Consider the following 57,671-nt stretch of genomic DNA (forward strand, 5'->3'; position numbering starts at 1 on the left):
ACTTCGATGCTGGTGGCCTCGTTGCCCTTGTAATAGAGCTGATCATTAGCCGCCGGGTCATCGTAGATTTTAAGCAGCGTCCAGTCGTGGTCGGCGATGTCTTTGGGCACCTCGATGGTGAGGGTGTCATCTTCCCCGACGTCGATGGACGCGACATCACCTTCAGGGCATTCAACGCCCATTTCGCAAATAGCATAAGGGGAGATCTCTTGGCTGTTGTCGCCCACAGTGGCGGTTACCTTCACCTCTTCTGGCTGCTTGCCAGGACGGTTTTTCCACCATGTCTGATACGCCACGCTGGCACCGACGACCACCGCCACCGCAACGAGCAAGGCCAAGAATTGCTTGAGGTTCTTACGCTTTGTTTTCCGGCTCACCATAGTCGGTTATCCTACTGTGTCCGGTGCCTGGAGCCATGAACGGCGGTGCATAATTGGCCTATCGGCAAGCTTGTTTGCCAAGGCAGTCGGCGTGCGGTTGTATGCGAGTTACAGTGCGCCCAATCGCTACATGCCTTGACCGAGCATGCCTGTGCTGAGCACTCTGTAGCCTCGCTTGCATCGACCTTGCAACGCTACAGGCCGGGTGCTTGCCGACGTTGCCAGCGCCGCACGTCGAGGCCGTTTCCTTGGGTCAGCGCGTTGGAGGTGGCGGGGCGCCTCGGTTGTTTCTGCCTTTTGTTGCTTGCGCCCTGCTCATCCCGAGGTGGCTATCCTGCGGGGGAGATGCGCACCTCGTAGAGGTCTGGCCAGCGCTTGCCAGTGAGATAGAAGAGGTCGGTGCGACCTGGGATATGGGCAATGCCGTTGAGGACGTGATTGGGGTCTGGAGTCGCGTTATTCGGCAGTGTCGAAGCATCGATAACGCCGGTGACGGTGCCGGTTGCGGCATCGATGCGCACGATGTCGGTGGTCAGGAAGCGATTGGCATACACCGTATCCTGCCCAGTGGGGCTCTCGGAGGCCGGAACGCACTCTAGTTCGTTTAAGTCCTCGACGGGGTGGCCTTGGGAAGTGACACTGACGGTTCCGCGCTGCGCGAAGGTGGCGGGATCGAGTATGCGCAGCGTAGAGGTGCCGTCAGAGAAGTAGAGGGCATCTTGGAAGGCGCACAAACCCCAGCCTTCACCCTCGTAGGTGGTGGTGCCGATTTCTTCCAAAGTGCTGGCATCGCGCTTGATGGCAACGCCTTCCTGCCAGGTCAACTGCCACACGGTAGTGTTATCCAGCGTGCGGGTGATACCCTCGCCGAAAAATTGTGGGTCGATGTCATGGGAATCGGACTCCTGGCCATCCAACGTGGTGCGGTAAATGCGGGACTCGCCCCGCTTGCCGGTGGCTACCAGCAGGCTTGTGCCGTCGGCGTCGACCTCCAATCCTTGGGTAAAGCTCGTGGTGTCGAAGGGGTAGGTGTTGAGGATCTCCACCCTAAGGTGCTCGGGGGCCTTCGAATCCCGCGCAGCGAAAGCAGAGGAATTCGGGTCGGGGACAAAAGAGTCGGTGACCAAAGAATCGGAGGAAACACTACCGGTGCCGGAATTGCTCGAGACGCCGGTGTCGCAGCCTGACAGCAAGAGACCGAGGGTCGCGGTGAGAGTCACCGCGATGGTGGCGCGGGCGGGGTAGCTGTGAGCGAGGAGGTGGGCATTCATAAATTCCATCTTGCCCTAAAGCGGAAGCGCAAAGGCGATGGGCAATAATAGGGGAGTGTCCAGCAGACGAAATTCGAAAACAACCGACCGCAACCCACTGTTCGGAGCGCGTGCGATCGCCGTTGCTCGCGCCGCGCTGGAAGAACTCGACGAAGGCGAGGTCGGCCGCCACCTCGGGGTAAAAAGCCTAGGGCCCAACGCTGCAACCCACCGGTTCGCCGCCAACGTGCCAGGCTATAAGGGGTGGGAATGGAATGCGGTGCTCGCTTGCGCTGCGGGCACGCGCTACGTGACCGTCAGCGAGCTGGCGCTGGTTCCCGGTGGCAAAGCGCTCAAGGCACCCCGATGGGTTCCTTATCAGGAAAGGGTGCTCCCCGGCGATCTGGGACCTGAAGATGTGCTGCCGCCACCAAAGGACGACCCGCGGCTTACCGAGGATGCATCCGTGGCCGTGCTCGACCGTGGTACGGCACTCAAACTCACGGCTGCAGGCATTGATGCCGCCAAGGACCGCATTCTGCATGGCAGCTTCGGGCCGAATTCCGACTACGCGAGCCATGCGGCCCATTACTGCCGAAGCTGTGCTTTCTTCGTGCCCTTTGGCCAGCCCCTGGGAGAGGGGTTCGGGGCCTGCGTCAATGAGTATGCCGCCGATGGGCAGGTTGTCGCCGAAAGCTACGGTTGTGGCGCGCATTCCGATACTCCCCGGGAGGAGCTGGCCCCGGTTGTCAAAGAACCGGCCTTTGATGACGAGAAGCCCGTGGACGTGTAGTGGCCATAGGCGTCGGAAAGCACAAGGGTGCGGAAAGGAAACCGGAACGCAAAAGAGATATCTGTCGCATTATTGGTAGTTTGTGAAATAGGTAATTGCTCCTGTCGTGGAATTGATTGAATGACCTAGACAATGGGAACCTAAGTGCAGAAACTGCAACGTTTCCAAGCACAAAAGAAAGCTCTTATGTTTGCATGAAAGCGGCTTTCATAACGGGACTCATTCATTCGGGAGAATAAATGGCGACTGCGCCTACGAACGCCCCAACCAGCGGGCTCGATAGATATTTCAAGATTTCGGAGCGCGGCTCCACGGTAGGCACGGAAATCCGCGCCGGCGTGGTTACGTTCTTCGCAATGGCCTACATCATCATCCTCAACCCCCTCATCCTCGGCACCGGCGCCGATATCAACGGCAAAGTCCTAGGCATCCCCCAGGTCGCCGCTGTCACCGCGCTGGCCGCCGGCATCATGACCATCGCCTTCGGGCTGATCGCCCGCTACCCCTTCGGTATCGCCACCGGCCTGGGGATCAATACCCTCGTTGCCGTGACAATGGTGTCCACGCAAGGACTGACCTGGGAAGAAGCGATGGGGCTCGTGGTCCTCGACGGCGTCATCATCGTGATCCTGGCCGTCTCCGGATTCCGCACCGCCGTGTTCAACGCTATCCCGCACTCCCTGATCTCAGCGATGGGCGTGGGTATTGGCATGTTCATCGCCATGATCGGCCTGGTGGACGCGGGCTTCGTGCGCCGCGTGCCCGATGCCGCACACACCACCGTCCCAGTCGCACTGGGCATCAACGGCTCCATCGGCTCCTGGCCCACCTTCGTCTTCGTGGTGGGCCTGATCATCTGTGGCGTCATGGTCGTACGCCAGGTCAAGGGCGGGCTGTTCATCGGCATCGTCGCCACCACCGTCATCGCCATGATCGTGGAGGCGCTCACCGGTGCCGGCTCTTCTGCTGATAACCCGGCTACCGGCTGGAACCTCGCGGTGCCTGCGGTTCCTGACTCCTTTGGTGGCATCCCGGACCTTTCGCTGGTTGGCGAGATCTCCCTGTTCGGTGCCTTCAGCCGGGTGGGCGCGCTGTCTGCCACCTTGTTGCTGTTCACCTTGGTACTGGCCAACTTCTTCGACGCCATGGGAACGATGACCGCCCTGGGCAAGCAGGCGGGCCTGACCGATGAGAAGGGCATCCTGCCGAACATGAAGACCGCCCTGGTTGTCGAGGGTGCAGGTGCCATCGTCGGTGGCGCTGCGTCTTCTTCCTCCAATACCGTCTACATCGACTCCTCCGCCGGCATCGCCGACGGTGCCCGCACCGGCCTGGCTAACGTCGTCACGGGCGTGTTGTTCCTGGCCGCAATGTTCTTGACCCCGCTGTACGAGGTCGTCCCCGTCGAGGCCGCGGCGCCAGTCCTCGTCGTGGTGGGTGCCTTGATGATCTCCCAGATCCGCGACATCGACTTCTCCAAGTTCGATATCGCGCTTCCCGCGTTCCTCACGATCGTGGTCATGCCCTTTACCTACTCGATTGCCAACGGCATCGGCGTGGGATTCATCGCCTACGTCCTCATGCAGGTCGCCGCTGGCAAGGCCAAGGAGATCCACTGGATCATGTGGGTCCTAGGGACCTTGTTCGTGATCTACTTCGCCGCCGACCCGATCATGAACGCCTTCGGCTAAGAACATTCCTTTTCTTGACGGTCACCCAGTGCAGGTGACGGCAAGATACGGCCCCACGCCGGCGCATCTACTCCATCCATTTCTCGGAGGAGAAGACGCGCCGGCGTTTTTGCATAAGAGCCGATTTGGCTTTGAAAATGCTTGGGGTTCACCTTGCAAAGGGGGACAAAGGAGATCCTGGGTTTGTAGTGCGCGCAGGATTTAGACAGTTGTGGCTTCGGTGCCTACAGTGGATTGAGTGAACTTCCCGCATATCACTGCCGCCGATGACCCCTGGCTCGACGATTTCCGTGACCTCAACTCCTCCGACTCCCGCCCGGATCTCCCCGGCGGCAAGGGGCTGGTCATCGCGGAAGGCCCCTTGGTGTGCGGAAGGCTTCTTGAGTCGCGCTTTCCCGTGCGCCGAATCGTGGGCTTTCCGGCAAAGCTGGAGTCCTTCCTCAGCCAGCCGGGGATCAAGGGGCTGATCGCGGAAAAAGGTGTTCAGGTAGCCACCGTGGATCGGCCAACATTGGCCCAGGCGGCGGGCTTTGATATGCACCGTGGGCTTCTGGCCTCGGCCGATCGGCCCGCTCCGCTTTCCATTGAGGAAGCCATCGTCGGCGCACGCACCATCGCCGTGCTCGAGGGAGTGGGCGATCATGAAAACATCGGTTCGATGTTCCGCAACGCGGCCGGCATGGGTGTGGATGCGATCTTATTCGGCAATGGCTGCGCCGACCCGCTGTATCGCCGTGTCGTGCGCGTGTCGATGGGGCACGTGCTGCGCACGCCCTTCGCGCATTTTGATGGCAAGTACACCACGTGGCAGCGCGGGCTTACCCTGCTTGCCGACGCCGGCTACCGCCTGGTATCGCTGACCCCGGATGCGGCGGCGGTTCACCTTGCCGATGCGCTTGTCGAAGAAGACGGGCGCCCCTTCGACAAGGTCGCCCTTCTCGTGGGTGCTGAGGGTCCCGGTCTTACCGAGCACGCCATGCGCGCAACCGATGTACGCGCCCGCATCCCGATGGCGCCGGGCACCGACTCGCTCAACCTCGCAACCGCGGCTGCGATCGCCTTCTATGAGCGCGAACGCAGCCTGCGCGAGCAACAAGTGCACACCCTTGGTGGCTAATCCTCGTATTCTTCGAGGTCGTCGTAGAGATTGTCGCTTCGCTGGAACCTAGCACCACCGGATGCCGAGTCATCAGCCGGTGTTTCGGGCGCGGAGCCTTCTGCGCCACGGGTTCCAGATACGTCTGCCGGGCTGCGTCCCGAAGCGGTTGGGTTGTTGGAGGATTGCTGGGCGGTGGACTGAGCAGTGGACTGATCAGCGTTGCCCGTTGCACCGGGGCGCACCTCGTCCACGACGCTGTTATTCGCGTTGTCTTGCGTGCCGACGGAACCCGGCGCCTCAAGCGCTGGGCGGTGCTTTTTCGCGGGACGGTCGCTGTGGCGGATCCTTTCCTTTAGCGCCGAGAAGGTGGCGCTGACCTTTGACCGGACGATGCGTCGGGCACGTCGCGTGGCGTTGCTTGTGGCCTCGACAAGGCGTGCGAACTCCGCGCCGCCTTGCTCATCCTCATCGGGTTCCTCGTAGTCGTCGTAGTCCCGCTTTGCACCCAGCCCCAGCTTGGAGGCCGCTTGCGAGCTGAGGTCGACACTTTGGGGGTGTGCCCCCGGCGGTGGGGCCAGCTTTGGCTCCGGGCGGCCATCGATGGCATAGGCGACAACGTTGACATCCTGGGAGGTTGCCATATCAAATCCCAGCCAGCGTCGCTGTGCTTCTTCCATGAGATCCACAGGCTCAAAGGGGAGCGCGATGCCACCCATTGGTGCAGCCTTCTTGCCTGCCCAATAATCAGCCTCGAAGGGCTCTGGCAGGCCGACGTCTTCGTAGACACGCTCGCGCCGCGCACAAAAGCTGCGGCGAAGCTTGCCACCGCGCCAGTGGGCGAACCCGCCCATTCCTGTTTCCTCGTTGTGGGCGAAGGCGTAGACATCAGCCGCAGGAATAGAAGTCAACAGTTTCTGGTCAATCAGCGACAAGGCGGTGGCATCGGGGATGACGGTTTGTACCACTGCCACCCCGGGCAGCCCCGCGATGTAGAACTCGCCAGGGGACGCGTGCGCGGAACGATTGAGGGCAAATTGCCCAATCGGCGTGATTGACCAGGCGGGGTTGAGCTGGGCGAGATATTTTCGCCCAAAACCACGGTCGGCCTTGATACCCTGCTCGATGACCTTTTCGGGGTGAGCCGCCGAGACAAACCACAAGGTGACGACGGCGTCATGCGGGGTAAGCCCAAAGGAATCGTGGTCATCGCGTGCCATGAATCAAGGCCTTTCTTGTGGTTTACGGATGGACAATGCGCGAAGCTTCTCGCTGGGAATTCTTGAAGTTAGTGTGACGCAATTCTTCGATGGCCGGGCAGTTTTCATGAAGAAAACCATGACCGGGGATGCCCACGGCCTAGTTGCGCGGGCGCTTAGTATTCGCCCGGACCCCCAAAAGGACGTCCTCCCAGTGCGGGGTCACAGCCTTGCGGCGGCGTTTGGAAGCTGGCTTGTCCGTCCCTGGGTGCTGAAGGAAGTCCTCGCCGTGTGCCTCGGCGACCTGTTCATCGTGCGCATCGGCTTCGTGGCTGCTGTCGTGCTCGTCACCCTCGCCGTTCTGGGAGCCATCATCTAAACCGAGTGTTTCTTTTCCTGCGGAGGATCCATGATCGGGATCGTCTTCATTGTCGATCGTGACGGCCGGAATGTCATCGAGTGTGCGCTCTAACTCGGAATCGACGGTGCCGATGAGCGCGTCGATGCCCTTTACACCATGTGCCACGGCGCTGAGGGTGCGCACCGGCTTGGCGAAGTCTGGGTCGATGAGATCGGCAGCAATGCCATTGCGCGCCACCGCCGTTGCCTGCGAAGTGCCATGGCGTAGGTAGGCCCACTCGGCCTCGTTTTCCGAAAGGCCAGCCTTCCACGAGACCTTGACCACCCACTGGTTGGCGGCATCCCGATAGGCATCCCACGTCGTCGTAGAAAGATCAAGCCCGCGGGCAGCGAAAGCGGTAGCGAGCACCTCCCACAGGGTGAGCTTTGCCGGGCCGTCATCGCGCACCGGGTGTGCGGATTTGGCCAGCTCTGCGATACGCGCGCGTTCTAACAAGACAGGGTGCGCGTAGGGCTCGATGCGGGCCTCGACCACATCGTTTTCTGCGGCGAGCTCGGCGATGGTAGCGCCCGCACGAATGCGCTCCTGAATTTCTCGCGGACGGGTCTTCAGCGGCTTGGACAGGCGCGGATCAATGTCGCGGTGCGGTCGCGGTTGCTTGTGCTCGCCGGCAGCGGAGCCGGTTCCGGTTGTCTTTGAGGAGTCTTCGCCTTGCCCCTGGCCAATTGCGGCATCAGCCGTTTGGGATTGTGCGTCACCGGCGTTGCCATCGGATACCGAGTCCATATCCGAGCGTGCGTGATCCTCCCCGGCATGTTCGCTCGGTGCGAGACGATCGCTGGCTGGGGCAGTGATTTGACCCGAGTCCCCAGCTTCAACCTCATGATGAACCTCGGTTAATGCTGAGGCGGAGTCGAGGCCGGCATCCGAAGATGGAAAATCTCCCTGGGTATCTGTTACAGAGGCCGTGCTCGAATCGTCGGCAAGCGGTTGACCAAGCAAAACGGCGCGCAAGGAATCATCGACGGCGAGGAAGAATTGTTCGCCGGAAGCAACACCCGCCTCGTCGACCGCGTTGAAAACCAACGACGTGGTGGTCGACTCCGAAGGGCTGAGAATTAGTTCTCGCATAGTCGATGCTCCTCAATACAAGCGGTGGCCAGGTACACGTGAACTCCACTTTAATGCAGAATTCCTGCGATTTTGCTTACCGACGCCGAAGGCCCCGCAAGCTCATCGACAAAAATGCCATGAGTACTTGCGAGGCCGTGGAGTCACGGTGTCCATGGTGCCAACCGATGCACGAAAACCTCGTCACCTCAAAACGACACGTATGGCAGGAAACCTACAGTGCCAAAGAAGGTGACCACATGCCATCTGACCTGGACGAGGTGGTGTTTACTTGGCAGCGAAGCCGCCATCGAGCACGTAGTCGATTGCCTTGGTCAGGGTCTCGACATCGGTGGTATCGATAGCCGGGAACATGCCGATGCGCAGCTGGTTGCGACCGAGCTTGCGGTAAGGCTCAACATCCAAGATGCCGTTGGCGCGCAGGATCTTGGCCAACTTGGCGGCATCAATGGCGTCATCGAAGTCGATGGTGCCCACGACCAGTGAGCGCTTTGCCGGTTCAGCCACGAACGGGGTGGCCTCCGGGCGGGCCTCGGCCCACGAATACAAAGCGGAGGAGTTTGCGGTGGTGCGCTCGACCATGCCGGCAAGGCCACCGTTTTCATTCATCCACTGAACTTGGTTCTCCAGCATAAGCAGAGTACCGACAGCCGGGGTGTTGTAAGTCTGGTTCTTGCGGGAGTTGTCGACAGCAGTCTGCAGGTTGAGGAAAGCCGGGATGAAGCGATCGGAATCGTTGATCTTCTCGATGCGCTCGATGGCTGCAGGGCTCATGGCGGCAAGCCACAGGCCACCGTCGGAAGCGAAGCACTTCTGCGGGGAGAAGTAGTAGACGTCGGCCTGATCCATCTCGACAGGCAGGCCGCCGGAACCGGAGGTCGCGTCGATGACTACGAGGGAGCCCTCGGAGCCCGCCGGGCGCACGACCGGCACCATTGCTCCGGTCGAGGTTTCGTTGTGGGCCCACGCGATGACGTCGCAGCCTTCCATAGCGACTGGCTCCGGCGCATCGCCCGGGGTGGCCTCGATGACGGTTGGCTCGTCGAGCCACGGTGCCTGCTTGGAGGCCTTGGCGAACTTGGAGGAGAACTCACCAAAGGAAAGGTGACCGGACTTCTTCTCGATGAGCCCGAAGGTAGCGGCATCCCAGAAAGCGGTTGCACCACCCAAAGACAGCACGATCTCGTAGCCCTCAGGGAGGTTGAACAAGGAAGACAGTCCCTCGCGGATGTTGCCAACGACGTCCTTGACGGCAGCCTGACGGTGGGAGGTACCGATAACCTTTTCGCCACCTGCAACGATGGCCTGGATTTGCTCGGGGCGCACCTTGGAAGGGCCGCAGCCAAAGCGTGGGTCTACTGGGATGAGGTCGGAGGGCAATGTGGGGAACTGCTCGCTCATATCTGCGCTTTCTGCTCGGAATACTATGTGGAAAAAGGAATTCCAACGAGGACTAAGAAGGGGGACTTCGCGGGCGTGGTTAACACGCCGACACAACTGTGAACCAATACTAGGGCGTGAACGCAGGCGAACTCCTCCCCAAGCCCACTGAGCAATCCGCGCCGGATGCTGCCTTGAGCAATCTTTGCAAGCTCGGCGAAATTATTTGCAAAACTACGAGGTGGCATGCGGTGTTTTCGTCGACTCTTCAGCTGGACTTGCCAATGTGCCGGGGTTTCTTAGTAATTGGTGATGTTACCGTCTGTTGCCCTGTTTTTACTATCTGGGAGAGAAATTTAACCCCACATTCGTGTCAAGAAACTTTGCAAGTTTCACCGATGGGAATCGCGTGGTCAAGGATGAGTCCTGTTGTCTGGCCACATCGCCGAATTTGACCCACATTCGTGGGGTGTAAATGGATGATGTTGTCTACCAGCGATCTAAGGCGTGGGTTGTGGAATGAGGGGCGGGTATTGGGGGTGAGGCGGGGGTAGCTGCGGGGTGGCCTTTCGTGGCGATTTTTAACTTTGCAAATTCTCTTGTTGTGTGAATCACAAAATTTGCTACAATGTGCACAGCCCCACGCAAATCCTTGGCTATCGCCTTGAAAATCAAGTCGGATAGGCGAGGTGAAAGCAGAGCACATGCAGTGAAACTGCACGGTAAGGGCAGTGTAAAGGCAAGGCTATTGCTTGTATGGCTTCTTGGCTTCGCTGGACCAGGGCGTGTTAATATCCCGCATAAATTTCGGGAAAACTTCATATTTTTACGTCGCTCCGTCGCAGGGGTAGGGCGCGGCTAGGAAGGAACTAGCAGCGCGCGCCCCTTGGTGCAAGAATGGTTGGCAATCCCACAATTTTCGCGCGCTAATCCGTAATTAATTGCGGCCCAGGTGGCGTTATGGGCGGTCCATTGTGTGGTCCGCGCCCGCAGCGCGCCGTTATTGTGCACGGGTTGACAGCGGCTGGCGCGCATCGCGCCGGTTGCTGAGGATTGAGCGATTTGGAAGTCGACCCAAGACTTCTGCATGTAAGTAAGAACAGATTGAAAGGGAAGCTGTGGCTACTGAAAACAAGGATAAGGCTGTACTTCACTACCCTGGTGGCGAGTTCGAGATGGACATCATCAAGGCCACCGAGGGTAATGACGGTATTGTTCTGGGCAACATGCTTGCGCAGACCGGTCTGGTTACCTTCGACCCGGGCTACGTCAGCACCGGTTCGACCGAGTCCAAGATCACCTACATCGATGGTGATCAGGGCATCCTGCGCCACCGCGGCTACGACATCGCGGATCTGGCTGAGAACGCAACCTTCAACGAGGTTTCCTACCTGCTGATCAAGGGTCACCTGCCCAATCAGGAGGAGCTGCACGCCTTCAACGCTGAGATTCGCCACCACACCCTGCTGGATGAGGACTTCAAGAGCCAGTTCTCCATCTTCCCGCGTGACGCACACCCGATGGCTGTGCTCGCTTCCTCGGTGAACATTTTGTCCACCTACTACCAGGATCAGCTCGATCCGCTGGATGAGGAGCAGCTCGACAAGGCAACCGTGCGCCTGCTGGCCAAGGTGCCGATGCTGGCCGCTTACGCATACCGCGCATCCAAGGGTGCTCCGTACATGTACCCGGACAACTCCCTGAACGCTCGCGAGAACTTCCTGCGCATGATGTTTGGTTACCCGACCGAGCCTTATGAGGTTGACCCGGTCGTGGCGAAGGCTCTGGACAAGCTGCTCATCCTGCACGCTGACCACGAGCAGAACTGCTCCACCTCTACCGTCCGCATGATCGGCTCCGCCCAGGCGAACATGTTCGTCGCCATCGCCGGTGGCATCAACGCCCTGTCTGGCCCCCTGCACGGTGGCGCAAACCAGGCCGTGCTCGAGATGCTGGAGAAGATCGCAGCCAACGGCGGTGACGCAACCGACTTCATGACTCGCGTCAAGAACAAGGAAAAGGGCGTTCGCCTGATGGGCTTCGGCCACCGCGTATACAAGAACTACGACCCTCGCGCTGCCATTGTCAAGGAGACCGCTCACGAGATCATCGACCACCTCGGTGGCGACCCGATGCTCGACCTGGCAATGGATCTGGAGAAGATCGCCCTCGAGGACGAGTACTTCGTTTCCCGTAAGCTGTACCCGAACGTGGACTTCTACACCGGCCTCATCTACCGCGCCATGGGCTTCCCGACGGACTTCTTCACCGTCTTGTTCGCCATCGGCCGCCTCCCGGGGTGGATCGCGCAGTACCGTGAGCAGCTGGCGACCACTACCAAGATCAACCGCCCGCGTCAGATCTACACCGGTGAGACCCTACGCAAGGTCACCCCGCGTGAGGAGCGCTAAGAACATCCCGCTTCATTGAGCACACGTTGACCCTATACAATGGGCGCGTGTGCTCAACGCGCGTTTGGGGGACCGATTCGGTTTCCCAAGATTCACTCATCATTTAAAAGGAGCATGTGACGTATGGAAAAGCCACAGATTGAACTCCCTGAGGGCCCGGCCCCAGAAGACCTCGTCATCACCGACCTCGTCGTGGGCGACGGCGTTGAGGCTCGCCCAGGCGGCCTCGTTGAGGTTCACTACGTCGGCGTTGACTTCGAAAACGGCCAGGAATTCGACTCCTCGTGGGATCGTGGTCAAAGCATCGAATTCCCGCTGTCCGGCCTGATCGCTGGCTGGCAGGAAGGCATCCCAGGCATGAAGGTTGGCGGCCGTCGCCAGCTCGTCATCCCGCCGGAGGCAGCCTACGGCCCAGCAGGTGGCGGACACCCACTGTCCGGTCGCACCCTGGTCTTCGTCATCGACCTGCTCGACGCACGCTAGGACGCGCTCTTCCTCAAGCTTCCACATGCATGAGGAAATGACAAGGTCCGCAGCCACTCCTTTAGGGGAGGCTGCGGACCTTTGGTCGTCGGAAAGCAATCATGCCACCGCGCACAAACCCGACTCAGTAACGTCTTCGGCTGGTTGAATTCGGGACGGAGGCGAAATGGCTATCGTGCGCGGGCGCAATCACCAGTGACATGAATTGGCGTTGCTGTGAGCGCTACTCGGCGGTGAGATGATCGGCGAGACGCTCATAGTGGCGGAAACGCTGCTCGCGACCCACGCGGCGCGGGTTATTCACCAGCTCCCAGAGCGCATAACTGATGTGATCGAGCACCGTAGAGATGAAGCCCTCGGGATCATCGGAGGCATCGGTTGTCTCGGGGATGATGCTGTCAATGATGCCTGCCTGCAGCAACGCATGGGCAGCGACCTTCTGCTCATCCATCATCTGCGGGGCATGCTCGGTGTCTCGATAGATGATCGCGGAGGCGCCCTCCGGTGGCAGCGGTGACAGCCAGGCGTTGCTGGTGGCCAGCACCTTATCGGACGGAAGCATCGCCAACGCGCCGCCGCCGCAGCCTTGTCCCAAAATGACGGACACGGTGGGAACATCCACATCGACCAACTCACCGAGGGTGCGGGCGATGGAACCGGCCATCGCGGTTTCCTCGGCATGCTGGGACAGTTCGGCGCCGGTGGTGTCAATGATAGAAATCAAAGGAAGCTGCAGAGAGTGGGCCAGCCCGATGCCACGGCGCGCAAAACGCAAAGCCTCCGTGCTGAGCGGGGCGAAGCCATGGGGCGGTTGCTCGTGGCGATCCTGACCGATGATGACGACAGCACGACCGCCCAAACGCGCAAGCGCAACGGTAACGGCAGGGGACTTGCGCCCGTCACCGGAACCGGACAAAGCGATGTAGTTGTCGCTACCTATCGCCTCAAGCACGTGCTTCAGGCCGGGGCGCTCAGGGCGGCGGGTGGACAAAATCGCACTCCACGCCGAGTCTGGAATGACCGACTCATCTACCACAGGAGCCACCGGGTCGGCCTGGTTATGCGGTGACAAGACCACGTTCACGATCTTCCGTACCGCGCGACGCAGCCCACGCGGGGAGATCACGCCATCGATAATGCCCTTTTCTGCCAGGTTTTCGCCCGACTGAACACCGTCTGGCATGGCCGTGCCGGTGGTCAGCTCCACCACGCGCGGTCCCAAAAAGCCTAACAAAGCGCCGGGCTCGGCGAAGGTGAAGTGTCCAGCCGAGCCCCACGAGGCCATCACACCACCGGTGGTGGGGTTGCGTAGATAGACAAGGAAAGGAAGATGTGCGTCCTTGTGGCGGTAGACGGCGGTAGTTATAGAGACCATCAGTGCAAAAGCGGGACTGCCCTCCTGCATGCGGGTGCCGCCAGAGGAAGGTGAGATCAACAGTGGCAGGCCCAGCTCGGTGGCCTTGTGAATGCCGTCGATGATGCGGCGGGCCGTGGCGGCACCAATGGAGCCGCCGAGGAAATTGAACTCGGACAAGACAAAAGCGACACGATGGCCATAGACTTCCCCCTCGCCGGTCACCACGGCCTCGTCCACGCCAGACTTGGCTCGGGCTCTGGCTAGCGCGTCCTCATAGTCTTGGGAGATGGAACCGTAATGTGGAGGGGTGTCCCAGCTTTTGAAGGTGCCGGGATCGAGAACTTGGTCAATCAGATCGTGTGCGCTGGTGTGACTCATGGGGTACACCTTAAGGGTTGGTTGCCCCTCATGTGAGCATTTTTATACCCAATCACCCCCGAACCGCCCCGCTTTAGGTGTTCAATGGTGGGTATGACTTCGTACGAGCCATCTTTTGTCCCCACGCTCACGCTCAACGATGGTACCGAGCTGCCTGCCATCGGATTTGGCACGTGGAAGCTGCGTGGCGCCGATGCCATCGCGGCGGTTCGCAGCGCCATCGAGGTGGGGTATCGGCACATTGATACAGCAGTAATTTACGGTAACGAAAAGGAGGTAGGTACTGCGATCCGCGATGCCATCGCGGCCGGTGATGTCACCAGAGACGCACTGTTTGTCACCACCAAGGTGTGGCACGATCACCACGGGTCGACGCTGGTGAAAGAATCCTTTCAACAATCGCTGACCGCCCTTGGATTGGATTACATCGACTGCCTGATGGTTCACTGGCCCTGGCCACAAGGCGGGAAGTATGTGGAAAGCTTCGAGGCGTTGGCCAAACTGCAAGGCCTAGGACAGCTGCAGTCGGTGGCGGTAGCCAACTTCTATCCCGCAGTTCTCGATGAAATCATCGAGGCCACCGGCATCGCGCCGGTGATCAATCAGGTTGAACTGCATCCGGGTTTTAGTCAGTCTGAACTTCGTGCCTATCACCAGTCCCACGGTATTGTCACCGAGGCCTGGTCGCCGTTGGGGCGCGGGGAGTGTCTGGCTGACCCCGTGGTTACCTCCATTGCGGAAAAATTGGGGAAAACACCGGCACAAATCGTGCTTGCCTGGTTGACTCAATTGGGGTGCTCGGTGGTGCCGAAGTCAGCCAATCGGGCTCGACAGGAAGAAAACTTCGATATCTTCTCCTTCGCGCTTGACGATGAGCAGATGCGTGCGATCACCGCGCTCGATGAGACGGGCGGGCGCATGTTCGCAAGCCCATTAGAATTCCCTGGGGAGGAGTAAGACGATTATGGGTGAAACAATCGCACACTACGACAACATTCGGGTTGAGGCCGAAGACAAGGTCTGGACCATTGTCCTGGACCGCGATGGGCAACGCAACGCACTCAATGCGGACATGTGCCAGCAGATTGCGGGTACCATCGCTGACGCCTCTGCCCGCGCGGAGGCCAGCGATGAGGTGCGCGTCGTGGTCATTCGCGGCGAGGGCAAGGCCTTCTGCGCTGGCGCCGATCTGGGTTCCACCAAGGCCGAGGAAGGTAACCATTCCTCGGGCGTGTATGGCGGAAACTTCCACGAATCTCTGTGGGCGATGCTGCAGGCAATAGTCAATGCCAAGCTGTTGGTGGTGGCGCACGTTCAAGGTCCTGCCATCGGTGCTGGCAGCCAGCTTTCCCTGGCCTGCGACCTGCGTGTCGTCGGAGAGCGCGCCTGGTTTGGTGTGCCCGCGGCTTCCTTGGGCTTTGCCCTTGATGCGTGGACGATCAACCGTGCCAAGGATCTGCTCGGCGGCGCAGGTGCCCGCAATATCCTGCTCGGGGCGCAACGTGTCACGGCCGATCAGTCAGTGAACAGCGGGCTTGCCCTGGCCAAGGCCAGCGACGAAGAGGCGGAAGAGATCATCGGGGGGCTTGCAGGTCTGGCGCCGATGGCGGTGGCCTCGCTGAAGTCGGTGCTCAATTCCTATGATTCCGAGTACGCGCTTTCCCCGGCGCAGCAGTCTGCGTATGATGCGTGCTGGGCTAGCGAGGATGCCGAGGAAGCCAAGCGCGCACGCAAGGAAAAGCGCCCGGCGAACTTTAAGCGCCGCTAGAAAAGTCTGTGGCGAACAGTTAAGAGTAGGATTTGCGCATTTAGACAAATTCTTTATCTCCCCGGCTCGCCTCGAGCCGGTTGCAAAATAGAAGCCAATTCTTCCGAGAAGCCTTGTGCCTTGGGGAATTGGCTTTTTTATGCGCAACTTCACAGCGTTGTGAAGACTTGTTTGTTTGTTATGGATAGCTTTGCAATCTTCGCAAAGGGGCTGTGGTCCGGCCCGCGGGGGTGGATTAATCATTCTTAAAACAAAAGGTTATGGGCGATGGTGGGGGTGGTGAGCCAGCCCCAAAAAACTTTTGGGGTGTTAACACTTCCTCATTGCAATGTGAGGCAGGTAACTTTCTCGTCAGGCAAGGAAAGTGGCTCACAGCGCCGGTCGTACAAGCGCTGCGTGCTTCCACTTCTCATCCCCGGCATCGCGTCCAGAGTTCGTCTCAGGCGAAGGCGTGGGCGGGGTGGCCGAGCTTCATCAATGAGATTTGTTTCCAGTTACGCGTTTCCCCTCACAGGGCCACCACCAGGCACCTAAAAGTAGGGCAGATCTTTTAAGAAAAGAAAGGGAGGATCTGAAATGACTAGCAGCGTGCAGCGCCAGCAGCAACGTCGTGAGCCCACCGCTCAAGAGTTCCGCGAGATGCAGGTAAGCCCAGAATTCGTCGAACTGAAAAAGACGTTCCGCTCCTTCACGTTCCCCATGTCCATCGCGTTCTTCGTGTGGTACCTGGCCTACGTGCTCATGGCAACCTACATGCCCGATCTCATGGGAAAGCAGGTATTCGGATCCGTCAACGTCGGTGTAGTCCTCGGCTTCGCCCAGTTCGCCACCACCTTCCTGATTACCTGGATCTACATTAAGTACGCAAATAAGAACATCGAGCCGCGCGCCGCCGCGATTCGCCAAGAGATGGAAGGCTAAGGAGGGATCACAATGTCGTTTTCATACCTTGCACAAGAATCCGCCAATACTGGCAACCCGATTCTCAACATCGCCGTGTTCGTCGCCTTCATCGTGGTCACCATGACTGTGGTGCTTCGCGCGGGCAAGTCCACCAAAGAGGCCTCCGACTTCTACACTGGTGGCGGTACTTTCTCCGGCCGCCAAAACGGCCTGGCCATTGCCGGTGACTACCTCTCGGCAGCCTCCTTCCTCGGTATTGTGGGCGCCATCGCCATTTCCGGCTACGATGGCTTCCTTTACTCCGTCGGCTTCTTCGTGGCTTGGCTGGTTGCCTTGCTGCTGGTTGCTGAGCCACTGCGTAACGTCGGCCGCTTCACCATGGCGGACGTGCTCTCCTTCCGCCTCAAGCAGAAGCCAGTTCGCGTGGCGGCGGCCTTCGGCACCTTGTTCGTGTCCCTGTTCTACTTGATTGCTCAGATGGCCGGCGCCGGCGCACTGGTATCCGTGCTGCTTGACCTGCACGATCACACCTCTCAGGCCATCGTGGTCGCAGTGGTCGGTGTCATCATGATCATCTACGTGTTGGTCGGTGGCATGAAGGGCACCACCTACGTGCAGATGATCAAGGCCGTGCTCCTCGTCGGCGGCGTTACCATCATGACCGTGCTCGTGTTCATCATGGCCAAGGGTGGCCTGTCCGCCCTGTTCGACCAGGCTGTTCAGACCCACGCCGCATCCAACTACCTGGCGGAGAAGGGCTACGAGGCCTCTAAGATCCTCGAGCCAGGCCTGAAGTACGGCAAGGACGCAACCTCCAAGCTCGACTTCATCTCCCTGGGTATCGCATTGGTGCTCGGCACCGCCGGTCTGCCACACGTGCTCATGCGCTTCTACACGGTTCCGACCGCAAAGGAAGCTCGTCGCTCCGTGACCTGGGCTATCGTTCTCATCGGTGCCTTCTACCTCATGACCCTAGCGCTCGGCTTCGGTGCCGCCGCCTTCGTTGGCCCCGACCGCATCATGAACGCTCCTGGCAAGGCTAATGCAGCCGCACCGCTGCTGGCACTCGAGCTCGGTGGCTCCATCTTCATGGCCGCGATCTCCGCAGTCGCCTTCGCGACCGTGCTCGCCGTGGTCGCCGGCCTTGCGATTACCGCCTCCGCCTCCGTAGCTCACGACATCTACGACGCAGTTCTTCGCGACGGTAAGTCCTCCGAGGAAGAGCAGGTTCGTGTCTCTCGCATCACGGTTATCGTCATCGGCATCCTCTCCATCATCTTGGGTATCCTGGCGATGGAGCAGAACGTGGCCTTCTTGGTCTCCCTGGCCTTCGCAATCGCGGCTTCTGCTAACCTGCCGACCATCCTGTACTCCCTGTACTGGAAGCGCTTCAACACGACCGGCGCCGTGTGCTCCATGTACGTCGGTCTTGGTGCAGCCCTGCTGCTGATCATCTTCTCTCCGGCAGTGTCCGGCACCGCCACCTCGATGATTCCCAACGCGGACTTCGCATGGTTCCCGCTGTCTAGCCCGGGTATCGTCTCCATTCCGCTGGCCTTCATCGCAGGCTACCTCGGCACCATCTTTGGTAAGCCGGACAATCTCGATGACCTGCAGGCCGAGATGGAAGTTCGTTCCCTCACCGGAGTTGGTGTCGAGGCTCCGGCTGATCACTAAAAAGCACACCTTTGTCGCCTACTGCGAAGCTGACAGCGCTTAGCAATGAGCGTTGGTAATGCCCGATGTTGAGTTATCAGCATCGGGCATTACTATTTAGCCCTATGACTGATGGCGCTAACTCCACAGTCCATGGACCGCGCCGAGGTGAGGCGCAGCTGAAGGTCGTGGCTGTGGCTCTTCCTCTCTTTGCGGTGATAGCCATACCGTTTGTGGTTACCTCCGGGGTTGAGGCCCCTCGAGAAACTGGTGCCACACCGGTTATTGAGAGCACCCATACCACGCCCTACATCAACGAAGACATTGAGTTGGTAACCGACACCGCGCCGGCGCTTCACGAGCCGCGCATCAATACCGACCTCAACCAGATTAGTTACATCAACTTAGGTACCGGTGAGCATGTTGCTACGGCCTCGGAGCGCTTCGCGCGTCCCGCGTTGAGCCTGGCCAAGCTGTACATCGCCGACTACGTGCTCGATAACGGCACGGAGTCGGAGAAAGCGACGGCGATGGAGATGATCCAAGATTCCTCCGATGCGCAGGCGGGCGTGCTCTTTAGTAAGTATCCCAAGGCGATTTCTGCGACCGCGGAGAAGTACAACTTGGAGTCCACCATCTCCTATGGCAAGTGGGGATACTCCTACACCTCCACGTTTGACGTCGTCCGCTTTGTATCCACGCTGCTGCGTGAGGATCCGCAGTCGCCAATCCTTTCGGCGATGGATCATGCGTCAGCAACCGCGGAGGATGGCACGATTCAAGATTTTGGCACCGCGCAGCTCTCCGGGGTCGTCGGTACGAAGTGGGGCTGGTCGGACGATGGAACCCTGCATTCGTCGGTAAGCTACGGTGTCGATGGTGATGGTAACTATTACGTCGCTGCCGCGATGATTCAAGGCAGCGAGGACGAGCTGAGTGAATACGCCCTTGCCCAGCTGGGCAAGCAGGTCGATTAGCTTAGTGCTTGCCGACGAAAAAGGCGCCGCATCCACGCAAGGTGGGCGGCGCCTTCGGCATTACTCGAGCGCAGGCGTGCACTTAAAGCGTGCTCGACAGCTGTGCCAGGCGGATAGCCGCGTCGATCTCGGCCTGCGAAGGCATCGGGATGTTGGCCAGTTCTGCGGGCACGGCGGAAGAAAGACCCTGCAGCGCGCTGAGGTCCAGGGTGATGGCGCCGGTGTTCGTGTTAATAACGGGCGCTGTGGCGTTCGTGCCCGTCGTGGCCTGGCCGGGGGTCCACTGACCCCAATCGGTAGCGTAGACGTTGTTGACGTCTACGGGGACACCGTCGACGGTGGCCTGGTAACCGGCCTTCTGATGGATGGTGGTGCGGGGGTGGATCATGCCATTGGATCCCCAGTCATGCTGCCAGAAGAAGCTGCCCAGGCCGTCTTGGATGCACCATTCGATGGTGCTGTAGTTGCCGTAGACGCCCATCTGATACCCCGCGGCGGCAAGAGCCAAGTTAAACGCCTGCAGGTAAGGTTTGATCAGGCTTTGGTACTGCGCCTGGGTGGGGTTGTCGTCGATAGCGACGTAGATGGGTCGGTTCTTCGGTCCCCCTGCTGCCTGGTGGATGGCGATTGCCTGCGGGGCGTGGGTTGCGGCGCCTGCGGCACCCTGCTTCCAGTCGGCGGTGTCTTCCTTGCCGTACTGGTAAATGGAGGCGGTGGCAAGTCCGACGGCCGCGTTGGCGGTGGTCTCCGCCAAGGTGACAGGCTTGCCGAGCATCCAGGAGGCGCGGGCCTTGGAGACGTAGCGCACGGCCCCTAGGTGACCAGCGTTTTTGATTGCCTGTGCCGAAGGCACGCCGGCGGAAAAGTCGATGACTGTGCCGAGGATGGGGCCCCGCGCGTGCGCGCGGGGCGCGTTCATGGTTCCGAGCAGCATTCCGCCGCCTAGGGCGAGGGCGGATGCCTGTAGGAAGCGGCGTCGGTTAAGTGTTGTCACGTCTCGTTGAACCTCTCTGGCGGATCATTAAGGGTAGGTCCCGAACCTTTCATCCGGGTGCGACTCGAAGCAAAACAACATAACAATACTTGCATCACTTCAGCCACAATTGGAACAAGCGTAACACCTGAAATGCTTACTTTCTATTGCCTTAGGGTGACTTATCCATAACCCAAAGGTAAAGAAAATAAAAAAAGGCTCAAGAATCCCCAAAAATCAGTCGATCCTTAATCAGACTCAGACCGAATGAGAAAACCCCTCAGGCAAAGGCCCAAGGGGAGTATCCGCGACAGATGGGGTGGAACTTCTAACGGGTGCTGCGTGTGAACCTAGGTGAAGGTCGATGCAGCGTGCGCCACTAGTCCTGGGGATCGGCGGTGACTTGCGCGGCTGGTTTGAGAAGGGCAGCGATGAGCGGAAAGAGCAGGACCGTCGCGGCGCCAGCCGCCACCATTACTGAAGCGAAGTCGGCGGAGACGATCTCAGATTGCACAGCAATGTCAGTCACCGCGACGATGATAGGCAACGCCGTTGCCGAGTACAGGGCAAGCTGCATCCGCTCACGCCAATCGCCAAGGCCTGAGCCGGTGTCTAGGAACTGCTCGCGCAGGAAGATCGGCAGGCCTCGGACGATGAAGATGACGGGTACCAGTAGGATCAACAATCCCGGGCGTTCCGCGACGGCCTCGGGGTTGATTCCCATGCCTGAGGCGATGAAAAAGACCGGGATTAACAAGCCGTAACCTACCACATCGAGACGCTGCTCCATTGCGGTTTGGTAGTTCTGGGGGATGAGCTGCCGGAGAATGAATCCGGCGGCGAAGGCGCCCAGGACCACATCGAGTTCGAAGACGGCGGCAACGGCCATGAGGATTGCCAGCATCCATAGCACCATGCGCACGATCGTCTGGTTGGTGGAACCCGCGCCGTCGAGCATTGCCTTGGCCGTCCATGGCAACAAGGCCTGCACGGTCTTAGGCACCAGCGCGACCACTACAGCGATGGCGCCAAAAGCGAACAGCACCGCCGCCGTCATCCACGTGGCGCGGCTAGAAAGGAACAAGGCCATCGCCAAGATGGGGGCGATCTCACCGATGGCGCCATGGATGAGCAGGGAGGAACCCACGCGGGTTTGCAGCATTCCCTGCTGTTTCATGATGGGCATGAGCGTGCCCACGGCCGTGGACGTGGTGGCAATTGCCAAAACGATGGCGGTGGGGGAGTCGTCGAAACCCGTCAGCAAAAACGCGCCCGCAAAGCTCAAAAGCGCACAGATCACCCACGTGTTTACCCCTTTGCGCGCCTGTTTGCCACGCAAGGAATCCGGATCGATCTCGTAACCGGCCAAAAGAAAGAGTATGCCCAGGCCCAAGTCTTTGACAAGTACCACACCGCCTTCCGGGCTTGCCAGATCGAAGGCGTTCGGCCCTATGAGGAATCCACACGCGATCAGGACGACGGTGGCGGGGATGCGTTTGCCGGTGGCATAGGAGACGATGGGGGCGAACACTGCGCAGGCCATGATCCATGCGAAGGACACCAAGAGGGAAATATCAACGTTTCCGGCCGCAAGAACCGTCACCGTTGCGGCATTCTCACCGCCAGCGTTACTAGCAACGTCGGCAACAGTGATAATGTGCTCGATCGACGGTGGAGTACCCGTGGCGGCAAAGTCGGCGAATGGCATGCATCCATCTTAAAGGTGGGCACCTATCGAGCTATCGGTTACCTGTGGTTGTGCGCCATTGCTTTACGACGAAAACGTGGCCGATCGCATGAGGGAGTACATGCCCTCGGTTTGTTCCTCTGGGGCTGCCTGCAAGGAGCTAGTCAGGCGTGAGTGCAAGCGTTGGGACACCTGCTTTATGAGAGAACACGAAAACTGCGCAACCCGGACCAGGCCGGATTGCTGCGCGCTGCGCGAGATCGTGTCACGCTTTTTTGGATCCGTGTTATCGAAGATTTCGACTATTCAACCCGCCTAGCTTTGCGCAATTTGCTCATTAATACTTTCCTTCTTCAAACTGATCCAGAAAGAGATCCAGCCCACTCCGAGAACTCTGTGAGTTGCTCGGGCGGGCTGAACGATTAACACCAGTCTAACCACACAAGGGGGTATGAGCAAGATGGATCGCTGATATGAATTGGTCACATCTCGAATTGGATCCATTAAGGTGACAACGCTAGGGCCGGGTTGCGCAGCGGTTCAACCAAGAACTCGCTAACCTAATCGTGTCCTCGTAGTCAAAGGCACATCCAACCTTGGGTGCAGTCACCTACCCGTCATTCGACTTCAGATTGATTGCCATCGTAGCTGCGCCTGCAAGCGCCCTGATAGTTTCGTCAATGCGTCCGCAGGAAACTAGCCCTCAACAGTCTAGGTAGGTCCTTCGAGGTCATGAATGATGAATCCGGGTAGTAGCCACTTCCCGTTTGGTAGCGAATAGATGATTTGTCTTTGCGAATTCAGCCGGATTCACAGCTTTACCTTATGCGTGAACCCTCCTCGACTGAGATCGTGAACCTTGGCGACTTAATCCCATTCCTCGTTGCTCCTGCGTGGTCCGCTGAGAAAACAGCCTAGGTTAGCAGGTGAGACCAGACGGTTATTCTCACTCCGCCAAATTCATGATGCGTGGTTCCATCGAGTTCGTGGAGTAGCGGACGGGCATTTTTCCTTAAAGCTCCAAGGATCGAAAGCCCACGAGACAGCAAAATGAGCAAAATTCTCGTCACGTTTACTCACGATGGCGAGGAATTTTTAAGTAGGCTGAGTTTTGTAAAGAGTCTGGGACTCTTTTCGTAATTCAACCGAAAGTGCCCCAGACTGGAATCGAACCAGCGACACCGGCTTTAGGAGAGCCGTGCTCTATCCACTGAGCTACTAGGGCAACGCATCGTAGGCGTTTTGTCGTGGTGCGGTGATCGTCGGAAAGCAGTATGGAATGCGAAACCAACGAAAAGCGGCGACAAAAATGAATGCCTGAATGCGTTAGATAGATTACCCCAACGAATCTCGCTAGTGCCAAACCGGTCGCCGTTAACGACGTTTTACATGCAAAAACTTCTGTCTATGGGCATAGACAGTGCCGGAACCTCGAGCAAGGGGGCGGTGGGGGGAGTGCAGTTTATTCGTATCTGCCCGCAAAACCTCGCGCCCGCGCCTATGCTGGATAGGGAGTACAACGGATAACTATCGCTTTCCCCAAACACTCAAGAGGAGAAAACTATGGCAGAACTTCAGCCTATTTTTAATGACGTTGAGCGCAAGGCAGTTGCAGCTGTTGTCACCGATCATGATGGCAACTCTGTGCTCGCGCTCGAGCTGCTCGCCGAAGACGGCTCCACCACTCGTCTGCTCACCTTGAACAAGTTCGACGCCAAGCAGCTTTCCGCAGCTTGTGACCGTTACGTTCACCAGCAGCAGTCCATCGATTACTCCAACGTCAACACCCTGCTGACCGAGATCGACCGCGTCGAGCTCCTCGGTGAGGATGATGACGACTAAAGTGCGCACGCTCCATGTAATTGGAATTGGCGCCGGAAGCCCCGAGTTTTTGACCCTTCAGGCAATCTCGGGGCTTTCTGCTGCCGATTGCGTTCTCGCCCTCGACAAAGGCGATGCCAAAGCAGATCTCTTGGCTTTGCGCCAGCACATCGTTGATACTCACGCGCCGGGAACGCCCATCATTACGGTCGTGGATCCGCCGAGGGATCGCAACCCGGTCGACTACGATGCCGAGGTGCGTCGCTGGCATGCGAAGCGTGCTCACCTTTTGGCCCAGGCCATTCGCGAGAATTCCGCTGAGGATGGCCACGTGGCTTTTCTCGTTTGGGGAGACCCCTCGCTGTATGATTCCAGCCTGCGCATCATCGACAACATGCGTCAGCACGACGATCTCGCGTGCGAGGTAGTGGTCACCCCTGGCGTTACCGCCATTCAGGTGCTCACCGCGGCCCACGGCATCCTGCTCAACCGCATCGGTGAGGCCATTCACATCACCACAGGCCGGAATTTGCCCGAGACCTCGCCCAAGGATCGCCGCAATTGTGTGGTGATGCTCGATGGCGCGGATGCCTGGAATAGGGGATATACCGACAACACCTACATATGGTGGGGTGCTTTCCTCGGGACGGCGCAGCAAGTCTTGCGCGAAGGGTTCGTCAAAGACATCGGGCACGAGCTTGCCGAACTCAAAAAGGCACTGCGGGTCGAGCACGGCTGGATCATGGATACCTATCTCTTGCGTGAGCTTGACTAGGACCTTCTGGGCGGTGTGCCGTCGGTATAGCTTCCGTACACCGCAGGTCGAAGGCTTTGCACGTGGCAGTCAAACGGCATGAAACGCCTCGCCCGGTGTCCCGGAGAACCTAGAATGCGGTGAGTATCGCAGTGGCGGCTCACCAGGTATGTTCCGAGGCGCGGTGCGAGGCGTTGTCGGTCCTGCAGCAGTGCTGCATTCTTAAGAAAACAGCATGACCAGTGGTTATGGAGCATTGTGCTGGGCTTTGAGAGGACGAGCTTTGAATCCCAACGCGAAACCTTAAGGAGGGATGCACTAAGGGGGAGCTCACCTTGTCCCTTTAGGAGCCTTGGAGCTCCTCAAGCTTGCGTCCCACGGCTGCCGCGCGGGGATTGGTCATGGTCGTGCCGTCGGAGTAGCGCACGGTGGGGACCACGCGGTTGCCGTCGTTGACGGATTTTACCCATTCCGAGTCGGCCTCGGCGTTGGGTCCGTTGTCGACATCGACAAGCTCATAAGGGATGTGTTGTTGATCAAGGTCGCGGATGAGGCGCTGGCAAAAGGGGCACCAGTCGGCGGCGTAGACAGTTACGTGTGCATTGGTCATGTGCCCATTGTGGTAGCTTGCCGACAATTCAAGCAAATGTGGACCCCTCAACGATGAAGTACACACAGGTGTGAGGTGAGTGCTGAATTTTCCAGCAGCGAATGTCTAGACCTCATGCCAGCCCCGGCGGGACGTGACGTAGAAAATGTTCAAAAAGCAGGGCAAGCAGCTGGTGGGCTTGCCCTTGTCACTGAGGCGCTGGTTGTCTCACACGCGGTGGTACCACTGGAATCGGTAGCGCAGCGGCATGGGGCCGTGGGCGCGATACTTCTCGTGCAGGTGGCCCTTGTCCGATACCAGCCAATCGGTTTGCTCCCGCAGTTGAAAGCCCTCCAAGCGTGGTGCGTAGACGGCCTTGTCGCCGAGAGCGTCGGCAAGCGTTGCATCCACCAGCGTCACAACTACCTCGTCGGTATGCGGAAGCGTTGCGGCATACACTTGCCCGCCGCCCATGACCCAGCCGTCGAAGCTATCGGGCAGCTGCGCTAACACGCGTGCGCCCTGCGACCATTGTCCGGCTGGGCGGGTGGATACCACGACGTTCTCGCGATCCCGCAAAGGGCGAAAACGCTGCGGGATCGACTCCCACGTCGAACGCCCCATGAGAACCGGCTCGCCCACGGTCGTGCGCTTGAAATGCGCGAGGTCCTCGGGTAGATACCACGGCATGTCGGTGCCGTCGCCGATGATACCGTCACGGGATTGCGCCCAAATTGCACGCATTAAACGGCAACCTCGGCGCGAATTGATGGATGTGGGTCGTATCCCACGATCTCGATGTCCTCGAAGGTGTAGGCATCGATGCTCTCGGCCTTGCGCAGCTTGAGCTGCGGGTAGGGGCGGGGGGTGCGCGAAAGCTGCAGCTCTACCTGCTCACGGTGGTTGTCATAGATGTGGCAATCACCGCCGGTCCAGATGAATTCGCCTACCTCCAGCCCCGCCTGCTGGGCCAGCATGTGCGTCAACAGGGCGTAGGAGGCGATGTTGAATGGAACCCCAAGGAACATGTCCGCCGAGCGTTGGTAGAGCTGGCACGACAGCTTGCCATCGACCACATACAGCTGGAAGAGGAGATGGCAGGGAGGAAGTGCCATGTTGGATAGCTCCGAGACATTCCACGCGCTGACAATGTTGCGGCGGGAATTGGGGTTGGTCTTCAGCGTTTCAATTGCCTGGGCAATCTGATCGACGTGCTGGCCATCAGGAGTAGGCCAGGAACGCCACTGCACGCCGTAGATAGGGCCGAGCTCACCGTCTTCGTCCGCCCACTCGTCCCAAATGGTCACGCCGTTGTCGTGCAGGAACTTCACGTTCGAATCGCCACGCAGGAACCACAAAAGCTCACCCACGATGGACTTGAGGTGAAGTTTCTTGGTGGTGATCAACGGGAAGGAATCGTGAAGGGCAAAGCGCATCTGGGCGCCGAAAAGACTGGTTGTGCCGGTGCCGGTGCGGTCGTCCTTGTGGGCACCATCGGCCAAAATCCGGCGCAGGAGATCTTCATATGGTGTAGCGATTGCAGATGCAGACATGCATACCAGTGTCCACCAGCAACTGCCATGCTTTCAAGTCGAATCCCCGCCCAACAGCTGTGCCAGCCGGTAGGCGTCGGCAAGCGCGAAGAAAGCGCACACAAGAGGCGACCGCGGGAAGATAAAAAAGCCAACGTGGCAGACCGAAAAAGCCCCATGCGCATCGAGCGAGCACGAATCGAGCAAAGCCCGAACGATGAGAGCCACTCGTATGGGCTTTGTGTGCGCGGAGGCGACGCCTTCGTGCGTGCCGAGGTGGATTGCTGTAATAAAAGACAAAAGTTCGCACCTCGTGCGCAGCAGAAGCAATCACCATCGAGACCGTGCTGGGCGGCTACCGCGCAATGATGACGAGGCTGCCTGCAGCGGGAAGCCAGGTTAGTAAGAACCGTTTTCCTCGCGGAACTTCGCGGCCAGCTCCAGAATCTCATCGGCCAGCTCAGGGCGGCAGATAAGGATGTCCGGTAGATAGGTGTCTTTGTTGTTATAAAGCAGGGGGCTGCCGTCCAGGCGCGAGCAGTGCAGGCCCGCGGCCATGCAAACGCCCACTGGTGCGGCTGAGTCCCACTCGTACTGGCCACCGGCGTGAATGTAGGCATCGTAATCGCCCAACAGTACGTGCATGGCCTTCGCACCAGCAGAGCCCAGCGATTCAGTGCCGAAGCCGAGCTTTTCAGCGATGTGGATGGCTACCGCCGGCGGGCGGTTATGAGACAGTGCAATCTTGTTGGCGAATGGGCCGGTCACCGCGCGGGCCTCGCTGGAATGGAAGACCACACCGAGGTCGGGAAGGCCAACCGAGGCATGGGTAGGAACACCATTTTCCACCAGCGCGATGTGCACAGCCCAGTCCTGACGGCCGGTGGCAAACTCCTTGGTGCCATCAAGGGGATCGATGATCCACACGCGCTCCTTGCCGAGGCGCTCTGGGTTGTCGGCAGCCTCCTCGGAGAGGAAGCCATCATCGGGGCGGTGCTGCTCTAGAACTCGGGCGATCCAATTCTGGGCAAGATCGTCACCAGCGTCACCCAAGGCGCGACCGCGCAACACGCCAACGTTTCGGACGCCCTTGAGGATCTCACCGGTTCCCTGTGCAAGGCGCTTGGTCAAAGTTGCATCGTCAAACTGTGCAGTCATAACACCAGAGTCTAGTTGTTTGATTGAATAAGGACATGTCCGAATCAGCCACAGAGAGCATTCTCACCCGCTTCAGTCCGCAAGTTGCAGGCTGGTTCCGCGATGTTTTCGCCGCACCAACACCGGTCCAAGAAGGCGCCTGGCGGGCAATCTCCGCAGGTGAGAACGCACTTGTGGTGGCGCCGACCGGATCGGGTAAAACCCTGGCCGCCTTCTTATGGTCACTAAATACCTTGGTGCAATCTGTAGGGCAAACCACACTCAATATCGGGGATTTTGATGCCCGAATAAAGACGAGCGGACGTGAAAGAGACGGCCGGGGCGTCAAAGTGCTTTACATCTCACCGCTAAAAGCACTCGGCGTCGACGTCGAACGCAACCTCCGCGCACCCCTCGTCGGCATCAACCAAACCGCCGCCCGCCTCGGGCTCGAGCACACCGACATCTCGGTTGCGGTGCGCTCAGGAGATACCCCGGCATCCGAACGTTCGCGCCAGGTGCGTAAGCCGCCGGACATTCTCATCACCACCCCGGAATCGGCCTATCTCATGCTCACCTCCAAGGCGGGGGAGATCCTCAAGGACGTAGACACAGTCATTATCGACGAGATCCATGCCATTGCTGGCACCAAACGAGGCGTGCACCTAGCACTGACGCTCGAGCGATTGGAACGGCTGTGCGGCCATCCCGTGCAAAGAATCGGGTTGTCGGCGACGGTGCGCCCGCTGAAAGCCGTGGCGGGATTCCTTGGCGGGGATCGCCCCGTGGAGATCATCAACCCCATCCAGGAAAAGCGCTGGCAGCTTGATATCCACGTGCCGGTTGCAGACATGAGCGACCTGCCCACCCCGGAGGCTGCATCCCCCATCGGCGATCTCGTCTACGATGACCCCTACGGGCTGACCACCCCGCTAGCGCAGGGCGAGGAGCCAGACTTTCTCGGGGCCGCCGGTGCCGGCAGCGGGGGCCAAGCAGGCGCCGTGGACAAGGAATCCGCCCTACCCCCGCAAGGCTCCATCTGGCCCTTTATCGAAGAAAAGCTCTATGCCGAGATCATGGAACACCAATCCACCTTGGTGTTTGTCAACTCCCGGCGCTCTGCTGAAAGGCTCACGGCTCGGCTCAACGAACTCTATGCCGCCGACCATGCCCCGGAAGAGCTCTCCCCGCAGCTGCGCCGCCCGCCCGCACAGATCATGGTCGCCGGCGACATCGCAGGTACCGCACCCACGCTCATCGCACGCGCCCACCACGGATCGGTGAGCAAGGACGAGCGCGCGATGACCGAGACGATGCTCAAAGAGGGCCAACTCAAGGCGGTGGTGGCCACGAGCTCTCTGGAGCTTGGCATCGACATGGGTGCGGTGGAACTGGTGGTGCAGGTGGAATCCCCACCCTCGGTAGCCAGCGGCTTGCAGCGGGTGGGCCGCGCAGGCCACGTCGTGGGTGCGGTTTCGAAGGGCTCTTTCTATCCCAAGCATCGAGCTGACCTCGTGCAAACGGCGGTGACGGTGGCCCGCATGCGCCATGGCTTGATCGAAGAACTCCACGTCCCGCACAACCCACTGGACGTGTTGCTTCAGCAAACCATCGCCGCGGTAGCGATCGAAGATATCGACGTCGAGGACTGGTATGCAACGGTGCGCCGCGCCTATGCTTATCGCGACCTGGCGCGGGAAGTCTTCGATGCCGTCATCGACCTTGCCAGCGGGGTCTATCCTTCCACCGATTTCGCCGAGCTGCGCCCCCGCATCAACTTCGACCGCACCGCCGGCATCCTGTCGGCGCGCCCCGGCGCGCAGCGGGTCGCGGTGACCAGCGGCGGTACCATTCCGGACCGCGGTTTGTTCGGGGTCTTCCTCGTCGGGGGAGAGCAGGGGGCGCGCCGGGTGGGCGAGCTCGATGAGGAGATGGTGTATGAGTCGCGGGTCGGCGACATCTTCACGTTGGGGGCGTCGAGCTGGCGCATTGAGGAGATCACCCGGGATCAGGTGCTGGTGACGCCCGCGCCGGGGCATACCGGCAGGCTGCCGTTTTGGACCGGCGATAACGCGGGGCGCCCGGCGGAGCTGGGCAAGGCCTTAGGCGCGTTTCGGCGCGAGGTGGCCACCCGCGGGGCGCAGGTGTTGGCGGAGGCGGATTATGAGGCGCTCGACGCGTTCGCCCACGATAACCTGCTTCGCTTCATTGATGAGCAACGTGAGGCAACTGGGGTGGTGCCCGACGAGCAGACTCTCGTGTTGGAGCGTTTCCGCGATGAGCTCGGTGACTGGCGGGTGGTGTTGCACACTCCTTATGGCCGCGGTGTCAACGCCGCGTGGGCGCTGGCGGTAGGGGCACGGTTTTCCGCCGACACCGGCATCGACGCACAGCCCATTTCGAGCGATGATGGGATTGTGCTGCGCGTGCCGGAGGCAGATTCGGAGCCGGGTGCGGAATTGTTTCTCATCGATCCCGATGAGATTGAGCAGGTGGTCACGGAGCAAGTAGGCAACTCGGCCTTGTTTGCTTCTCGGTTCCGAGAGTGCGCGGCGCGTGGCTTGCTTCTGCCGCGTACCAACCCCGGAAAGCGTGCGCCGTTGTGGCAGCAGCGGCAGCGGGCGGCGCAATTGTTGGATGTGGCACGCAAATATCCGAGTTTCCCCATCATTTTGGAGACGGTGCGCGAGTGTTTGCAGGATGTCTATGACCTCCCCGCCTTGGTCGAGCTGATGCAGCAGTTGAAACTGCGCAAGGTGCGGATTGCCGAGGTGACAACATCAAGCCCGAGCCCTTTCGCCAGCTCGGTGATGTTCAATTACACCGGCGCTTTCATGTACGAGGGCGATAGCCCGCTGGCAGAGAAGCGGGCGGCAGCGCTGGCCCTGGATCCGGCGCTGTTGGCCAAGCTTCTAGGCACGGTGGAGCTGCGGGAGCTGCTGGATGCGGAGATCATCGAGGAGGTTGACCGTACTTTAAGGCGCGTTTCTCCCCATCGCGTTGCCCGCACCGTCGAAGAGCTTGCCGACGCCCTGCGCATCCTAGGACCCATCCCGATTGCTGAGCTGGCCGAGCATGTGAGTGAGGAATTGCGGGATGCGTTGACGCAGAGCTTTGCCGATGAGGATCCCGATCCCGAAGAGTTGGCGGAGGCGGTCGTGGCGCAGTTGCCGGGTCGGGTGATGCGGGTGCGTTTTGCGGGGCGCGACCATGTGGCGCAAACCCTCGATGCGCCTTTGCTTCGCGACGGCTTAGGTGTCCCGGTTCCACCGGGTGTGCCAGCGCAGGTTGCGACTATTGCCGATGCGCTGCAGCAGTTGCTTTCACGCTGGGTGCGCACCAGGGGGCCTTTCGTCGTGGGTGATGTGACCGATGCTTTTGGCATCGCCGCCAGCATTGGGTTCGCTGGGCTGCAGGTGCTTATCGATTCCGGGTTGGTCGTCGAGGGGCACTACCGTCAAGGCGTGGATGAGCAGGAGTTTATCGCCAAGGAAGTCCTGGCGATCGTGCGCAGACGGAGCCTGGCCCTGGCGCGTTCCCACACGCAGCCGGTATCTGAATCCAGCTATGGAAGGTTCTTGCCACAGTGGCAACAGGTTGCGCCGGTGGGGCAGCGCCCCACGCTCCATGGCGCAGACGGCGTGTTTGCGGTGTGCGAGCAATTGGCGGGGGTTCGCCTGCCGGCGTCGGCGTGGGAGAGCGTGGTCTTGCCCTCCCGGGTGCGCAATTATTCGCCACTGGATCTCGACGAGCTGCTCACCGGCGGGGAGTTGTTGGTCGTGGGCGCAGGCAGCGCCGGTGCAGCTGATCCGTGGGTGCAGTTGCTTCCCGTGGATTACGCCGCGGAGCTACTAGAAACGCCCCAAGACTCCTCCTTGAGTGTGCTTCAGGAGCAGGTCATGGACGTGTTGGGGCGCGGCGGTGGGTTCTTGTTCTCAGACATCCAACGCGCGGTCAGCGGTGAAGACCTAGGTTTGGTGGCGGGGCAGGCTAGCGAGGCTGAGATCCGTGAGGCCCTGTGGGGCCTGTTTGAATTGGGGTTGGTCTCGCCCGATGGATTTGCGCCGTTACGCGCCCGGCTTGCTGCGGGGACCGGCTCGAAGTCGGCGCATCGTTCGCGGCGCACGCCGGGACGTTCGCGCCTGCGCATGGGGCGCACGAGCTTCGCAAGCAGCCAGCGCACGTCGGTGCCATTGGACATGGTGGGGCGGTGGGCGCTCACGCCTTCCGCGGACACGAATGCGACCGCGCGGTCGGTTGCCCACGGTGAGGCCTGGTTGGATCGCTATGGGGTCGTGACCAAGGGGGCGGTCGTTGCCGAGGACGTGATCGGTGGGTTCGCGCTGGCCTATAAGGTGCTCAGCCAGTTTGAGGAGGCTGGTAAGGCGATGCGCGGCTACATCGTGGATGGGCTTGGGGCGGCGCAGTTTTCCACACCGGCGGTCATCGATCGGCTGCGTGGCCATGGCGACGGTGAGGATATCGGCGGGTGGCCGTCGGGAAGCTCGCAACCGCACAGTTACCTGCTTGCCGCCTGCGATCCGGCAAACCCCTATGGGGCGGCGTTGCCGTGGCCGGTGCCGAATCTTACCCGCTCGGCTGGGGCGTTGGTAGTGCTTGTCGACGGCCTGCTGGCGGCGTATCTCACCCGTGGTGGAAGAAACCTCACGTTGCTCACACCGCCGGAGCCGATCAGCGATGAGGAATCACTGGGCTTTGTGGTAGCAGCGCTCAACGAACACATCGCCGCCGGTACGGTGGGACGAATCATCGTGGAAAAGATCAACGGGCAGCCAGCGCTCACGCACCCCCTGGTGCCTACCCTGCGCGCTATGGGAGTGGGAATTACCCCGCGTGGACTGCGCTTTTCGGCAACGAGCGCACGAAGCGGCGCGGGATCTACCGGTGCGGCTGACGATTTGCCCGTCGCAGGCAGAAAAGCTCCACGTACGCTGGGCAGGCAAGGCGAAGACCCGCAACCTGCGTCGTGGTCACCTGCACAATCTGCTTCACAGCCGGATTCCTTTGATCGTCCAACGCGAAACGACGGTGCCCTAAGCGCGCGGTGGGACGACTCTTTCGACGAACGCGGGGAATTCGATGACGCCGCCTTGGACAGCGATGATCCCCGCGTGCGCTGGGATGCCCCGCAACCGGGAAAGCAATTCGGTGGGGGTTTTGGTTCCAGTGGGCTGGGTGACCCGAATCCCCGCGGCTTTCGTGGCACCGGCCGCGGGGGGTACGGGCGCAGGCCAGGTGGCTATCGTCGCTAGCTGGCCGGGTGCGTCTGCGCTAAGCGTGCGGGTGTTGCTTGGCCTCCTCGGCACTGCGCTGAAGCTGGAGGCCCCAGAGGTGCATGGCGTCGAGGACGGTGTGAAGTGATTGGCCCAGGTCGGTGAGGCTGTACTCGACCCGCGGGGGCACCTCCGCGTATACGGTGCGTTCGACGATGCCTGCCTGCTCTAAATCGCGGAGGTTGGTGGTGAGAACCTTCTGGGAGATTCCGGTGACCGATCGTTTGAGCTCGGTGAAGCGTTTGGTTCCAGTCAGAAGGTCGCGCATGATCAACGCGCGCCACTTGTTGGACAAGATGAGCAGCGTGGTTTCCACCGGGCAGGCAGGAAGTTCCATCTCCGCGAGGGAATTATATTCAGACATTTTTCGTACCTGACCTTAATAGTTTCCGAAAGGGTGTTACGGAACTTTTCTTGTATGACTTTCCAAAATATACCACATCGGTTATTGTGTGAAACGTCAACAAAAACGGTCTGTTGATGGCGCCTTCAAGGGGTGACGTACCAATCAGGCAAGCAGCGAGTTTCGCCATTGCCAAGCTGTGCAATCTACCCCGAATAAGCCCGCCATGAACGAACGAAACGAGCCCAAGGAACAGGATTACAGACCATGAAGATCGCAGTCATCGCAGCAAATGGCAAGGCCGGCTCCCTCATCGTCGATGAAGCATTAAGCCGTGGCCACGAAGTCACAGCCATCGTCCGTGGCGAAAACCGCACCAAGGCCCAGCACGCCATCATCAAGCCCATCCAAGACATCACCGCTGCTGACCTAGAAGGCTTTGACGCAGTAGTCGACGCCTTCGGTGCCTTTGCCGAACAGGACCTCCCCCTGCACACCGCCACTGCCCAGCAGCTGGCTGACATCTCCGCACACACCGGCGTCCACTTCTACATCGTCGGCGGTGCGGGCTCATTGTTCGTGGATCCGGAGCACACCACCCAGCTGGTCGACACCGACGAATTCCCGGCCGAGTACCGTCCCCTGGCTAACGCCCAGCGCGTGCAACTCGGTGACCTGCGCGCCCGCACGGATGCCGCCTGGACCTTTGTTTCGCCAGCCGTCGTCTTCGATGCGGCGGGGGAGCGCACCGGCTCCTACACGCTTTCTGGCGAGGAGCTCTCCTTTAATGACAAGGGCGAAAGCGTGGTGAGCTACGCAGACTTTGCTATCGCCATGGTGGATCTGGTCGAAGACGGCGGTCACGTCCGCGAGCGCGTCTCCGTTCGCTGGTAAGAGCCCCAACCTAGAGGTTGTCATAGCCAGGCCACGGGCACGCCCCACGTTAACTGTGCTTTCGGGCCACAGGATGATGGTCACCACCGTTGAGGCTTCTCCCCGCGTATGTTTCGTTAGTGTTTTGTTTGCTAACGAACTGGAAAGCAACACAAGACGAGAAGAAGATGCGCGGGGTTTTCGCCTTTGGTCAAACCGCGCCCCTGGGGCTTAAGGTAGTCGGTATGCCAGAAGGAGATTCCGTCTATCAGCTGGCCAAGCGCCTGCAGTTCCTGCGCGGGCGGGAGGTGGTCGGCACGAGTGTGCGCGTACCACGCTACGCGCTCGTTGATTTCACCGGAACCAGGGTTGAGCGGGTGTGGCCCTATGGCAAGCACTTGTTTATGCAGATGGGGTCAAAGGTGCTCCACACCCACCTGAAAATGGAAGGCCACTGGGCGATCCACCTTCAAGGCGATCGCTGGAAATACCCCGGTCACACAGCGCGCGTGGTGCTGGACTTTGACGGAACTCCCGCCCCACGTCCCATTGAGATCGTCGGCCACGAACTCGGCTTCGTCCGCGTATTCCCCATGAATACCTATTTCGACCAGATAGCCGACTTTGGTCCCGACGTCCTCGGCGATGACTGGGCAAGCGGTGGTCGCGAGGAAGCCATCCGCAGGCTTGCCGCCCGCCCCGACCGTCCCATCGGGCCAGCCTTGCTCGATCAACGCAACCTGTCCGGCATCGGCAATGAGTACCGTGCCGAGATCTGTTTTATCTGTGGCATTCATCCGGCCACCCCTGCGGGCTTGGTCGACCTTGCACACGTTGTCGATGTGTCGCGAAAACTCATGTGGGCCAATCGTCTCTCGCCGGTGCGGGTAACCACGGGCATCAAGCGCGCCGGGGAAAACGGCTACGTCTTCGGCCGTAATAACAAACGATGTCGGCGCTGTGGCACGCTCATCGTCAAAGATGTCCTCGGTGGTGTCGATGCGGGTGGCGATGAAGGCGAACTCGAACGCATCATCTGGGTATGCCCGCATTGCCAACCTCAGCGTGCCACGTAACCGTGGACCGTGGAGTGGCCGCCGGCGCCTGCTTGCCGACGACCACAGGTCGCGGTGGTCACGGTTGCCTTCTTGCGAACGGTCCCCGGCGCCAGCGCTGCTTGTCCCGAAAGTAACGGAAACCAGTCGGGGCTACATCATGCGCTGCAGCCGCTCGATCTGCGCCTCCCAGGTGGTGAACGGCCACGTTAGCCACATGAAGGCCAACTGGCGGTGTCGCAGGGTAGCCACCTGGGCCTCGTCGAGGATTTCACCCTCGGGCGTTATCCCATCGGCAAGCCGCTCGCGCTGATCGATGGCCAGATTGTCCAGGCAACAGGCGTATTCGAACCCGTCGCAGATCTCCTCCAATGTCCTCACCTTCGCTTGCGCGTACAGCTGGTCGGCACCGCGCTCGAGCAGCTTTTTTGGGGTGAGGATGCCCTTCGGGTTGACGAGGTTTTGCGGGTGCGGGTGGTGCGTGCCAATGCGATCGCCGGGGATCTCCCATAAGCCCACACTCCACGCCAAAGGCTCGAAGGCCGCCACCATATCGAGCGCATCGCTGACCAGCTCCTGACCCTCGCCCCGGGAGAAAGCCTCCAGGTAACGCTGCTCGGTGTCGGTGGCGGTGACCAGCCCCAAGTCGAATTGCTCGCTGAGGGCATCGACATCTGGCCGCTTGCCACGCCACACCCATCGTGCCGCCTCTATGACCACCGCTAGGCAGATTACCCGGTCGACAACCATGCTTGCCTCCGGCAGCAGTAGCTCGGTGACATCTTGAACCGGTGGAAGGTCGAGATCGACAAGATAGCCCTGCCTGTTGAGCGCAGTACGAATCCTGTGTGCACGGGCTACTGCTCGTTCGTTGAACATCGGACGCAACTGCGGGGTGTGCAAGACGTCTCGACCATGAACGTCATACAAGGCCCCCGCATCATCGAGGAACAAGACGCTGGTGCCGTGTGCCCATTCCGGGGCATTCGTGGGCACCGTGTCATCGGGAAAGTCATAGCGGGTCAGGGAACGGACCAGCTGATGAACAAAGGGCTGAACCGCAAAGGGATCAATGTCCTTGTCTACTGCGATGCGCTCATTGATGCGACCGACGGAATCGAGGAACTCCTCGCGTAGCGTGCGCGAGCGAGCGGTATTCGCATACAGCGGCTGGGGCTGAGGCCCGGAAGGAAGTGCTGCGTTTTCTGCGGAATAGGCAATGATGCTCATAGCTTTAGATTGTGCCATCACTTTCTTTGCAGCTGATCTTCAACGTAAACCGTGCGGGTGGCGAAGAATCCACCCACTAAGGCGCACACTGAGGCGATCGCCATCATCACACCGACGCCGTGGAAGCTTCCGGTGTGCTCGTGTATGAATCCGGCGGCCACCGGTCCACAAGCGGCGATAGAATAGCCCATGCCTTGGCCAAAGGAGGACAATGCCGTGGCACCGTGCATCGTGCGGGCGCGGATATTAACCAAGGTCAAACCGACGGGGAAGGTGATGGGACCCAGCCCGGAGAGGATGATCCACAACCACGGCGCTGCCGCCGGTGCAAAGGCCAGCCCCAGATGAGAGACGATAAACATGCTTCCGAAAATGACCAGCCATGGGTACGGGCGTTCGAATCGGCTGACGATCCACGGCCCGACGATGTTGAGAACCCCGCCAAGAATGGACCACACCGCGAGCATGGACGCCGCGAATTGACGGGATAATCCCGCCTCGACATACATCTGTGGGATAAAGGCCATGAGAATATAGGTGGTAAAGCTGGTGGTGCCAAACATCACGGCGATGCCCACGCCTACCTTGGTGCGCCAGACTTTCATCCGGGGTTGCCTGCCGGATTCCTGCTGGCTGCCTTCTGCAAATCGTTGGGTTACCGCGGCCTTGGGTTGGTGCAGCAGCGGTATCCAGGCCAGCGCCGCCACGACCCCCAGCAAGCCCCACGATCCCAGTGAGAGCTGCCAGTCGGGCGCCTGCTTCATTGCCACGACAACTGGAGCTACGGCTTGGACGACCTGTGAGGCGCACAAGTAGGTGATGGTCAGCGCGGAGACTTTCGTGGGGAAGTAGGCGCGTACGGCCAGCGGGAGGACGGCGTTGGTGATGCCAATGGCGAACAAGGCTAAAGCGGTACCTGTCAGCAATAGAGCAACGCTGGGTCCGAGTACGCGAGTGATCTGACCAAGTCCGGTCACGGCCATCGCGATTGCCAGAGCTTGTGAGACCGTGAGATGGCGCATAAGCCTAGGGGCACTAAATGCCGACAGTGCGAACATGATGGTGGGGATGGTGCCCAAGATGCCCACTAAGCCCGAGCCAACGCCGAGGGATTGTTGAATGTCAGGTACCAGCGGGGAGATGGCCGTGACCATCGTGCGCAGGTTGAAGGCTGTTAAGACAATGGCAACGAGGGCGATCGGAGTGGGATTTTTCACGGAATTACTCTATGCCCGCGCACAACCGACGGCTTGTTGAGGGGGCGCTTCAATCATTGATGTGCACCAAAAGTGGAAAATTTATAGGTACTTTCAGTTGGCGGTGGCGGCCGTGACCGCAGCTGCTCATGTCACTTCCCGGACTGTGTGATGCGTGCCGACGCCGTGAGCGCCACCGCAAAGACCGTCGATTCGCAGCGCGCTTTGCCTTCACCGCAGGTCATGAACGCGCCGGGGCACCAAAGCGAGCACGTTCGTGCCAAGTTTGGCTAGCCTTGAGGGCATGCGAGCACTTCTCAACATCATCTGGCTGATCACCGGCGGCATATGGTTGGCGCTGGGTTATTGGTTCTTCGGGCTCATTGCCTGCCTATTCATCGTCACCATCCCCGCGGGCGTTGCAAGTTTTAGGATGGCCAGTTATGCGCTGTGGCCTTTCGGACGTACCGTCGTCCAGCCCGAAACGGGTTCCGGGACGCTCAGCGGCATCAACAATGTCATCTGGTTCCTCGTTGCCGGCTTGTGGCTAGCCCTCGGCCACGTCTCCACCGCCATCGCGCAGGCTGTCACCATCATCGGCATTCCCTTGGCGATCGCCAACCTGAAGATGATCCCCGTCACTTGCTTCCCCTTCGGCAAACAAATCGTTTCCAGCGACGCCATTCCCTTTGGCTATCGACCGATGGTCACCATGTAACAATCGTGTGTCGTTGATCCCCAACTCGCGCCAGGCACGATTGCTGGCGCATGCGAAAACCCGTGGTTCGTGCTTGCAGATGCAGGCACGGACCACGGGTTTGTCGCCCAACAAGGAAGGGCTTTAGCGGTTGGCGCGGTACCAGCGAATCAATTCGTCGGTGGAACTATCGCCAGAGTTGACCTCAACCTCGCCGGACACGGCCGGAGCCAGGTCATTGGCCTGCTGCTTGCCCAGCTCAACGCCCCATTGATCGAAGGAGTTGATGTCCCAGACGATGCCTTGGACGAACACGATGTGCTCGTAAAGAGCGATCAGTGCGCCCAAGGTGGCGGGGGTGAGTTCCTCGGCGAGGATGGTGGTGGTGGGACGGTTACCCGGCATCACCTTGTGCGGGACCACTGCCGGATCGACGCCCTCGGCGGCGATCTCCTCAGCGGTCTTGCCGAAGGCGAGCACCTTCGTCTGGGCGAAGAAGTTGCTCATCAGCAGATCATGCATGCTTCCCTCGCCGGTGGCGGTGGGCAGGTCCTGCTTCGGGCGTGCAAACCCGATGAAGTCCGCCGGGATGAGCTTGGTGCCCTGGTGGATGAGCTGGAAGAAGGCGTGCTGGCCGTTAGTGCCTGGCTCACCCCAGAAGATCTCGCCGGTGGAGGTGGTCACCGCGGTGCCGTCGCGGCGGACCGACTTGCCGTTGGACTCCATGGTCAGCTGCTGCAAGTAGGCCGGGAAGCGCCCCAGATCCTCCGAATAGGGCAGAACCGCGTGGGTTTGCGCACCGTAGAAGTCGTTGTACCAGATGGCCAGCAGTGCCATGAGCACGGGCACGTTCTTTTCGAAAGGGGTGGTGCGGAAGTGCTCGTCCATGGCGTGGAAGCCGGCGAGGAAGCGCATGAAGTCCATGGGGCCGATGACAGCCATGAGCGACAGGCCGATGGCGGAGTCGACGGAGTAACGGCCCCCCACCCAGTTCCAGAAGCCGAACATGTTCTTGGTGTCGATGCCGAACTCGGCGACCTTCTCGGCGTTGGTGGACACGGCCACGAAGTGCTTGGCCACGGCTGCCTCATCCTTGAAGTGGGATAGCAACCAGCGCTTGGCGGCGTGGGCGTTGGCCAAGGTTTCCTGGGTGGTGAAGGTCTTAGAGGCGACGATAAACAGAGTGGAGTTCGGATCGCACTCATCGAGGACGGCGCTCATGTCGGCCGGGTCGACGTTGGAGACGAACTTGGCCGTAATTCCGGCGGTAGCGTAGGTGCGCAGCGCCTTCGTTGCCATCGCGGGACCGAGATCGGAACCGCCGATGCCGATGTTGACCACGGTCTTGATGGTGTGGTCGGTGTAGCCGCGCCACGCACCCGAACGCAAGGCGGTGGCAAAGTCACGCATGCGCCCCAGGACCTCGTGAACATCGGCGGCAACATCTTGGCCGTCCACGGACAGCTCGCCCTCCACAGGCATGCGCAGCGCGGTGTGCAGTACGGCGCGATCCTCGGTGTTGTTGATGTGCTCGCCGCTAAACATGGCCTCGATGCGTTCAGACAGGTGCGATGCCTCGGCCAGATCGACCAGCGCCGCCAAGGTTTCATCGTCGACGAGGTTCTTGGACAGGTCCACACGCAGCCCAGCGGCGTCGAAGGTCATCTTGCTGGCGCGGGAGGCATCGGCTGCGAATAGCTCGCGCAGGGTCTGATCCTTGGTCTCCTCGTAACGCTTGGCGAGGGTGGTCCACTGTGGGGTCGAGGTGACGTCAAACGACATGCCGTGCTCCTTTGAAGTAGCTGCAAGTAGTAAATGCAGCAAAAATGCCGCAATGAATTACGGTGACCGTTTGTGTGGGCTTGTGCCCGCTCACAATGGTCACGCCTACCCTTTAAGGTAGTCAATTGTGGCACCGTTCGCTTGTTTGCTGAGAAACAACCACCACCACACACCCTTTTGGGATTTGGACAATTGCCACCGCAACCGGCTCTTTGTGCCATACCGCCGCGAAAAGGAGCATAGTGGAGCTATGACAAACACAACACCAAACAACACCGCCCACGGCACGGCCGACTCGGACCCCGTGGCGAAACCAGGCTTTGACATCGCTGGTTTCGATACCGGATTATTCATCGGCGGGGATTTTCGCCCCGCATCCGATGGGGAAACCTTCGAAGTCATCAACCCCAGCGATGGAACGGTGCTCGCCCACGTAGCGTCGGCAAGCAAACAAGACGCCGTCCGCGCGCTCGACCTCGCCGCGGACGTACAGCCTGCGTGGGCTGCGACGCCACCACGAGAGCGCAGTGAGATCCTGCGCCGTGCCTATGACAGGCTCATGGCCAACGCCGACGAGCTGGCATGGCTGCAGTCAATGGAGCTGGGGCGCGCGCTGCCGGACTCTATGGCGGAGGTCGCCTACGGTGCGGAATTCTTCCGCTGGTTTGCCGAGGAGGCAGTCCGCATCCGCGGTGACTTTAGGATCAATCCATCCGGCACCGGTCGCATTGTCGTTACCCAACAGCCCGTAGGCCCCACTCTTGCGATCACGCCCTGGAACTTCCCGCTGGCCATGGGAACTCGCAAAATAGGACCGGCGTTGGCTGCCGGCTGCACGATCATCGTCAAGCCCGCCTCGAAGACCCCACTGACCATGCTTTATGTGGCACGAGTCCTCAAGGAAGCAGGGCTTCCCGACGGAGTCCTGGCGGTACTGCCCACCAAGCATGCCTCAGACGTTTCCGCGCTGCTGGACGATCCTCGCCTGCGCAAGCTGACCTTCACCGGTTCGACTGAGGTCGGCCAGAAGCTGGGCGCACAGGCGGCCCAACGCAGCCTCAAGGTCTCCCTCGAACTCGGCGGCAACGCACCCTATGTGGTGCTCGACGACGCCGATGTGGATCTGGCCGCCCAGGCCGTGGCCGTGGCCAAGATGCGCGGCGCTGGACAGGTATGCATCGCCGCCAATCGATTCCTCGTGCACGAATCCATCCGAGAGGAGTTCGTCGCCAAGGTTGCCGAGGTAATGCGGTCGTTCACGCTGGGACCGGCGACTGCCGAAGGGGTCACCTTCGGCGCGCTATCTGGTGATGATCAGGTAGCAACGGTGACGACGCTGGTTCAGGATGCGCTGGACAAAGGCGCGGTCAACGTCCTTGACGGCGGCCTGCCCGCGGGACTGCCCGAGCACGGGTCGTACTTCCCGGCCACCGTGTTGGACAACGTGCCGGCAGCGGCGGCGATTGCCAACAGCGAGATTTTCGGTCCCGTCGTCGCGGTGCAGAGCTTTTCCACCGTCGAGGAGGCGATCCGCATCGCTAACGACACCCCGTTCGGCCTGGCGGCCTACGTCTTCGGCAAGGACTTAGGCCGCGCGGTACAGGTGGCCGAGCGCATCGAGGCCGGCATGGTCGCGGTCAACAAGGGGGCAATCTCAGACCCCGCGGCGCCTTTCGGTGGTGTGAAGGAGTCCGGCCTTGGCCGTGAGGGTGGATTCGAGGGAATCCACGAATACCTCGAGCCGAAGTTCCTCAGCCTGCCGCTGTAACGCAAGCGCGCTAGGAGGCTGGTGGGACGGCGCTGGTGTCGCCTACTCCAACATGAAGGGCCCTTTCCGGTGGGCGTCGGCACGCAAAACTGCACGCACACAAAAACCGCGCCGGCACAAGGCACAGGATGCGAGAGCCAGCGCGGGTTGGGTGCTTTAAGTGACGGCGTCACAAAGGGCGCTTCCGAAGGAGCGGATCCTAGCCGAGCTTGCCGCGACCCATGCGCAGCAAGAGGTTGGCAAGGTTCGGGCCTTCCTCGCCGATTTCCTCTCGGAACTGGTTAATGATGGCTACCTCGCGGGTGTGGACGAGGCGGGTGCCGCCGGAGCCCATGCGGGTTCGGCCGATGGCCTGGGAGATCTGGGCGCGCCGCTTCACGGCGGCGAGGATCTCCTTGTCCAAGCGGTCGATCTCCTTGCGGTACTGCTGGATCTCCGCGTCAGAAAGTGGGTCATCGGTGCCGCTGGGCATCCGGATTTCGAAGTTATCGTCAGCAGAAGTCATGCACACATTTTGCCACGCTGTCGGTCTTTGCAAAAAGCGGGAAACCACCGCAGGGGTGATATCCCACCTGCTAACACAAACGCTCGTACCCGACTCTAAAGAAAGATGCCTTTTACCGAAGCACATGAAAGGGGTCAGCGGATCGTTTGAACAATGGGATGCGGGGAGCAGAGGGAAGAATCCGGCAGCGTGCCTGCGCCATGGAAACTGGTTATCAAGCTGGGTGAATTCGAGCCTCGTCGTTAATGTCGCGGGCACGTTGTAACTTGGAAGACGATGAACGAGCAACATGAATTCGACCATGACCTTTTCAGCCACACCTCCCGAAGCCCGCAGCAGCCATTCGGCAGGCAAGGCCAAGGCGGGGATCACGCAGCTGCGTCACCATTTGGCGCAGCCCACACCAACGATGGCACACGGCGCCCGGACTGGGACAGCGCCCGCCCGGTTGCCGGTGGTTTTGGTCAACACGGCGGGTTGAGCCAGCCTCAAGGGCAAGGTATGCAATCTGCGCCCATCCAGGATCTCATCGAGGGGCTTAACCCGCAGCAGCTGCAAGCAGTAGAGCACAGTGGCTCACCATTGCTGATCGTGGCCGGTGCTGGTTCTGGCAAGACCGCGGTCCTTACTCGGCGCATCGCCTACCTGTTGCGCATGCGCGGGGTGCACCCTGGGCAGATCTTAGCCATTACCTTTACCAACAAAGCTGCGGCGGAGATGCGGGAACGCGTTGCTGAACTGGTCGGACCCATCGCTAACCGCATGTGGGTGGCAACCTTTCACTCCACCTGCGTTCGAATCCTGCGCGAACAGGCAGGTTTGGTTCCGGGACTCAACACCAACTTCACCATCTATGACTCGGATGACTCCCGGCGCCTGTTGTCGATGATCGCCAAGGACATGATGCTCGATGCCAAGCAATTTACTGCTCGTTCGCTGGCTAATGGCATTTCCAACCTCAAAAATGAGCTAATCGATCCGGCGGAGGCACTGGCGGAGGCAGAACAGACCCATAACCCCTATGAATCCACAATCGCCAAGGTCTATGCGGAATATCAACGGCGTCTGCGCGGCGCTAACGCGGTGGACTTCGATGATCTCATCGGCGAGACGGTTCGCATTTTCAAGCAACATCCTCAGGTCACGGAGTATTATCGCAGGCGTTTTCGGCATGTGCTTATCGACGAGTACCAGGACACCAACCACGCGCAGTACGTGCTTATCCATGAACTCGTGGGCCAAGGTCCGCAGGCCTCAGAACTGTGCGTAGTGGGCGATTCAGACCAGTCGATTTACGCGTTCCGTGGTGCGACGATCCGCAATATTGAGGAGTTTGAGCGCGACTACCCGCAGGCCACGACGATCCTACTGGAGCAAAACTACCGCTCCACTCAAACAATCCTGGATGCGGCCAATGCCGTAATCGCACGCAACGCCAATCGCCGGGAAAAGAAGCTATGGACGGCAGCGGGAGTAGGCGACAAGATTGTTGGATATGTTGCTGATAATGAGCACGACGAGGCCCGCTTCATCGCAACCGAGATCGACAACCTCAGTGACCGTGGCGTAAATTATGCCGATATTGCGGTCATGTACCGCACCAATAACTCCTCCCGTGCGGTAGAAGACGTGTTTATCCGCACCGGAATTCCCTACAAGGTGGTAGGTGGCACCCGGTTCTACGAGCGCAAAGAAATCCGCGATATCATCGCCTACCTGCGCCTGCTTGACAATCCCGAGGATGAAGTTTCCTTGCGCAGGATTATCAACACTCCGCGCCGTGGCATCGGGGACAAGGCAATAGCCTTCCTCAATCTCCACGCCGAAAACTCTGGTGTCAGTTTCAACCAGGCTCTCATCGACGGTGCCGCCAACAAAGTCTCCATGCTCGGGACTAGGGGAGTAAAGGCCGTGGGTGGATTCATGGAGCTGCTCGACGGGCTGCGTTCGGCTGCCGCGGAGTCGAAAAATGAGGTGACCGGCATGCCCGATCTTGGGGCGATGGTCACTCACATCCTCGACATGACCGGATACAAGGCCGAACTCGAGCAGTCCAGCGATCCGCAAGACGGGGCACGGCTCGATAACCTCAACGAGTTGGTGTCAGTCGCGCGAGAGTTTAGCTCCGAGGCTGCCAACCAAATGGCATACCTCACCATGGATGGCCAAGACCTTTCCGATGTACTCGACGAGGGCGAGGCTGTGCCCGGTAGTCTGCAGGCATTCTTGGAAAGAGTCTCGCTTGTTGCAGACGCAGACCAAATCCCGGATGACGACCAAGGGGTGGTCACCCTCATGACGTTGCACACCGCCAAGGGCTTGGAATTTCCCTACGTGTTTCTCACCGGGTGGGAGGACGGACAATTCCCGCATATGCGCGCCTTGGGTGATCCCAAGGAGCTTGCCGAAGAACGCCGTTTGGCGTATGTGGGAATCACCCGCGCCCGCAAGCGTTTGTACCTCAGCCGTGCAATGCTGCGCAGCTCCTGGGGCAACCCGCAGACAAATCCGCCCTCCCGCTTTCTCAACGAAGTCCCAGATGAGCTCATCGATTGGCGAAGGCAAGAGCCGACCAGCTCCTTTAACGATGCGTGGAGTGGCGGCTCCTACGGCGGGTCTTCTGCCGGTTCCTTCGGCGAGGGGAGGGGATACTATGGCGGCGGTTCACCGAGCGCAAGCTCGCAACGAAGGATCCCCAAGGCGGCCCCCCGCAGCGCGAAGAGCGAGTTGCATCTCGAGGTCGGTGACCGCGTCAACCACGAAAAGTACGGCCTTGGCACGGTAAAGAAGATGGACATGGTCGGCGCTCACGCTTCTGCCACCATCGATTTCGGCTCCTCGGGCACCGTGCGCCTGATGCTCATCGGCGGGGTGCCCATGGAGAAGCTTTAGTCCTCACGAACGGTGATGCCCACCTTGGGGGATGCAAAGTAGCCAACCAAAGTAGAAACGATGGGAAGCACCACAGCAAAGAGCAAGAACCCGAGCCAATCCACCTGGAAATCGGGGAATTCCGACAGTGAAAGCAGCTCACCGGTGCTTGCATAAACATCGGGGGTGCGGGACAGCCACACCCCAGCAACAGCCGCCAGGCTCGCGGGTACGACTGCGGTGGCGCAAAGGACGCCGAAGTAGGTGGCGTTCATCCGTCGAAGCTGGCCGCCATCTGCACCTACAGCTGAGAACTGTTCGTTTTGCTTGCGCAGGTGTGGATAGCTTAAGGCGATGATGAGTCCCAATACCGCAAGAAGGACAACGAACACGGCCGCATAAGCACGGTAGCGGAAGTCCGGGCGGAGGTATTCGCCAGCATCGAAGGTTGCGTTGGCGCCTGTGTGTGCGACGGCTTGCTCGGCCCGGTAGAGGTCGCGGTCGCTTGAGTGGGATGTGGTGACAAAGGCAGTCGAATACCTCGCGTGGCCGCCGAGCGTTGTCACAGCAGATGGGCTAAGCAATGCGGTGTCCAAGCCTTGCGGCAACACGTAGGCTACCGGCAGGGTGAAGTCTTCGGAGGTCTGCTCCTGTGCGCCGCTGCCATAGGAGTCGACGGTCACGGTGGCTCGTTCCACGAATCGCTCACCAGCTGTATTGTCTGCCCTCGGCATCACCACCCCACCTTCAGACAGTGCCGTGAGCGCGGCCTGCTTGTCGGCATCGTCCAAGCGAATAAGGTCGAGGAATTCGGGCCCGACCTCGAAGGCGGAATGATAGGTCATACCGGGAACGACCACATTATCCAAGGTGCCCAGCGTATTGTCTTTACCATCCACGGCATTGAGCTCGTGGGAGATCTCAGAGTAGGCGGCGGATCGTGATTCGCTAAACACGACATCCTTGGCAACATAGGCCTTGCTGGAGTTGAGCTCGTCCAAGGCAGCCTGCACCGTGGTGTTGATATCCGCCGGTGACGCTGAGTCTTCATAGAAATAAACGGCAGCGACGGATTCGTTGAGTACCTTCTTCACCAAAGTCTGCGAATGCGCAGAGCTGCTGAGGATAAGAGTGGTCATCATGATGAGGATGAAGGTAACGCTCATCAAGGCCGCGATGCCCGAGATGGAGCGCACACCCAGACGTACCAAAAGTCGCGAGGCCGAGCGGGCGGCTGAGCCGCGCCCAATTTTTGAGAAGAAGAACAACAGGCTAGGAATGCAGGCAAGCAGCAAGGCCAGGCACACGAGGATCAACGCGGGCGAGGCGTAGTCGAAGAAGTCACGCAGCATTGTTGACGGGAGGACCCATTGAGCAAGCGCGAGGGTCACTGCGAATCCAAGCAGCAGGACCGGCGCGATGGCATTGCGTTTGGTAAATGTGCGCATCCGGCCGGGGATGACGCCAGAGATGGCAGCGATGATGTCGAGACGGGCCTGATAGATGGCGGGAATTGCCGCCGCAACGGTGATGCCGATCACCGCTCCTATCCATAGGAAGGCGAGGTAACCCCACTGTGGTGTGAATCGCCAACCGGGGAAGCTCATTGTCCACCACGCATACCCCGCCGCGGTGCCAAAAATTGCGCCGAGGGCAGTTCCGAGGATACCGAAGGCCAGTCCGTAGGTTGTTACAGTTGCGGTAACCTGGCCACGGGTGGCACCTTGTGAACGCATGAGTGCGTACAGGCTGGAATGAGATGCAGCCAAGATCGCGAAGACTGGTGCTACGAGGCTCAACAAAACCACCGCGATGATGAGGGCAACGACAACGAAGCTTATCGCGTTTGCGACAGCGACACGGTCTACGTCAAAGATTCCGTTGTCGGTGCTCGATGTGGCGCCTTGCCCAGGATCGGATAGCACCTGGTCGGCCGGGGGAAGGGTGCCGATAAATTCCGAGGTATGGATTACGAAGCCTTGTTGGTTGAGTGCGTAAACTTGCTCCCAGCGCAATGGTGCGGTGGATTCAAGGCGCCAGGAGTTGATCTCCGAGGCGAGCATGGCTTGACGATCGCGCCATTGGTCATCTGCAACAGCTGCGACGTAACTTGGGGAAATGCGGGAGACGGTAAGCGTGATGGCGCTTTTTTGCTCGCCGGGAAGCTGCGCATAACCTGCCATCGGGGAAACAGTGATGGTGTCTCCCACGCTGGCGCCGATGGCTTTAGCTTGGCTTTGACTCAGGTGAATCTCGCCAGGAAGCGGTACGGGGCTGCCGTCGAAGGACTGAGAAGGTGATTGTTTAAGCTGCCCGCCGTAGCTCTTATCGCCCAGGCTAAAGCTCACGCTATAAGTCTCATCATTATGTGCGCTAAGACCATCGGGAAGGGCTGAGCTGAGAAGCTGTTGCGCGGAGATGTCCTCACCGGCTGCCGGAGTGTCGTCGCTGGGGGAGCTAGAAGACCACAGCGGCTGTCCATCGTCACCTACGCAATCGGCTGCGGTTCCATCGACGGATTGCAAACAGGAACCGCCGATGTAGGTGATGGTGTTGTCTGCCATCCGGTAGCTTGCGTTATCACGCGAGGTGGAAAAGGCCAGGATGGCGGAAATAACGCCCACGGCCACTGCGATGAGAACGATGCCTGCGATGCTGCGGGTCATGTGTCGGCGCATGTCGCGAATTGTGGGGCGCATGGCGGCTTGAATGGATGTCAGGCTCATGAGTGACGCCTCTCGCTGAGGTGGCCATCGCGGACGTAGAGGACGCGGTCTGCCCATGCGGCAAAGCGTGGCTCGTGGGTGACCAGAATTCCTGCGGCACCCCAGGTTACCCGGGAGCGCAGCACCCCCATGACGTGGTCGCCTGTTGCGGTGTCGAGGGCGCCGGTGGGTTCATCGGCGAGAATAAGGTTGCGGGTGCCGATGAGCGCTCGGGCGATGGCTACTCGTTGCGCCTGGCCGCCGGAGATCTCCTCGGGGTAGCGGTCGAAGGTGCCGTCGAGGCCTACCTCGGCCAATGCCTCGTCGATGCGAGCGCGTGCTGATTCTAGGCGCGTGCCGCCGAGTTCGAGTGGGAGACCTACGTTTTCGCCTACGGTAAGAGTGGGGATCAAATTGAATCTTTGAGACACGACGCCGATTGTGTCGCGCCTTAAGCCAGCGAGTACTTTGTCGCTCATGTCGGAGGTGTCCTGGCCGCCGATGAGAACCCGGCCTGAGGTGGGTCGCTGGAGAAGCCCTGCTATGTTGAGCAGGGTCGACTTGCCGGAACCACTTGGACCCATGATGGCAACGAGCTCACCCTGTTCTACATGCAGGTTGACATCGGTGAGCGCGCATACCTGGTTAGAGTTGTCGCCATAGATCCGACTCACGGATTCGAGGGCTAGGGGGTAGGGGGTCATGATTGGGTCCTTCCTGGTGCTGAAAGTGACTCGATGAGGTCGATCCAGCGCATTTGCGCCTCGAGGTCGAATATGTGCTTTTCGACGATCAGACGTTCCGGGGTGCGTGCCTTTTCTAGCCCGGCTGCGCGTTCGTTGAGCTTGCGTATCTGGTGCAGGATGGCGGTGCGTTGTACGTCAAGTAGCTCGGTGAAATCCTGTGCACATAGGTCCTTGGCGAAAACGACCTTGGTGATGAGGTCGTCTCTTTCGCTCATGGGGCGCACGATGGGCTCGCGCCACCAGGAATCGAGTGCTACTTGGCCCTCCTCGGTCAGGGCGTAGGTAGTCGATTGCCGGCCCGTGGGACCTGTGATGGTGCCGAATTCACGAACCAGGCCGTCGCGTTCGAGACGAGTGAGTGTTTGAGTCACTTGTCCGATGTTGAGTTGCCACAATCCTTGCATAGTGTCAGTGAAAGCGTGTTGAAGCCCGCTGGCACTGAGCTGTTGGTGCTCGAGCAAGGACAGCAGCGCGTAGGAAACGCTCATTGCTGCTCCCAAGGGTAGATGAGACTGGAGAGTGCGGACATACGGACCTATGTCCTTTTCCGTCATTCGCCACCGTGTTGGTGGATGACGTTCCTTTCGTTGATTACAGGGTAAGCAACGTTCGAAAATCGAATGTTACCGGGTAACCAATGGGTTGGCAACACATTTCTTAGCCCCATCGAATGGACGCGGTCAAATAAAACGAAGCCCGTGTCTGAAAGTGACAGTCACTGGTTGATGGATGCGTGAAACGGTCGCTAACCCACGGACGGGGCTGTGGTTGAGGCTGGTAGGCGAAGTTGGGGAGCCTGCCACACCTGGAGCATAGCAACGAGGGATGCGTGACTGTAACGCCAATGGGCGTTTGGGCAGACAAAGAGGTGTGGCACTGTGTGCGCAAGCTAAGGGGAGAGAGGGCGGTATTTGTTTCAGTCGAGGAAGGGGCTTGCTTGATCCGGTGGGGGACTGCTTCGGCACCGGAGCCAGTGTAAAAAACCACGAAGCCTCATGACATTCACCCGGAGGTGATGCCATGAGGCTTGAGGAGAAAGCAAAGGTATTAGACGACGATTCCGCGCTCAGCGAGCCATGCAGCAGGATCGACCGGGGTGGTGCCATCTGGGTGGATTTCAAAGTGCAGGTGGCTACCGGTGGAGAAGCCGCGAGAACCCATACCGGCAATCTTCTGACCAGCTTCAACGTGCTCACCGACGGCGACGTCGAGGGTCTCCATGTGGCCGTAGACCGAAACGGAGCCGTCTTCGTGCTTGATGCGGATCCACTGGCCGTATCCGGAAGCTGGGCCGGAGTCGATGACGGTGCCACTCATGACAGCGTAGATCGGAGTGCCGATGGTATTAGCGATATCGATGCCAGCGTGGAAAGCGCCCCAGCGAGGGCCGAAACCGGACGTAAACGTACCTTCGGCTGGACGGGCGACCGTCACCTTAGGGGTGCGCGCAAGCTGGTCGGCCGCAGCGACTTCTTGGCTGTACTGGGCTGCCTTGGTGAGCTGAGTGGCCAAGTCTGCGACAGGCTTGAACTCTGCGATGGCGAGGATCTGAGGGGCGGAGGAGCCCTCTGGGAGAGATGCTGCCTCGTTGGCAGTAAGTTCGATCTCAGCACCATTTGCATTGGAGGTGTGCGCAAGTGCGGCACCGCTAGCACCAGCGGTGGAAACCGCAGTCGTAGCCAATGCTACGAATGCAGCGCGACCCTTGGTCTGAGAGGTCTGCTTGCGGTGCTTTCCACCAGCGATCTGCCGCTTCTGCTGCATTGAGGCCTACTTCCCTAAGTCTTTCCAGTTTTGTCAGCTACTGATTCAAGGCTTTTTGAGGATGGATTTCCTTTTGGCCCAACTCTGTAACCAACTTGTTATTTACCGGACGTAACGATAGCTGTTTGTAACAATTCAATCAACCTGTTTTGAAGGATTCTTTCTTTGTCTCACTCAAAAAACGTTACATAGCTGGGAAAAATGCCTCAAAAAAAGTTTGAAGATTTTTCCGCGCGGTGTGTAATTTGGGGCAAATGTGAGATTTGTGAACAACCTTCATTGCGTGATTGCTACGCGTGTAACGGCTGAATCTAACGGCCGTGAGCAGGTTAAAAAGCCTTAATTCCGACTGGTGATTCTAAAGAAAATGTTAGAAAAGTGTAAAAGGGGAATCTCATTCATGGGGAAATTCATCTGCTTTTGCGTGCGCGGCTAGCTTTCCCTTCAACTAACGATCGCTACCTTGAACGATCCCTTAAGAATCTACGCCTATATATAAGAATATAAGGTATGGGATCGGTAGGACACTTCGAGCTAAAGACCTGCTAGGGTATCCAGCGCTTTAGGCGGACAGTTGAGCTTGCAAGCGATGGAGTGGAGCTTTGTAGCGCAGGTTCTAAGCAATCTCGTGGCCCTGAGGGTGAGAGGATCATAATTGGAGGCCACCTTTCTACTTTTTGGTGGCAGCGAGAAGGATTTTGTTGAGCGCTTCTTTCTTTGGAAAGGAATGAGTGAAACTCTGAATTGCAGTGGGCTCGAGTATTAGGTGCGGCACGGAATTTGCTTTTCAAAATGGGAAAGTTCGCCGTGGGTATCCCCGTAGTCCGGTTAGACGTGGCATGGTTGATGGAATGAGCAAGAAGTCCAGTCCGCACCCGCAGGCAGGTCCTCATCGAGGTTCCGCTGGGCGTCGCCCGCCCCGACGTTCGGAAGCGCCGAATGGCCCGGCATCTGCGCAGCGTCCGCAATCAGCCGGGAGGCGTGGTGCCCGAAGGAAAGCCGTGCCCGAAACGCGCACGATTGATCCGACGTTTTCCTCGCGCATGCGCGCCTTCTTGCCGGTAACGGTACTTCCCAACCTCATTGTCGTGGCATCAAGCATCGCCTTCGCTCTCGTTGCGCTGATTGCAACCTCGACGACCATGACCGCAATGCCTAGCGTGATTGCGCAGTTCTGGTTGGTCATCAATCTGGGGCCTGTTGTCGGGCGTGGTCAAGAGCTTTCGGCTTTGCCCTTGCTACCAGCATTATTATTGGTTTGGGCGATTTCCCGGCGCGTGTACCGTGCGGTAAAGGATCGCGTGAGCCTTGCTGATCTGGGTGTCTTGACCCTATGTGTATTGGGGATTCCGATACTTTTGACGCTCACAGCGTGCGCCATGCTGTACGACGCATCCTCGGTTTTTGATGTGGACTCTCCACCGATAGGCGAGGCGGTGCTTCGAACTGGGTTGTTGCATGCGGTGGCTCTCGTGTGGGGCATGGGGCGCAGGCTCTGGCAGGCCTTGTGTCGTCGTTTCGTTGTTCCGGAATGGTTCGTTGAAGCATCTCTTGATGCAGTGCGAGCATTGAAATACATCGCCGGTGGTGCGGCAATAGTTTATAGCGTCGCGTTTGTCATGCATCTGGGGGATGCTTCGGCCATTTACGCTAACTACTCCACCGCCGGAGCTATTGCGGTAAGCGTCCTGAGTCTTCTGTATCTTCCCAACGCGATCGTTTTCACCGCGGCAACGACGGTGGGATCGCAGCTCATCCTCGGGCAAGGCTCGGTTTCCCTTTTTGGTGTCAATCTCGTGCCGCTGCCTCCGCTGCCGGTGCTCGCTGCGCTTCCGCATACATCGCAAACTTGGGCCATGGTTGCGCTTCTCGCGCCTTCGCTAGGGGTGTTGTTGTCGGTCATGCGCAACGTTCCTGCACTCAAGGTGGGCGTGCTTGGCGGCATTTTCGCTGGGGTCTATGCGTTACTAACGGCCTATTTTGCCGGCGGCGCGCTGGGGGTTTATGGCTACTTCGGTCCGCACGTGTGGCTCAGCGCTGGACTAACCGCAGCGTGGGTCGGTGGCATCACGATCATGGCCTCGGCGGTGGCTTCCGTGCTCGATCGCGGGGTAACTAGAGCGGTGGATTCTCAGCAAGAAACTGCCTTGGGCGACGATCCAGACACCGATGAGCATGAGTCCCACGCGGCTGCTGAGGATGCGAAGTTCAGTCCTAACGACGCCGAGGAAGCTTCTGTTCAGGCGATGAAGGCGGCGACCGTAGGCGTCGTCAAGCACGCAAACGAAGCAGACGGCGAAGATGAAGATACGCCTTACGACGAAGCTGCCGGCGGTCATTCGAACGATTCCGAAGAAGGCATTGTTCAATCAGATGCAACTGAATTTGAAGGCGCTACTGGAGATGCCAATGGTTCGGAAGCCGATGACTCGGGCTTTGACATGGACGGTGATGCCGACTCGGGCACCGAAACCGCGGGGTTCGGGAGAGGAGATGAAGGTGCTGTGGAAGATTCTGCGCAATCGAGTGCGCCTTATGCTCCGGGCGAAGACACCACCGAAGAAATCCCGAATGATTCAGAAGACGTTGACTCAGGCATCCAGCCCCACGGGGACCGTGGTGATGAACATGACGCCCAAGGGCAAGGCGGAGCGGATATCAGCGACCAGGAGGAGGCGCAGGGGGGCGGAAAGTGAAAATAACTTAGATGACGTTGCTGGAAAGGCGTCGGAAGCTGGAGACGGTGAGTCAACAGGGGAGAGTCGCAAGTAGCGGAAATGATTCGCGGGGGCTAAAGGGGACGGCTTCGCTGCCGTCCTTCATGCTGAGGGAAGGGCTAGAAGGTGGACAAGCTGGGATCGGGCGCTAGAATATTCCGAGTGACCAGCACTGAATCTCTCGTGTCAGAAAATCGAACCGACCTCCTTCCCATCGTCGTCATGGCGAGTGGTTCGGGCACCTTGTTGCAGGCCATCATCGATCACCAGGAGACTGGTGATTTTTCTGTTGGTAGGTCAGGTTACAGGGTGGTTGGTGTGGTCACCGATGTGGAGTGTCCCGCAGTTGGACGCGCCGAGAGAGCCGGAATCCCGGCTGTGACGGTCCCTTTGGAAAAAGGTGCTGATCGCGGCGCGTGGAACGAAAAGCTTGCCGCGGCCGTGGCAGGATTCGAACCGGACCTGGTGGTTTCCGCAGGATTCATGAAGATCCTCGGACAGCCCTTCCTCGAACAGTTCGGGGGCCGCATCATCAATACCCACCCGGCATTGTTGCCCGCTTTCCCAGGTGCGCACGCCGTGCGTGACGCGCTAGCCTATGGCGTCAAGGTCACCGGCTCCACCGTGCACTTCGTCGACGAAGGCGTGGACACCGGAAAGATCATCGCCCAGAAGCCGGTGGAAATTCTGCCGGGGGAGGCTGAAGCGGATCTGCACGAGAGGATCAAGCAAGTAGAGCGAAAGCTCATCGTGTCCGTACTCAACTCCGCGGTCGTGGTCATGGGCGCGGAGAAAAATTCAGGAGAGGTGTCCTTCACTAATGAGTGATGACCTTAAGGCAATCAAGCGCGCGCTGATTAGCGTCTACGACAAGACGGGTCTCGAGGACCTGGCACGCGCCCTCAACGATGCTGGCGTGGAGATCGTCTCCACCGGCTCTACCGCAGCCAAGATCGCAGCGCTTGGCATCGACGTCACCCCAGTCGAGAAGCTCACCGGCTTCCCAGAGTGCCTCGAGGGTCGCGTGAAGACCCTGCACCCGCGCGTGCACGCAGGAATCCTGGCCGATACCCGCAAGCAGGATCACCTCGACCAGCTCGCCGAGCTGGAGATCGAACCATTCCAGCTCGTGGTGGTCAACCTGTACCCCTTCACCGAGACCGTTGCCTCGGGTGCGGACTTCGATGCCTGCGTCGAGCAGATCGACATCGGAGGCCCGTCCATGGTGCGCGCTGCCGCCAAGAATCACCCGTCCGTTGCCGTGGTCGTTGACCCTGCCCGCTATGGTGAGGTCACCGAGGCCATTGCCGCCGGTGGATTCACCCGCGCGCAGCGCACCGCACTGGCCGTGGAGGCCTTCCGCCACACCGCAAGCTACGACGTTGCCGTCGCCACCTGGATGGGCGAGCAGATCATGGACGAGGACGAGAAGTTCCCGGCATGGATCGGCCAGACCTACACCCGCGAGGGCGTGCTGCGTTACGGCGAAAACCCGCACCAGGCCGCAGCCTTGTACACTCACGCCGGCGAAGAGGGGCTGGCCCAGGCCACCCAGCTGCACGGCAAGGAGATGAGCTACAACAACTACACCGACTCCGACGCAGCCTGGCGCGCCGCCTGGGACCACGATCGCCCTTGCGTTGCCATCATCAAGCACGCGAACCCGTGCGGTATCGCCGTGTCCGACACCTCGATCGCCGAGGCACACCGCAACGCTCACGCCTGCGATCCGGTTTCCGCCTTCGGCGGCGTGATTGCCTCCAACCGCGAGGTGAGTGTGGAAATGGCCAAGCAGGTCGCGGAGATCTTCACCGAGGTCATCATCGCACCTTCCTATGAGGACGGTGCCGTGGAGATCCTCTCCCAGAAGAAGAACATCCGCATCCTGGTTGCCAAGAAGCCAACCACCAACGCTTTCGAGAGCAAGGAAGTTTCCGGCGGCAAGTTGCTCCAGGAGCACGACGCCTACCAGGCCGAAGGCGATAACGCCGCGAACTGGACCCTGGCTACCGGCGAGGCTGCCTCGCCTGAGCTGCTGGCAGAGCTCGAGTTCGCGTGGCGCGCGGTTCGCGCCGTGAAGTCCAACGCCATCTTACTGTCGAAGAACGGTGCTACCGTAGGCGTGGGCATGGGGCAGGTCAACCGAGTTGACTCCGCTAAGCTCGCAGTCGAGCGTGCCAACACCTTGGCCGGCGACGAGAAGCGCTCCGAGGGGTCCGTTGCCGCCTCCGATGCCTTCTTCCCGTTCGCGGACGGCTTCCAGGTGCTTGCCGACGCCGGCGTCACCGCCGTTGTGCAGCCGGGTGGATCTATCCGTGATGCCGAGGTCATCGAGGCCGCGAAGGCGGCTGGGGTGACGATGTATCTCACCGGAGCCCGCCACTTCGCGCACTAGGTTCCTATCCAAGGAATCCTGAAGGGATTCTATTCCTTGAAGCCCGCCGAATCCGTCGGTCGCAGCAGAGGCGATCGTCGGCCGGCGGGTTTTGTCATGTGGCACCTGCTTGCCGACGCCCACCTGCCGCGAGTGGGCAAAGGTTGTGATGTCCGCTTCCGGTGTGACTGGTGGCAGGCATATATTAGTCAGGTCACAAGCGGGGGCGAAATGGATGCCCCACATGTGCGAATGCCGAGTGAAGTAAGTGGCCGAGACGGTGCAAGATGCCTAAATTAAATGCGAAAAAGAGGGGGTAACCAGCGGGAAACGTGGGTTCGTGACTGGGGAAAAATGATGTCATGAAGGCTAAACTTTAACTGTTCTTAGCGTTTCAATAACCCGCGTGTCTACGATGTTGTCCCTCCCGACATCCACGCTTATAGGCATGTGGGGTGCGACGAGATGTTTGAGGTTTCTCATGACACAGATGAATCCGGATCCTAGTTTTAGCTATCCACCGCAGCAACAGCCGATTCAGCAGCCCTACGAGCAAGTGATTCTTGCCCCGCAGCGCCAGCCTTCCAACACGGGATTGTGGGTCGTCTTGGCTATCGTTTGTGTGTTACTCCTTGCGGGCCTCGGCGTCGGTGGCTACTTCCTTGTTCAAAACGGCAAGGAAGACGCCGCGCCGACTACTTCAACCGTGGTTGTGCCAGCACCGGCGCAGGAGCAGCAGCAGGCGCCTGCTGCACCTGCGGGCCCTGCGGCACCTGTTGCCAATTCGGGTGTTAGCTTCAGTACCTATTACCCAGCAACGTCGGTGACCTCGGACGGCTTTGCCGCCAATGTGTACTCCGCTTATGTTGCCAACTATCAAAGTACCGGCGCGCTCAACTCCACCATCACCGCTTATTCCCCATCAACTGGACTAAATTACACGATGTCGTGCTATTACTCGGGCGGGGTCACCACCTGTTCTGGCGGCAAGAACGCGGTGGTAAAGATCTACTAAGATCCGCCTAGGCTGTGGCACGCGGGTGGTCAGTGGCGAAGCACCGGTTACTGCCTCGATGAGCAAGGCATTGGCACAGAGGCACTCGTTGGAAACACAGGAGGGCTCATGCACCATCGGCCAGTATCGCCATGCGGGCCGTGACCTACTGCTGTGCGGGGACATGACAAAGACGAAAAAGCTTCACTCTTGGAACGGGTGGAGGAATTCGCACGCAAGTATCCCATGACCACTTTGGCGCTGTCCTCACATGGAGTCTGCAGTTTCTGGGGTGCGTGCTATTGCCGTGCCTAGAGGGAAACTGAGAGAATTTAGTTCGTTCCTGATGGAAAAAGAGCTACGCCTTCAAGTACACGGATGATACGTGCCACATGAGGGCTGGTAGGAGAGCAACACATGGCAAGTCAAGTAGAGCCGGAGGAGCTGAAATCTCCTGCCAACAAGCCTTCGCCGGCCGCGACTTCCGCGCCGTTTCCGCCAACGGCAAGCTTCCCTGCTCAGCTTAAGGCCGGCGGTGACACCGGCATCGCGTCTGGCGCCACCGTTTCGAGCGGGCTTCCCTTTTCCCCTTTCGATTCGGGAGTAAACGATAAGCAACTGGCTGCAACGCAGGGCGACCAACCGGCTTCCTTGCCGCTTGGAGCGCAGGAGCCTGTTAAACCCATGACTACGACAGCTCTGCCCGGCAACGGATATCGACGGGTAACCCGACGCATCGTTCAGGTACGACCAGTTGCCCACATGTCCGCGCACAGCGTGCGGATTCAATCCCAACCACGAACGAGAACCGTGCTCATTGCTGCAATCGCGGCGGTGAGCACTGCATTGCTGCTGTGTATTATCGCCCTCGTCATATTCCTTGTCAGCAATAACGATAACCTTTCTGGTTCGGCTATCACCGAGCCAGCACTACCGGAAGGCGCAGTCGCAGCCAATGAGGCGGCTCGCGAGGGCATAGCCAGCGGCAACTTCAACAGCGTGTGGGTAGGAAATGAGCAAACCACACCAGAAATTGCGACCATTATCCGA

At 59.6% G+C, this 57,671-nt stretch carries 41 protein-coding genes, 1 tRNA gene and 3 pseudogenes (2 of these 45 cut by a window edge); 23 read left to right on the forward strand and 22 right to left on the reverse strand.

Annotated features, from left to right (window positions below; genetic code table 11):
• Positions 1-380 (reverse strand): annotated as a pseudogene (locus PAB09_RS04175) (DUF2771 domain-containing protein); its annotated part reaches 142 nt to the left of the window's first position; the annotation flags it as partial.
• 329 nt (positions 381-709) lie between these two features.
• Entirely contained in the window at positions 710-1,651 is a 942-nt protein-coding gene (locus PAB09_RS04180) for a glutaminyl-peptide cyclotransferase (RefSeq protein WP_271034797.1), read from the reverse strand.
• A gap of 55 nt (positions 1,652-1,706) precedes the next feature.
• Between PAB09_RS04180 and PAB09_RS04185 the strand changes: the two genes are divergently transcribed.
• The 3 genes from PAB09_RS04185 to PAB09_RS04195 all read left to right on the forward strand — a co-directional run bounded on the left by PAB09_RS04185 (position 1,707) and on the right by PAB09_RS04195 (position 5,231).
• On the forward strand, positions 1,707-2,423 hold the full coding sequence (locus PAB09_RS04185) for a DUF3027 domain-containing protein (RefSeq protein WP_271034798.1): 717 nt from the start codon (positions 1,707-1,709) through the stop codon (positions 2,421-2,423).
• A gap of 239 nt (positions 2,424-2,662) precedes the next feature.
• Entirely contained in the window at positions 2,663-4,114 is a 1,452-nt protein-coding gene (locus PAB09_RS04190) for an NCS2 family permease (RefSeq protein WP_271034799.1), read from the forward strand.
• A 238-nt stretch (positions 4,115-4,352) separates the two neighbouring features.
• On the forward strand, positions 4,353-5,231 hold the full coding sequence (locus PAB09_RS04195; RefSeq protein ID WP_271034800.1) for a TrmH family RNA methyltransferase: 879 nt from the start codon (positions 4,353-4,355) through the stop codon (positions 5,229-5,231).
• Positions 5,232-5,536: 305 nt separating this feature from the next.
• Here PAB09_RS04195 and PAB09_RS04200 read toward each other — a convergent pair.
• From PAB09_RS04200 to serC, 3 genes and pseudogenes are all read right to left on the reverse strand, one after another.
• Positions 5,537-6,430: pseudogene (locus PAB09_RS04200) on the reverse strand (DUF6928 family protein); the annotation flags it as partial.
• Positions 6,431-6,569: 139 nt separating this feature from the next.
• Entirely contained in the window at positions 6,570-7,901 is a 1,332-nt protein-coding gene (gene sepH / locus PAB09_RS04205) for a septation protein SepH (RefSeq protein WP_271034801.1), read from the reverse strand.
• 267 nt (positions 7,902-8,168) lie between these two features.
• Positions 8,169-9,302: a phosphoserine transaminase gene (gene serC / locus PAB09_RS04210; RefSeq protein ID WP_271034802.1), complete on the reverse strand. Its 1,134-nt coding sequence runs from the start codon at positions 9,300-9,302 to the stop codon at positions 8,169-8,171.
• Between the two features lie 1,097 nt (positions 9,303-10,399).
• On the opposite strand from serC, the gene PAB09_RS04215 reads away from it, so the two are divergent.
• Together PAB09_RS04215 and fkpA are read left to right on the forward strand one after the other, a co-directional pair.
• Positions 10,400-11,692 carry a citrate synthase gene (locus PAB09_RS04215; RefSeq protein WP_271034803.1) on the forward strand — a complete coding sequence of 431 codons (1,293 nt, stop codon included), beginning with the start codon at positions 10,400-10,402 and terminating at the stop codon, positions 11,690-11,692.
• A 123-nt stretch (positions 11,693-11,815) separates the two neighbouring features.
• Positions 11,816-12,175: an FKBP-type peptidyl-prolyl cis-trans isomerase FkpA gene (gene fkpA / locus PAB09_RS04220; RefSeq protein ID WP_271034804.1), complete on the forward strand. Its 360-nt coding sequence runs from the start codon at positions 11,816-11,818 to the stop codon at positions 12,173-12,175.
• 223 nt (positions 12,176-12,398) lie between these two features.
• Here fkpA and PAB09_RS04225 read toward each other — a convergent pair whose 3' ends face one another.
• Complete coding sequence (locus tag PAB09_RS04225) at positions 12,399-13,910, reverse strand: carboxyl transferase domain-containing protein (RefSeq protein ID WP_271034805.1); 1,512 nt, start codon at positions 13,908-13,910, stop codon at positions 12,399-12,401.
• 84 nt (positions 13,911-13,994) lie between these two features.
• Here PAB09_RS04225 and PAB09_RS04230 point away from each other — a divergent pair, with 84 nt between their 5' ends.
• The 5 genes from PAB09_RS04230 (at position 13,995) to PAB09_RS04250 (ending at position 19,214) form a co-directional block, all read left to right on the forward strand.
• Positions 13,995-14,867 carry an aldo/keto reductase gene (locus PAB09_RS04230; RefSeq protein ID WP_271034806.1) on the forward strand — a complete coding sequence of 291 codons (873 nt, stop codon included), beginning with the start codon at positions 13,995-13,997 and terminating at the stop codon, positions 14,865-14,867.
• A gap of 7 nt (positions 14,868-14,874) precedes the next feature.
• Positions 14,875-15,678 carry an enoyl-CoA hydratase gene (locus PAB09_RS04235; protein ID WP_271034807.1) on the forward strand — a complete coding sequence of 268 codons (804 nt, stop codon included), beginning with the start codon at positions 14,875-14,877 and terminating at the stop codon, positions 15,676-15,678.
• A gap of 576 nt (positions 15,679-16,254) precedes the next feature.
• Entirely contained in the window at positions 16,255-16,599 is a 345-nt protein-coding gene (locus PAB09_RS04240) for a DUF485 domain-containing protein (RefSeq protein ID WP_271034808.1), read from the forward strand.
• A gap of 12 nt (positions 16,600-16,611) precedes the next feature.
• A complete protein-coding gene (locus PAB09_RS04245; protein WP_271034809.1) occupies positions 16,612-18,258 on the forward strand; it encodes a solute symporter family protein in 1,647 nt (548 codons plus the stop codon).
• Positions 18,259-18,362: 104 nt separating this feature from the next.
• Positions 18,363-19,214, forward strand: a complete 852-nt coding sequence (locus tag PAB09_RS04250) for a hypothetical protein (RefSeq protein WP_271034810.1) — start codon at positions 18,363-18,365, stop codon at positions 19,212-19,214.
• Positions 19,215-19,296: 82 nt separating this feature from the next.
• Here PAB09_RS04250 and PAB09_RS04255 read toward each other — a convergent pair whose 3' ends face one another.
• From PAB09_RS04255 to PAB09_RS04265, 3 genes are all read right to left on the reverse strand, one after another.
• Positions 19,297-20,148 (reverse strand): DUF1906 domain-containing protein, encoded by an 852-nt coding sequence (locus PAB09_RS04255; protein ID WP_271035261.1) that lies wholly within the window; start codon positions 20,146-20,148, stop codon positions 19,297-19,299.
• A gap of 418 nt (positions 20,149-20,566) precedes the next feature.
• Positions 20,567-21,730 carry a cation:proton antiporter gene (locus tag PAB09_RS04260; protein WP_271035262.1) on the reverse strand — a complete coding sequence of 388 codons (1,164 nt, stop codon included), beginning with the start codon at positions 21,728-21,730 and terminating at the stop codon, positions 20,567-20,569.
• Positions 21,731-23,026: 1,296 nt separating this feature from the next.
• A tRNA-Arg gene (locus PAB09_RS04265) sits at positions 23,027-23,099 on the reverse strand.
• A gap of 338 nt (positions 23,100-23,437) precedes the next feature.
• On the opposite strand from PAB09_RS04265, the gene PAB09_RS04270 reads away from it, so the two are divergent.
• A complete protein-coding gene (locus tag PAB09_RS04270) occupies positions 23,438-23,716 on the forward strand; it encodes a hypothetical protein (protein ID WP_271034811.1) in 279 nt (92 codons plus the stop codon).
• 1 nt (position 23,717) lies between these two features.
• Positions 23,718-24,470 (forward strand): precorrin-6A synthase (deacetylating), encoded by a 753-nt coding sequence (gene cobF, locus PAB09_RS04275; RefSeq protein ID WP_271034812.1) that lies wholly within the window; start codon positions 23,718-23,720, stop codon positions 24,468-24,470.
• A 322-nt stretch (positions 24,471-24,792) separates the two neighbouring features.
• On the opposite strand, the gene PAB09_RS04280 is transcribed toward cobF, so the two are convergent.
• The 4 genes from PAB09_RS04280 to PAB09_RS04295 form a co-directional block, all read right to left on the reverse strand.
• Complete coding sequence (locus PAB09_RS04280) at positions 24,793-25,059, reverse strand: mycoredoxin (RefSeq protein ID WP_271034813.1); 267 nt, start codon at positions 25,057-25,059, stop codon at positions 24,793-24,795.
• Between the two features lie 207 nt (positions 25,060-25,266).
• Positions 25,267-25,782 (reverse strand): dihydrofolate reductase, encoded by a 516-nt coding sequence (locus PAB09_RS04285; protein WP_271034814.1) that lies wholly within the window; start codon positions 25,780-25,782, stop codon positions 25,267-25,269.
• Entirely contained in the window at positions 25,782-26,591 is an 810-nt protein-coding gene (locus PAB09_RS04290) for a thymidylate synthase (RefSeq protein WP_271034815.1), read from the reverse strand. The genes PAB09_RS04285 and PAB09_RS04290 overlap by 1 nt, the downstream gene beginning before the upstream one ends.
• Positions 26,592-26,969: 378 nt before the next feature.
• Positions 26,970-27,728, reverse strand: coding sequence for a 3'(2'),5'-bisphosphate nucleotidase CysQ (locus PAB09_RS04295; protein ID WP_271034816.1), 759 nt, complete (start codon positions 27,726-27,728; stop codon positions 26,970-26,972).
• Positions 27,729-27,763: 35 nt separating this feature from the next.
• On the opposite strand from PAB09_RS04295, the pseudogene PAB09_RS04300 reads away from it, so the two are divergent.
• Positions 27,764-32,587: pseudogene (locus tag PAB09_RS04300) on the forward strand (DEAD/DEAH box helicase); the annotation flags it as partial.
• Between the two features lie 412 nt (positions 32,588-32,999).
• Here the strand turns inward: PAB09_RS04300 and PAB09_RS04305 are convergent.
• On the reverse strand, positions 33,000-33,365 hold the full coding sequence (locus tag PAB09_RS04305) for a winged helix-turn-helix transcriptional regulator (RefSeq protein WP_271034818.1): 366 nt from the start codon (positions 33,363-33,365) through the stop codon (positions 33,000-33,002).
• Between the two features lie 246 nt (positions 33,366-33,611).
• Here PAB09_RS04305 and PAB09_RS04310 point away from each other — a divergent pair, with 246 nt between their 5' ends.
• Together PAB09_RS04310 and PAB09_RS04315 are read left to right on the forward strand one after the other, a co-directional pair.
• The gene (locus PAB09_RS04310; RefSeq protein ID WP_271034819.1) at positions 33,612-34,238 is read left to right on the forward strand and encodes an NAD(P)-dependent oxidoreductase; all 627 of its coding nucleotides are present in this window, start codon (positions 33,612-33,614) and stop codon (positions 34,236-34,238) included.
• 224 nt (positions 34,239-34,462) lie between these two features.
• On the forward strand, positions 34,463-35,293 hold the full coding sequence (locus tag PAB09_RS04315) for a DNA-formamidopyrimidine glycosylase family protein (RefSeq protein ID WP_271034820.1): 831 nt from the start codon (positions 34,463-34,465) through the stop codon (positions 35,291-35,293).
• A 132-nt stretch (positions 35,294-35,425) separates the two neighbouring features.
• Here the strand turns inward: PAB09_RS04315 and PAB09_RS04320 are convergent, their stop codons facing one another.
• On the reverse strand, positions 35,426-36,502 hold the full coding sequence (locus PAB09_RS04320; RefSeq protein ID WP_271034821.1) for a DUF4272 domain-containing protein: 1,077 nt from the start codon (positions 36,500-36,502) through the stop codon (positions 35,426-35,428).
• A gap of 17 nt (positions 36,503-36,519) precedes the next feature.
• Entirely contained in the window at positions 36,520-37,719 is a 1,200-nt protein-coding gene (locus PAB09_RS04325) for an MFS transporter (protein WP_271034822.1), read from the reverse strand.
• Between the two features lie 283 nt (positions 37,720-38,002).
• Here PAB09_RS04325 and PAB09_RS04330 point away from each other — a divergent pair, with 283 nt between their 5' ends.
• The gene (locus tag PAB09_RS04330; RefSeq protein WP_271034823.1) at positions 38,003-38,416 is read left to right on the forward strand and encodes a YccF domain-containing protein; all 414 of its coding nucleotides are present in this window, start codon (positions 38,003-38,005) and stop codon (positions 38,414-38,416) included.
• A 123-nt stretch (positions 38,417-38,539) separates the two neighbouring features.
• Here PAB09_RS04330 and pgi read toward each other — a convergent pair whose 3' ends face one another.
• Positions 38,540-40,177: a glucose-6-phosphate isomerase gene (gene pgi / locus PAB09_RS04335; RefSeq protein ID WP_442873706.1), complete on the reverse strand. Its 1,638-nt coding sequence runs from the start codon at positions 40,175-40,177 to the stop codon at positions 38,540-38,542.
• Between the two features lie 250 nt (positions 40,178-40,427).
• Between pgi and PAB09_RS04340 the strand changes: the two genes are divergently transcribed.
• The gene (locus PAB09_RS04340) at positions 40,428-41,945 is read left to right on the forward strand and encodes an NAD-dependent succinate-semialdehyde dehydrogenase (RefSeq protein WP_271034824.1); all 1,518 of its coding nucleotides are present in this window, start codon (positions 40,428-40,430) and stop codon (positions 41,943-41,945) included.
• Positions 41,946-42,144: 199 nt separating this feature from the next.
• Here the strand turns inward: PAB09_RS04340 and PAB09_RS04345 are convergent, their stop codons facing one another.
• The gene (locus PAB09_RS04345) at positions 42,145-42,450 is read right to left on the reverse strand and encodes a chorismate mutase (protein ID WP_271034825.1); all 306 of its coding nucleotides are present in this window, start codon (positions 42,448-42,450) and stop codon (positions 42,145-42,147) included.
• Positions 42,451-42,951: 501 nt separating this feature from the next.
• Between PAB09_RS04345 and PAB09_RS04350 the strand changes: the two genes are divergently transcribed.
• Positions 42,952-45,342 (forward strand): UvrD-helicase domain-containing protein, encoded by a 2,391-nt coding sequence (locus PAB09_RS04350; protein ID WP_271035263.1) that lies wholly within the window; start codon positions 42,952-42,954, stop codon positions 45,340-45,342.
• On the opposite strand, the gene PAB09_RS04355 is transcribed toward PAB09_RS04350, so the two are convergent.
• The 4 genes from PAB09_RS04355 to PAB09_RS04370 all read right to left on the reverse strand — a co-directional run bounded on the left by PAB09_RS04355 (position 45,339) and on the right by PAB09_RS04370 (position 50,536).
• Complete coding sequence (locus PAB09_RS04355; RefSeq protein WP_271034826.1) at positions 45,339-48,047, reverse strand: FtsX-like permease family protein; 2,709 nt, start codon at positions 48,045-48,047, stop codon at positions 45,339-45,341. The genes PAB09_RS04350 and PAB09_RS04355 overlap by 4 nt on opposite strands.
• Positions 48,044-48,730, reverse strand: a complete 687-nt coding sequence (locus PAB09_RS04360; RefSeq protein ID WP_271034827.1) for an ABC transporter ATP-binding protein — start codon at positions 48,728-48,730, stop codon at positions 48,044-48,046. The genes PAB09_RS04355 and PAB09_RS04360 overlap by 4 nt, the downstream gene beginning before the upstream one ends.
• On the reverse strand, positions 48,727-49,260 hold the full coding sequence (locus PAB09_RS04365) for a PadR family transcriptional regulator (RefSeq protein WP_271034828.1): 534 nt from the start codon (positions 49,258-49,260) through the stop codon (positions 48,727-48,729). Before PAB09_RS04365 ends, PAB09_RS04360 begins: the two co-directional genes overlap by 4 nt.
• A gap of 559 nt (positions 49,261-49,819) precedes the next feature.
• Positions 49,820-50,536, reverse strand: coding sequence for a M23 family metallopeptidase (locus PAB09_RS04370; RefSeq protein WP_271034829.1), 717 nt, complete (start codon positions 50,534-50,536; stop codon positions 49,820-49,822).
• Between the two features lie 1,001 nt (positions 50,537-51,537).
• On the opposite strand from PAB09_RS04370, the gene PAB09_RS04375 reads away from it, so the two are divergent.
• From PAB09_RS04375 to PAB09_RS04395, 5 genes are all read left to right on the forward strand, one after another.
• Complete coding sequence (locus PAB09_RS04375; RefSeq protein WP_271034830.1) at positions 51,538-53,232, forward strand: cell division protein PerM; 1,695 nt, start codon at positions 51,538-51,540, stop codon at positions 53,230-53,232.
• Positions 53,233-53,415: 183 nt separating this feature from the next.
• On the forward strand, positions 53,416-54,081 hold the full coding sequence (gene purN, locus PAB09_RS04380) for a phosphoribosylglycinamide formyltransferase (RefSeq protein ID WP_442873707.1): 666 nt from the start codon (positions 53,416-53,418) through the stop codon (positions 54,079-54,081).
• The gene (gene purH / locus PAB09_RS04385) at positions 54,074-55,648 is read left to right on the forward strand and encodes a bifunctional phosphoribosylaminoimidazolecarboxamide formyltransferase/IMP cyclohydrolase (protein ID WP_271034831.1); all 1,575 of its coding nucleotides are present in this window, start codon (positions 54,074-54,076) and stop codon (positions 55,646-55,648) included. The genes purN and purH overlap by 8 nt, the downstream gene beginning before the upstream one ends.
• A gap of 460 nt (positions 55,649-56,108) precedes the next feature.
• The gene (locus PAB09_RS04390; RefSeq protein ID WP_271034832.1) at positions 56,109-56,642 is read left to right on the forward strand and encodes a hypothetical protein; all 534 of its coding nucleotides are present in this window, start codon (positions 56,109-56,111) and stop codon (positions 56,640-56,642) included.
• A 396-nt stretch (positions 56,643-57,038) separates the two neighbouring features.
• Positions 57,039-57,671, forward strand: the 5' portion of a protein-coding gene (locus tag PAB09_RS04395) for a hypothetical protein (protein WP_271034833.1). 159 nt of this gene lie beyond the right edge of the window; only the first 633 of its 792 coding nucleotides appear in the window; its start codon is at positions 57,039-57,041; its stop codon lies beyond the right edge, outside the window.

Source organism: Corynebacterium sp. SCR221107, from assembly GCF_027886475.1.
GTDB lineage: Bacteria > Actinomycetota > Actinomycetes > Mycobacteriales > Mycobacteriaceae > Corynebacterium.

Bases quoted from the DNA above. Each gene is read 5' to 3' on its own strand.
- PAB09_RS04320 (WP_271034821.1), bottom strand. From the start codon at position 36,502: ATGAGCATCATTGCCTATTCCGCAGAAAACGCAGCACTTCCTTCCGGG.
- PAB09_RS04230 (WP_271034806.1), top strand. From the start codon at position 13,995: ATGGTGGGTATGACTTCGTACGAGCCATCTTTTGTCCCCACGCTCACG.
- PAB09_RS04255 (WP_271035261.1), bottom strand. From the start codon at position 20,148: ATGCTGCTCGGAACCATGAACGCGCCCCGCGCGCACGCGCGGGGCCCC.
- serC (WP_271034802.1), bottom strand. From the start codon at position 9,302: ATGAGCGAGCAGTTCCCCACATTGCCCTCCGACCTCATCCCAGTAGAC.
- PAB09_RS04390 (WP_271034832.1), top strand. From the start codon at position 56,109: ATGACACAGATGAATCCGGATCCTAGTTTTAGCTATCCACCGCAGCAA.
- PAB09_RS04250 (WP_271034810.1), top strand. From the start codon at position 18,363: ATGACTGATGGCGCTAACTCCACAGTCCATGGACCGCGCCGAGGTGAG.
- pgi (WP_442873706.1), bottom strand. From the start codon at position 40,177: ATGTCGTTTGACGTCACCTCGACCCCACAGTGGACCACCCTCGCCAAG.
- PAB09_RS04350 (WP_271035263.1), top strand. From the start codon at position 42,952: ATGCAATCTGCGCCCATCCAGGATCTCATCGAGGGGCTTAACCCGCAG.
- sepH (WP_271034801.1), bottom strand. From the start codon at position 7,901: ATGCGAGAACTAATTCTCAGCCCTTCGGAGTCGACCACCACGTCGTTG.
- PAB09_RS04295 (WP_271034816.1), bottom strand. From the start codon at position 27,728: ATGACTGCACAGTTTGACGATGCAACTTTGACCAAGCGCCTTGCACAG.
- PAB09_RS04240 (WP_271034808.1), top strand. From the start codon at position 16,255: ATGACTAGCAGCGTGCAGCGCCAGCAGCAACGTCGTGAGCCCACCGCT.
- PAB09_RS04345 (WP_271034825.1), bottom strand. From the start codon at position 42,450: ATGACTTCTGCTGACGATAACTTCGAAATCCGGATGCCCAGCGGCACC.
- PAB09_RS04365 (WP_271034828.1), bottom strand. From the start codon at position 49,260: ATGAGCGTTTCCTACGCGCTGCTGTCCTTGCTCGAGCACCAACAGCTC.
- PAB09_RS04305 (WP_271034818.1), bottom strand. From the start codon at position 33,365: ATGTCTGAATATAATTCCCTCGCGGAGATGGAACTTCCTGCCTGCCCG.
- PAB09_RS04355 (WP_271034826.1), bottom strand. From the start codon at position 48,047: ATGAGCCTGACATCCATTCAAGCCGCCATGCGCCCCACAATTCGCGAC.
- PAB09_RS04180 (WP_271034797.1), bottom strand. From the start codon at position 1,651: ATGAATGCCCACCTCCTCGCTCACAGCTACCCCGCCCGCGCCACCATC.
- PAB09_RS04360 (WP_271034827.1), bottom strand. From the start codon at position 48,730: ATGACCCCCTACCCCCTAGCCCTCGAATCCGTGAGTCGGATCTATGGC.
- PAB09_RS04330 (WP_271034823.1), top strand. From the start codon at position 38,003: ATGCGAGCACTTCTCAACATCATCTGGCTGATCACCGGCGGCATATGG.
- PAB09_RS04260 (WP_271035262.1), bottom strand. From the start codon at position 21,730: ATGGCCTGCGCAGTGTTCGCCCCCATCGTCTCCTATGCCACCGGCAAA.
- PAB09_RS04225 (WP_271034805.1), bottom strand. From the start codon at position 13,910: ATGAGTCACACCAGCGCACACGATCTGATTGACCAAGTTCTCGATCCC.
- PAB09_RS04285 (WP_271034814.1), bottom strand. From the start codon at position 25,782: ATGCGTGCAATTTGGGCGCAATCCCGTGACGGTATCATCGGCGACGGC.
- PAB09_RS04370 (WP_271034829.1), bottom strand. From the start codon at position 50,536: ATGCAGCAGAAGCGGCAGATCGCTGGTGGAAAGCACCGCAAGCAGACC.
- PAB09_RS04310 (WP_271034819.1), top strand. From the start codon at position 33,612: ATGAAGATCGCAGTCATCGCAGCAAATGGCAAGGCCGGCTCCCTCATC.
- PAB09_RS04190 (WP_271034799.1), top strand. From the start codon at position 2,663: ATGGCGACTGCGCCTACGAACGCCCCAACCAGCGGGCTCGATAGATAT.
- PAB09_RS04270 (WP_271034811.1), top strand. From the start codon at position 23,438: ATGGCAGAACTTCAGCCTATTTTTAATGACGTTGAGCGCAAGGCAGTT.
- PAB09_RS04340 (WP_271034824.1), top strand. From the start codon at position 40,428: ATGACAAACACAACACCAAACAACACCGCCCACGGCACGGCCGACTCG.
- PAB09_RS04290 (WP_271034815.1), bottom strand. From the start codon at position 26,591: ATGTCTGCATCTGCAATCGCTACACCATATGAAGATCTCCTGCGCCGG.
- PAB09_RS04280 (WP_271034813.1), bottom strand. From the start codon at position 25,059: ATGACCAATGCACACGTAACTGTCTACGCCGCCGACTGGTGCCCCTTT.
- PAB09_RS04245 (WP_271034809.1), top strand. From the start codon at position 16,612: ATGTCGTTTTCATACCTTGCACAAGAATCCGCCAATACTGGCAACCCG.
- fkpA (WP_271034804.1), top strand. From the start codon at position 11,816: ATGGAAAAGCCACAGATTGAACTCCCTGAGGGCCCGGCCCCAGAAGAC.
- PAB09_RS04315 (WP_271034820.1), top strand. From the start codon at position 34,463: ATGCCAGAAGGAGATTCCGTCTATCAGCTGGCCAAGCGCCTGCAGTTC.
- purH (WP_271034831.1), top strand. From the start codon at position 54,074: ATGAGTGATGACCTTAAGGCAATCAAGCGCGCGCTGATTAGCGTCTAC.
- PAB09_RS04235 (WP_271034807.1), top strand. From the start codon at position 14,875: ATGGGTGAAACAATCGCACACTACGACAACATTCGGGTTGAGGCCGAA.